Source organism: Micromonospora sp. I033 (genome assembly GCF_053890995.1).
Genome location: NZ_JBSSLX010000006.1, coordinates 1 through 55,228, shown reverse-complemented (window position 1 = coordinate 55,228; position 55,228 = coordinate 1). Strand labels below are relative to the sequence as shown.

Sequence of the window (55,228 nt, the reverse complement as noted above, 5' to 3'; positions counted from 1 at the left end):
TCCGTGCCCAACTCCGGCGGCTACGGCTGAAGGCCGAGCTGAGCCAGGAGGAGTTCGGGAAACTGGTCCACTTCTCCGGGTCGCAGGTGTCGGCGGTCGAGCTGGGCCAGCGACCGCTGGACCGCTTCTTCCTCAAGCGGGCGGACGAGGTGCTGGGCACCGGCGGCCTGCTGACGTCACTGCTGAAGCTCGCCGAACGCGACGGCCAGCCGAGCTGGTTCCGCCCCTGGCTGGAAGCGGAACGCCAGGCACAGCAGTTGCGGACCTACCAGCCCACACTCGTTCCTGGGCTGTTGCAGACCGAGAACTACGCCCGAGCGATGATCCGCACCGACGACATGATTAGTGATGACGAGGTGGAGAGGCGGCTGGCAGTCAGGCTGGATCGGCAGTCCATTCTCTCCAGTCCCGACCACCCCAAGTACGTGGCGGTGATTGAGGAGTGGGTCCTCCGTCGTGCGGACGAGGGTTTCCGGGGGCTCATGGTCGAACAGATCGCCCATCTGATCGGGTGCGCTGAGCGGCCACACATCCACGTGCACATCGTTCCGACGCAGGTCACCATGCACGTCGGCTTGGTTGGGCCCTTTGCCCTGGCTCGTGGGACCGACGGCGGCTGGGTCGGCCACCTGGAGAACCAGCTCGGTGGCGTAGTCGTCGACAACGACGAGGATGTGGCTATCGTGCTGTCCAGGTGGGAGAGCGTGCGCAGTGAGGCATTGTCTCGCCAGCAGTCCGCCGAGCTGATGAAGGAAGTGATGACGTCATGGAGCTGACCGGCGCGACCTGGCGCAAGTCCACTCGCAGCGGCACCCAGGGCGACTGTGTCGAGGTGGCCGACAACCTGCCCGGTGTGATCGGTGTCCGGGACAGCAAGGACCCGGCCGGCCCGGTCCTCACCTTCACCCCCGGCACCTGGCGCGCCTTCATCGCCCACACCAAGCGCCACTGACCATCAGAGATAGAGGCAGAACGGGTGGCCGGCCGGGTCGAGGTGCACCCGTACGTCCTCCTGCGGTTGGAAGTCGGCCACCGTGGCACCCACGGACACCGCGAACGCGGACGCCGCGTCCAGGTCGTCGACCTTGATGTCGAGATGCGCCATCATCTGCGGCTCACCCGGGCCCGCCGGCCAAACCGGCCGCACGTACGCCGGCTCGGTCTGGAACGAGAGCCCGGCCCCGCCGTCCGGCGCGACGAGGGTGACCCAGTCCGACTCGTCCTCCCCCCGCGACCACCCGAGCAGCCGTTCGTAGAACGCGGCCAGGTCGCGCGCGTCGGGCGCATCCAGCACAGCGGAAGTCAGCGTGAGCCGAGGCCTCTGGTCCATCCCGCTCTCTTACCCCACGCCGGCACCCTCCATCCCGGACAGGGTCCGCGTTCCACCCACCGCCGCCGCACAGACACAATCAGGCTCAGTAGCCCGGGGTGCCGCCCGCCGCCAGGCGAGCCGCGGCCTGCGCCGGGGTGTCGTAGTAACCGGGGCGGGCGACCAGAACCGAGCTGAAGTAGTAGCCCTGGCTCTCCTCCGGGTCGTCGGAGACGAATGGCCGCCACAGGGAGAGCAGCAGGTCGGGCGCGATGAAGCAGCCCTCGTCCTCCTCGTCGGGCAGGACCCGGGCGTGCCGCCGTAGCCGCTGGACGACCTCCTCCGCGGGCAGCCCGAAGACGTCGACGTCCCGGTAGCGGACCACGTCCAGCGCCTGCGGGCGGTACAGCTCGACCGAGTTCACCCGCCCACCGACGCCCGTCCCCACGGCGAGGCCCAGTCCGCCACCCGGCCGGTTCGCATGGAGCGGGCCGGAAAGCTCGCCCAGCCCGGCGAGGGCGGATCGGGCCGCGTCCAGCGTCATGCCCAGGCGTAGCGGGCCCACTCCGTCCGGCGGTTCCAACTCGAAGTCCACGCCGCCATGATCCAACGGAACGGCGGCGAATACGATCGCCCGCCGATGCCGCCCGCCGTAGGCTGCCTCAATGCTGCTGCGCATGTCGACTCTGCTGCTCCGGACCCTGCGCGAGGACCCGGCCGACGCCGAGGTGCCGAGCCACCGGCTCCTGCTCCGCGCCGGCTACGTACGCCGCGCCGCGCCGGGCGGCTACACCTGGCTGCCGCTGGGCAAGCTGGTGCTGGACCGGGTGACCGAGATCGTCCGCGCGGAGATGGCGGCGATCGGTGACCAGGAGGTGCACTTCCCGGCGCTGCTGCCGGCCGAGCCGTACCGGACCAGCGGGCGGTGGACGGAGTACGGCGACGACATCTTCACCCTGGCGGACCGGAAGGGCGCCGAGCACCTGCTCGCCCCGACCCACGAGGAGATGGCCGCGCTGCTGGTGAAGGACCTATTCAGCTCGTACCGGGACTTCCCGGTGACGCTGTTCCAGATCCAGACCAAGTTCCGGGACGAGGCGCGCCCCCGCGCCGGCCTGCTGCGCGGGCGCGAGTTCCTGATGAAGGACGCCTACTCCTTCGACCTGGACGAGGCGGGGCTCCAGGCCGCCTACGACCGCCACCGCGAGGCCTACCAGCGGATCTTCACCCGGCTGGGGCTGGACTTCACCGTGGTGCACGCGATGTCCGGGGCGATGGGCGGCTCGGCCTCGGAGGAGTTCCTGGCCGCGACCCCGGTCGGTGAGGACACCTACGTCGGCTGCACGACCTGCGACTACGCGGCCAACACCGAGGCCGTGGTGACCCGCGCGCCGGCCGCCGGCGACCCGGACGGGCACCCGGCGACCGAGGTGCACGACACCCCGGAGACGCCGACCATCGCGTCCCTGGTCGAGCTGGCCAACGCCCGCGCTCTGGCTGGCCGGACCGACTGGACCGCCGCCGACACGCTGAAGAACGTGGTGCTGGCCGTGCGGCGGCCGGGCGCCGAGCGGGCGGAGCTGCTGGTGATCGGCCTGCCCGGCGACCGCGAGGTGGACCTGAAGCGGGTCGAGGCGGCGCTGGCACCGGCCACCGTGGGCGTCTTCGACGACTGGGCGGCGCACCCGGAGCTGGTCCGCGGCTACCTCGGGCCGCAGATCCTCGCCAAGCACGGCGTCCGCTACCTGGTCGACCCCCGGGTGGTCACCGGCACCGCCTGGCTGACCGGCGCGAACGAGCCGGGTCGGCACGCCACCGATGTGGTGTGCGGGCGGGACTTCACCCCGGACGGCACGATCGAGGCCGCCGAGGTGCGTCCGGGCGACCCCTGCCCGGCCTGCGGCGACGGTGAGCTGACCATGCGGCGGGGCATCGAGGTGGGGCACATCTTCCAGCTCGGCCGCCGGTACACCGACGCCTTCGCGGTCGACGTGCTCGGCGCGGAGGGCAAGCCGGTCCGGCCCACCATGGGCTGCTACGGCATCGGCGTCTCGCGGGCGGTCGCGTCGGTGGCCGAGCAGCACCACGACGACCGGGGATTGGTGTGGCCGGCCGAGGTCGCACCCTGCGACGTACACCTCGTGGCGGCCGGAAAGGGGCCGCAGCTCGACGCGGCGCTGGAGCTCGGCGGGCGGCTCTCCGCCGCCGGCCTGCGGGTGCTGGTCGACGACCGCACCCACGTCTCGGCCGGGGTGAAGTTCACCGACGCCGAGCTGATCGGCATCCCGCGCGCCGTCGTGGTCGGCCGCCGGCTGGCCGAGGGGTACGTCGAGCTGCGTGACCGCGCCTCCGGCGAGCGGATCGAGTTGCCGGTGGACGGCCTGGTCGAGCGTCTGCTCGACGAGGCGGGTGCGGCGCGCCGCACCGGGGTGTAGCGGTCGCGCCACGGGGTACCGCAGACGGATCGACCGAGGTGTTTCGGAGGGCTCTCATGTACCGGGTCAGCGACGTGATGACCAAGCAGGTGGTCTACCTGCCCGCGGAGACTCCGCTGGACGAGGCGGCCAGGGTGATGAAGGAGTCGGACATCGGCGATGTGGTGGTCACCGACGGGGCCACCCTCGCCGGCATGCTGACCGACCGCGACATCGTGGTTCGGGCCGTGGCCGAGCGGGCCGACCCGGCGAGCACCACGATCGGCTCGATCATCACCCGCGAGGTGGTGATGATCGAGCAGCACTGCACCGCGGGCGAGGCGGCCGCGCTGATGCGCGAGCGCAACATCCGGCGGGTGCTCGTCTGCGACACCGATCGCAAGCTGGTCGGCATCGTCTCCCTCGGCGACCTGGCCATGCAGCTCGACCCGAACTCCGCGCTGAGCGACATCAGCGAGGCCGCCCCGAACATGTGATCCGGCCGACCCGGTGCCCTCCCGGCCAACCCCGGAGGGCGCCGGGTCACCGGCGGTAGCCTGGCGGTCATGTCCGAGATGCCGAGCAAGCTGGCCGAGATCGTCGACGAGTTCGCCGGCGCCCCGCGCGACGTGGTGCTGGAGATGCTGCTGGAGTTCTCCGACGTGATCCCGCCGCTGCCCGAGGGAGTGGAGCGGGACGACCTTGAGCAGGTCCCGGAGTGCCAGACCGCGTTCTTCCTGCGCGCCGAGGTCAACCCGGACAAGACCGTGAGCACGGTCTTCGACTGCCCGCCGGAGGCGCCGACCACCCGGGCGTTCGCCGGCATCCTCGCCGAGGGGCTGGCCGGGGCGACCGCCGAGGAGGTGCTGGCCGTGCCGGACGACCTCTACCAGCGGATGGGCCTGGCCCAGGCGATCAGCCCGCTCCGGGTCCGCGGTGGCACCGCCATCCTGGCCCGGCTCAAGCGTCAGGTCCGGGAACAGATCTCCTGATCGGCGGGTTGTCGCTGGTCATGGAGATCGAGATCTACGCCGACGTCGTCTGCCCCTGGTGCTGGATCGGCAAGCGCCGGCTGGAGCAGGCCCTGGCGAGCTACGACGGCGAGGTGACCGTCCGGTACCGGCCGTTCCAGCTCGACCCGACGCCGGTGACCGAGGCGAAGCCGCTGATCGAGGCGCTGGGCGCGAAGTTCGGCGGCCGGGACAAGGCCGAGGGCATGGCCGCCCACGTCACCCGGGTCGCCAAGGGCGCGGGGATCGACATGCACTTCGACCGCGCGGTGGCCGCGAACACCTTCGACGCGCACCGGCTGGTCCGGTTCGCCAACGAGCGGGGCCGGGCCGCGGAACTGGTCGAGCGGCTCTACCGGGCGCACTTCCAGGACGGCATCGACGTGGGGTCGCTCGACGCCCTGGTCACGCTCGCCGGCGAGGTCGGCCTGGACGAGACCGAGACCCGGGAGTACCTGGCGTCGAACCTCGGCCGCCGGGAGGTGGCCGCCGACCTGAGCGCCGCGCACCAGCTCGGCATCTCCAGCGTGCCGACCTTCGTGCTGGCCGGGAAGTACGCCGTGACCGGCGCCCAGGAGCCGGAGACCCTGCTCGCCGCCCTCCACGAGGTGGCGCAGCGCGAGTCCGCCGCCTGATGTTTCACGTGGAACAAGATCGATGCGAGTGAGGGCCTAGGCGGGCCGGGCCAGGTCCTCCACCACCGTTGCCCCGGGCAGCGCGCCGAGCGCCGGCCCGGGCAACGCGATCTTGCTGTGCCGTACGCCGGATCCGATGATCACGTGCGGCGTGGCGATCACCCGCGAGTCGACCAGGATCGGCCAGTCCTCCGGCAGCCCAATCGGGGTGATCCCGCCGTACTCCATCCCGGTCAGCTCGACCGCGTCGGCCATCGGCGCGAAGCTGGCCTTGCGCACGTCGAGCAGCTTGCGGACCACGCCGTTCACGTCGGCCCGCGTGGTGGCGAGCACGATGCAGGCCGCGTACCGGGTCTCGCCGCCCCGCTTGCCGGCGACCACCACGCAGTTGGCCGACTCCTCCAGCCCCACCTCGTACGCCGCGCAGAACGCCGCCGTGTCGGCCAGCTCGGCGTCGATCGGGGCGACCAGCACGTCGTCCACGTCCACCGGCGCCTCGTCCGGCCACCGCTCGATCGCCGCGGCCACCGGCGCCGCCAGCAAGTCCAGTCGGGTACGGGCGGGCTCGGTCTTCAGCGTCCCCATCACGGGTGCGATCCTCGCACCCGCCGGGCGACACCGCTCACCGACGTCCCGACCGGCCCGGATGCCGGACGTCAGCTCCCGGTGAGGAAGGCGTTCTCACGGGCGAACGTGCGGTCCTGGTGGGCCGCCAGCTCCTCGGCCCGCAACTGGTTGACGCGGTGGGCCTCCACGTCCTCGATGCCGTGCCGGACCCCGAGCCGGATCACGCCGTAGAGGAAGACGAAGCCGAAGACGTACAGGATCACGGTGGTGACGAAGACCAGCATGCGGCCACGGTAGGACGGCCCGGAACCGCAAGAGGTTTCATCTCCGGCCGGTTCCCCCGTACGTGTCAGCGAGGTGGTCGGCCCAGGTGCGGGTGCCGGTCGGGGTGGCGGTGGTGGTCAGCCCGCCGGCGCGCAACTCGCGGCCGAGCCGCCCCGGGATCCGCACCGGGAGCAACGGCCGTCGCGACCGCCGGGCGGCCCGCCAGGCGTGGACCGCCTCGTCGTAGCGGAGCACCTCCGGGCCGCCGAACTCCTCGATCCGGCCCGACGGGCCGGCCGCCAGCATCGCGGTGAGCCGGCCCGCCACCTCGCCTGGGTCGACCGGCTGCGCGAGCACCGCCCGGTCCCCGAGCACCGGGCCGAGCCGGCTCGCGGCATGCAGCAACTCCTCCAGGAACTCCGGGAACTGGGTCGCCCGCAGCACGCTCCACGGCACCGGCCCGGCCGCCACCACCTGCTCGGCCGCCAGCTTGTGCCGGTAGTAGCCGAGCGGCACCCGGTCCACGCCGACGATCGAGACGTACACCAGGTGGCCGACCCCGGCGTGCCCGGCGGCCAGGACCAGCCGGCGGGTGCCCAGCACGTCGATCTCGTAGGTGCGCCGGTCGGGTGAGGAGGCGAGGTGCAGCACCGCATCGACCCCGTCGACCGCCGCGGCAAGCCCTTCACCGGTGGCCAGGTCGGCCGCCACCCACTCCACTCCGGCGTCGCCGCGGGACCGGCGGCTCACCGCCCGGACGGTGTGCCCCGCGTCGCGCAGCCGGGGCAACGCCACCCGCCCGAGCCGTCCACTCGCCCCGGTCACCAGCACCCGCATCGTCGCTCCTCTCCCGCGTCCGTCCACCGGACGGGCCGGCGGGCCGGATCGTGACGCGCCGGCCCCCGTACCCCGATCCTGCGGGCCGGGGCCGGGCGGCGCGGGCGGATCCGGTGGTCAGGTGGTCGCCGGTGCCCGCCGCACCACGCGGCCGGCCAGCAGCACGCCGAGCAGCCCGCAGCCGGCCGCCACGGCCAGGGTGACCGCGTAGCTGGCCCGGCCGGGAGCGGAGCCGGCGGCCAGCACGGCCCCGGTCAACGCCAGCACGGTGGCGGCGGACAGCGAGTCGCCCAGTTGCAGCGCCGAACTGTTCCGGCCCTGCTCGGCGGGTGCGGACAGGTCCAGGGTGAGCACCGACAGGGACGGGTAGAGCAACCCCATGCCGAGGCCGGCGACCGCCCAGGCCAGCACCGCGAGCGCCACCGGCAGGGCCGGCAGGAGGGCCAGCGCGACGCCGGCCGTGCCGACGGCGATGCAGGCCAGCCCGGCCCGGGGCAGGGTGGCGGCGGACCGCGGCGTGGCGATCCGGCCCTGGATCCACGAGCCCACCGACCAGGAGAGCGCGCCGACGGTCAGCACCAGGCCGGCCGCGGTCGGCGAGAAGCCCCGCTCGCGGGACAGCATCAGCGGGATCACCACCTCCGCCCCGACGAACGCCGCCGACGCCAGGCCGCGCAGGCCGATCACGGTCGGCAGCCCTCGCGCCGCCCGCAGGAACCCGGCCGGCAGCAGCCGCGGCACGCAGACCAGCAGCCCGACCAGCGCCGCGCCGATCAGCCCGGCGGCGAGCACGCCGCGCTGCTGCCCCCCGTAGTGCAGCAGTGCGGCGCTCGCCCCCGCCCCGCAGGCCCAGACGACCCGGGCCAGCGCGCCGGCCGACGGCCGGCTCGGTGCGGTCGCCCCGAGCGCCCGCAGCCCCGGCTGGATCAGCAGAACCGCGGGCACCGCGACGGCCGGCACGGCGAGGAACACCCAGCGCCAGCCCAGGTGCTCGACGATCAGCCCGGCCAGCGCCGGACCGACCAGCGACGGAATCACCCAGGCCGCGGCGAACGCGGCGAACACCCGCCGCCGCAACTCCTCCGGGTACGCCTGCCCGACGATCACGTAGAGCGCGACGGAGAGCAGCCCGGAACCGAAGCCCTGCACGACCCGCCCGACGACCAGTACCTCCATGGTGGGCGCGGCGCCCGCCACCACCAGGCCCGCCACGAACCAGGCCACCCCGTGCCACATCGCCGGGCGCGGCCCCCGGGCGTCGCACCAGATGCCGGAGGCGACCATGGCGACCACACCGATGGCGAAGGGTCCGGCGAAGGCGAGCGCGTAGAGGCCGAGCCCGTCCAGGGTGCGGGCGACCGTCGGCATGGCGGTGCCCACGGCGAGGGCCTCGAAGGCGAGCAGCGACACCAGGGCGACGCTGCCCACGGTCATGGCGCGCAGCCGCGGCGACCAGAGGTGTGCGGGCGGGGCCGGCGGTACGGCGGTGGCTGTCGACATGGACCCAAGCCTCGGACCTCAACCGGGATTGAGGTCAACGGTGAGCCCCGTCTCGTCAGGCCGACTCCAGCGCCTCGCCCACCCCCTTCACCAGACCGGAGTAGTGCTGGTCGGCCAGAAGGTGCCCGGCGGTGATGACCAGGGCCAGCGGCCACTCGATGACCTGGAGCGCGGCGAGCACGCCCAGCCCCGCGTAGTAGGTCAGCTTGTCCGGCGGGGGCACCGCCACCTCGCCCAGCACCGGGATCTCCACCCGCCGGCAGTACGTCTTGACCATCTCGCGCGACCCGCTCAGGTTTCGTGTCAGCGTGCTCATCCGCGCCTCCCCGGTTCCGACGACGACATCGCTGTCCGGGCGGCATTCCACCGGCCTCGCCGTCCATGCCCCGAGAAGTGCGGAAACTTCCCCCGCCCAGGGGGCATAACGGACGCCCGGCCGGGAAGTCGGGCCGCCGGGACGAGGCGTGGGAGGCGAGATGGCGTACGGCTACGACGACGGGAGCACCGGGGAGCGGGGCCGGCAGCCCGGCCGCATCCCTCGATGACCTCGCTGGGCCGCGTCGCCGGCCTCCTGCTGTCGCCGGCCACCCTGCCGGACGCGGTGGCCCGGGCCGCGCGCACGGTCGCCACCGCCGTGCCGGACACCGCCCGTACCGTCGGATCGGCCCTGCCGGGCACGGCCCGGAACGCCGTGCCGGACAGCGTCGCCGGGGCGGCGGGCAGCGTGGGCGCCGCGGCCACCCGGCTGGCCCGCCTCGCCGGGCTGACCCGGCGCCGGGTCTGGTCGCGCGACGGCCGGCACCACATCGAGGTGCACGGCGTCTGCCAGGACGGCGGTGACCGGCTGGCCCGGCAGGTCGAGGCGGCGCTGGAGGCACTGCCCGGGGTGGCCTGGGCCCGGGTCAACGCGCCGTCGGGCCGGGTGATCGTGGCGGTCGAGGAGCCGAAGCCGAAGCTGCGCGACCTGATCGCCACCGTGGCGCGGACGGAGCGCGTGTGCCCGCACGAGCCGGACCCGGAGATCCGGCCGCCCCACCCGCCCGAGGAAGGGCCGCGCACTCCCCGCACCATGGGTGCGCTCGCCTCGGACGCGCTCGGCCTGACCATCTCGGCGGCCACCCGGATCCTGCCGTTCGCCCCGGTCCCCGGCGAGGTGGCCGGCCTCCTCGGCGCGGTCGACCTGCACCCGAAGCTGCACGCGCTCGCCGACCGGGGCCTGCGCGCCGATCCCCGCGCCGACCTGCTCTTCCCGCTCGCCGAGGCGGTCGTCCAGGGGCTCACCGGCGGCTGGGCCGGCATCGTGCTCGACGGCGCGCAGCGGGTGGTGCAGTGGGGCGAGGCACGGGCCCAGCTCGCCGCCTGGTCGAAGGCCGAGCCGCGGCTGACCGGCGAGCCGGACCGCGCGGTCGCCCGGGTGCCGGACGGCGAGCGGCCCTGCCCCAAACCGGACGGACCGGCCGAGCGCTACGTGAGCCGGACGCTGGCGGCCGGCGCGGCCGCCGGGGCGGCGGCGGTCCCGGTGATCGGCGGGAAACGGGCCGCCGCGCTGGCCCTGTCGTCACTACCCAAGGCCCCGGGCAGCGGCCGTGAGGGCTACGCCGCCCAACTCGGCCGGATGCTCGCCCGGCGCGGTGTGATCGCCATGGACCGCAGCGTGCTGCGCGAACTGGACCGGATCGACACGGTGCTGCTGGACGCCACGGTGCTCGGCTCCGACCGGGGCGTACTGGCCGACCTGGCGCCGCTGCCCGGCGCGGACACCGGCCAGGTGGCCGCCCGGGCGTTCGCCCTGTTCGACCCGGCCGCCCCGGACGCCGTCCGGAACGCCGACGGCTGGCGGCTCGGCCCGCTGGACCGGATGGACGCCGAGGACCCCGGTGACACCCCGGACAGCGCGCGGCTGCGCGCCGACGGCGGCCGGCTGCTCGGGCTGGCCGAGGGCGGCCGGCTCGCCGCCGTGCTGCGGGTCGAGCCGGAACCGGTGCCCGGGGTGGACGCCCTGGCGACCGCCGCCCGCCACGCCGGCTTGCGGCTCGTGGTCGCCGGCGACGACGACGGCCGGTACGACTTCGCCGACGCCCTGGTGCCCGGCGGCCCCCGGGTCGCCGACTCGGTCCGCGACCTGCAACGCGAGGGCGCGGTGGTGATGGTGGTCTCCGGCGACCGGGCCGCGCTCGGCGCCGCCGACTGCGGGTTGGGCGTCTCCGCCCCGGAGGACCTGCCGCCCTGGGGCGCGCACCTGCTGGTCGGGGACGACCTGCGGATCCCCGCCCTGCTCATCGACGCGACCGGGGTGGCCCGGCGGGTGACCGGGCAGAACATCCGGATCGCGATGGCCGGCACCGGGCTCGGGGCGCTCGGCGCGTTCACCGCCGACCGGGAGCGGTTGCCCGGCCGGACCCTCGCCGCGGTGAACGGGGCCGCCGCCCTCGCCTTCGCACACGGCGTCTGGCGGGCCCGGCGGCTGCCGGACCGGACCCGTACGCCGGCGCCCGCGCTCACCGCCTGGCACCTGATGCCGGTGGAGACCGTCCTCGACCAGCTCGGCGCCCACGCCGAGGGGTTGACCGGCGAGGAGGCGGCCCGCCGCCGGCGCGCCGTGTCCGGGGACGGGCACGGCCCCACCGGGCTGCTGCGCGCGTTCGTGGACGAGCTGTCGAACCCGCTCACCCCGGTGCTCGCCGCCGGGGCGGTGCTCTCCGCCACGTTCGGCTCGCTGGTCGACGCGGCGCTGGTCGGCGGTGTGGTGGGCGGCTCGGCGCTGCTCGGCGCGGTGCACCAGCACAACACCGAACGTTCCCTGGCCGAGCTGCTGTCCCGTTCGGCGGTGACCGCCCGGGTGCTGCGCGACGGCGCGGAGCGGGTGGTGGCCGCGGAGGAACTGGTGGCCGGGGACGTGGTCGCGGTGGGGCCCGGCGACGCCGTCCCGGCCGACTGCCGGGTGCTGACCAGCGACGGGCTGGAGGCCGACGAGTCGTCCCTGACCGGCGAGTCGCTGCCCGTGGGCAAGACCGCCGAGCCGGTGGTGGCCGCGGCGGTGGCCGAGCGGCACTCGATGCTCTACGAGGGCACCACGGTCGCCGCCGGCCACGGCACCGCCGTGGTGGTGGCCACCGGCGAGGAGACCGAGGCGGGGCGGAGCCTCGCCCTGGCCCGGGAGGCGCCGCCGGCCAGCGGGGTGGAGACCCGGCTCGGGAAGCTGACCAGCGCGGCCGTGCCGCTGGCGGCCGGGTCGGCGATCGCGGTGGCCGGGGCGGGGCTGCTGCGGGGCGTACCCCTGGCGGAGACGGCGGCGACCGCCGCGAACCTGGCCGTCGCCTCGGTGCCCGAGGGGCTGCCGTTCCTGGTCAGCGCCGCCCAGCTGGCGGCGGCGCGGCGGCTGGCCGAGCACGGCGCGCTGGTCCGCAACCCGCGGACCATCGAGGCGCTGGGCCGGGTCGACGTGCTCTGCTTCGACAAGACCGGCACCCTCACCGAGGGAAAACTGCTGCTGGCCGGGGTGGGCAGCGGCGACAACCGGTACGCCTCGCCGGAGCGGCTGGACAATTCGCTCCGGCTGGTCCTGGCCGCGGCGCTGCGGGCCACCCCCGCGGCGGCCGACCCGGACGAGCTGCCCCAGCAGACCGACCGTGCGGTACGCCGCGGCGCGCGCACCGCCGGCGCGGTGGAGCAGACCGGGGCACCGGACTGGACCGCGGTGGGCGGGCTGCCGTTCGAGCCGTCCCGGGGTTACCACGCCACCGTCGGTCGCACCGCCGACGGGCTGCTGCTCAGCGTGAAGGGCGCGCCCGAGTCGGTGCTGCCGCGCTGCGCGGCCCGGCGCACCACCGGGGGCGACACGCCGCTGGATCCGGCCGGCCGCGACGCGCTCCACGCACTGCTCGCCGAGCGGGCCGGAGCCGGTCACCGCATTCTGGCCGTCGCCGAGTGCCCGGTGGGCGCCGAGTCGGTGACCGACGAGCAGGTCGACGGGCTGGTCTTCGTCGGCTTCCTGGCCCTCGCCGACGGGGTGCGGGAGAGCGCCGCGCCCGCGGTGCGGCGGATCCGGCAGGCCGGCGTGCACACCATCATGATCACCGGGGACCACCCGGCCACCGCCGAGGCGATCGCCGACACCATCAGCCCCGACCACGGGGACCAGCGGGTGGTCACCGCCACGGAGCTGGACCGGCTCGACGACGAGGCCCTCGCCGAGCGGCTCATGGCCACCGACGTGGTGGCCCGCTGCACCCCGGCCCACAAGGTGCGGATCATCCAGGCCCTGCAACACCGGGGCCGGACGGTGGCGATGACCGGCGACGGCGCCAACGACGCCCCGGCGATCCGGCTCGCCGACGTGGGCATCGCGCTCGGCCAGCGCGGCACCCCCGCGGCCCGCGCCGCCGCCGACCTGGTGGTCACCGACGACCGGCTGGAGACGATCATCGCGACCCTGGTGGAGGGCCGGGCCATGTGGTCGTCGGTCCGCCACGCGCTGAGCATCCTGGTCGGCGGCAACCTCGGCGAGATCGCGTTCAGCGTGCTGACCGCCGCCAGCACCGGCCGCTCGGCGCTCACCGGCCGGCAACTGCTCCTGGTCAACCTGCTCACCGACCTGGCGCCCGCGCTGGCCATCGCGGTCCGCCCGCCCGCCGCCGACGGGGCTGACGGGGCCGACCACCTGCTGCGGGAGGGGCCGGACACCTCGCTCGGCGGGACGCTGACCCGGGAGATCGCGCTCCGGGCCGGCGCCACCACGCTCGGCGCGACCGCCGGCTGGACGCTCGCCCGGTGGACCGGCCGGGAGCGCCGGGCGGGCACGGTGGCGCTCGCCTCGCTGGTCGGCACCCAGCTCGGCCAGACCGTGCTGGCCGGCGGGACCAGCCCCACCGTGCTCGCCTCCACCGCCGCCTCGATCGGCGTCCTGGTCGCCGTGGTGCAGACACCCGGCGTCAGCCAATTCTTCGGCTGCACCCCGCTCGGCCCGGTCGGCTGGAGCATCGCCGCCGGCTCCGCCCTGGGCGCCACCTTCGCCAACGGGGCGCTGACCCGGCTGATCGACCGCCTCCCACCACCCGACGCCCGTGGGCATGGCGAGACCGATCAGGGGTACGGCGAGGAGCATGACGCCTGAGGTGACCTTCATCGGTACGGCGACCACCGTGCTGCGGATCGGCGGGTTCACGCTGCTCACCGACCCGAACTTCCTGCACCGCGGGCAGCGCGCCTACCTCGGCAAGGGGCTCTGGTCGAAGCGGAGCACCGACCCGGCCCTGACCATCCCAGAGCTGCCCACGTTGGACGCGGTGGTCCTGTCCCACCTGCACGGCGACCACTTCGACCGGGTGGCCCGGCGCGGACTGGACCGCGCCCTGCCGATCGTCACCACGCCCGCGGCGGAACGGAAGCTGCGCCGGTGGGGCTTCCAGGCGGCGGAGGGCCTGCCCACCTGGCGCTCGTACGAGCTGCACCGCGGGGACGAGACGCTACGGCTGACCGCCCTGCCCGGCCAGCACGGGCCCGGCGTGCTGGACCGGCTGATGCCCGACGTGATGGGCACCCTGGTCGACCTGGACCGCGCCGGCGAGCGCCGGTTCCGGCTCTACGTCACCGGGGACACCCTGCGCCGCCCGCAGCTCGCCCAGATCCCCGAACGGTTCCCGGACATCGACGCCATGCTGATCCACCTCGGCGGCACCAGGGTCGCCGGCATCCTGCTCACCATGGACGCGCGGCAGGGCGCCGACGTGGTGGAGCTGATCCGGCCCCGGCTCACCGTGCCGGTCCACTACGACGACTACCCGGTGTTCCGCTCCCCGCTGCGGCACTTCATCGAGGAGGCCCGGCGGCGCGGCTTCATCCGCCAGGTCCGCACCGTCCACCGGGGCGAGACCGTGCCGCTGACCCCCTGACGCGGCTCGCCGCCCGCTCCGGCGCGGGGCCGGAGGGGCGGCGAGCGGTGCTGTGCGGGTCGCGGTCAGGAGCGCTCGGAGATCGCCTCGATGAGGTCGCCCACCGGGCGTTCGGGCAGCGAGCGGGCCACGTCCGCGACGGCCACGATGCCGACGAGCTCGTGCCCGTCGATCACCGGCAGCCGGCGTACCTTGTGCTCGCCCATGGTCCGCAGGATCTCGGCGGCGTCGTCGTCCGCGCCGATGGTCACGGCCTCGCCCTGGGCCAGCTCACCGGCGGTCACGTCGGCCGGGTCCTTGCCCGTGGCCAGCACCTTCACCACGATGTCGCGGTCGGTCACCATGCCCTTGAGGCGGTTGTCCTCGCCGCAGATCGGCAGCGAGCCCACCCCGAGCTCGGCCATCCGTCGGGCGGCGGTCCGGAGGTCGTCCTGCTCCCGGACACAGCTCACGTCGCTGGTCATGATCTCGCGTGCGGTCGGCATTGGCATGACACCTCACTTTCGGGGGGTTGTTGCCCGTACTCCTACCCCCACCGGCCCCGGCCATGCCGACGGCGTAAATGGGATCGATCGCGGGCCGGGGCCGCGGCTAGGGTGCGGCGGTGCCGTCACCTCACCTGGAGCAGATCACCCCGGACAACGTCCTGGCCGCCTGCGCGATCGCCGTCCGTCCCGACCAGGAGGGGCTGGTCGCCCCGGTCGCCCGGTCGCTCGCCGAGGCGTACGCCCAGCCGGCGGTCGCCTGGCCACGGCTCATCGTCGACGGCGACCGGCCGGTGGGCTTCCTGATGGGCTTCCTCGACATCCGGTGGGGTCAGGACCCGGCCGACGTCCGCTCCGGCCTGTGGCGGCTGAACATCGCCGCCGACCAGCAGGGCCGGGGCTACGGGCGGTTCGCCGTGGCGGCGCTCGCCGACGAGCTGCGCCGCCGGGGCGCGGACCGGATGTTCGTCACCTGGGCGCCCGGCCCGCACGGCCCGGAGCGCTTCTACCGCCGGCTCGGCTTCCGGCTCACCGGCGAGCTGAGCGGCGATCAGGTGGTCGGCGAACTGGCACTCTGACGGGTCAGCGCCAGGTGGCGGCGGCGCGCCGGAGCCGGTCGTTGATCGCCCGGCCCACGCCGACCTCCGGCACCGGCTCGGCGACGATCTCGGTCACCCCGGTCGCGTCGAGCCGGTGCAGGGCGTCGAAGAGCCGCGCGGCCGCCGCGGTCAGGTCACCCTCGGGCGACAGCACCTCCACCGCCGCCCAGTCACCCCGCGCCGGCCGCTCCCGGAAGGCCAGGAACCCCCGCCGGCCGCCGTCCCCCTCGGCCGCCGCGCCCAACCGCAACGGGGTACGCGGGGCGTAGTGCGCGGCCAGCGTCCCGGGCGCGACCGGCTGGCCGGAGCTGCCGGGGCGTACCTCGACGGGTCCGACCGCCTCGACCAGCGCCTCCACCGGCAACGCGCCCAGCCGGAGCACCACCGGCCGCTCGCCGCGGGCGTCCACGATTGTCGACTCGATCCCGCACCGGGTCGGGCCGCCGTCGAGCACCACGTCCACGGCGGCGCCCAGCCCGGCCACCACGTGCTCGGCCCGGGTGGGGCTGAGCTGCCCGAACCGGTTGGCGCTGGGCGCGGCCACCGGCACCCCGGCGGCGGCGATCAACGCCCGCGCGGACGGCTCGTCCGGCACCCGGACGGCCATGGTGTCCAGCCCGGACGTGACGATCGGCGGGATCACGGCCGGCCGGTCCACGATCAGGGTGAGCGGGCCGGGCCAGAAGCGCTCCACCAGCGCGGCCACCGCCGGTGGCACCGCGCCGACCAGACCGGGCAGGTCGGCGGCGTCGGCCAGGTGGCTGATCAGCGGGTCGAAGCCGGGGCGGGCCTTCGCCTCGAAGATCCGGGCGGCCGCCCGGGCGTCCAGCGCGTTCGCGCCCAGCCCGTAGACGGTCTCGGTGGGGAAGGCGACCAGCCCGCCGGAGCGCAGGACGACGGCGGCCTCGGCGATGCCGCTGTCGGCCGGGAGGACGCGCGGGGATCCGGTGCTCACGCACCGACGCTAGCCTGCCGGGGACGCCGGCCCGGCACTACCCTGCCCCCATGGGCAGGCGGCTGGCGCTGGCGGTGGCCGGCGTCCTTGTGCTGGTCGGCTGCCTCGGCCTGCTGACCGCCGTGCCGGCCGTCCAGCGGGCCCTCTCGCCGGCGGCCGAGCCCGCGCCCCTCCCGCTCCGCCTCGCCGGCCCGCGCTACGACGACCTCACCGTCGACCTCACCCCCGGCCGGTACGCCGTCTGGGCCACCCGGCCGGCCGGCGCCCCGGACGGCGACCGGTGCCGGGTGACCGGCCCGGACGGGCGGCCGGTGCCGGCGGACGAGCCCGGGCACATGGTCGAGTGGACCGAGGTGGCCACCGACGACACGACCTGGACCTGGGTGTCGACCTTCGCCGCCCCCGCCGCCGGCGGCTACCGCCTCACCTGCCGGCTCGACCCCGACGCCACGGGCCAGCAGTACGCGGTGACCCCGGAACCGGACCGCCGGCTAGCCCTGCGCCTGCGGCTGGCGCCGCGGCGGGGACTGCTGGTGGCGGCCCTGCCGGCCGGCCTGGTGATCCTCGGCATGACGCTGACCTGGCGCCGCCGGACGGACTGAACTCGATTGCGGCCGCACCGGGGCCGCTCCAGGATGATCGCCGTGAACCGGATCAAGATGCACGCCGACGAGGTGCTGACCGACGTCGACCTGGTGCGACGGCTGCTCGCCGGGCAGTTCCCGCACTGGGCCGACCGGCCGCTCCGACTCGTTCCGTCGCACGGGACGGACCACGACGTCTACCGGCTCGGCGACGACCTGGCGGTACGGCTGCCCCGGATCGGCTGGGCCACGCAGCAGGCGGCCCGGGAGGCCGAGTGGCTGCCCCGGCTGGCCCCGCACCTGCCGCTCGCCCTGCCCGTGCCGCTGGCCATGGGCGGTCCCGCCGAGGGCTACCCCTTCGACTGGTCCGTCTACGAGTGGCTGCCGGGCGAGAGCGCCAGCACCGCCCGGTACGACCCGGACACGGCCGCGGTCGACCTGGCCGCCTTCGTCGAAGCGCTGCGGCGGATCGACACCGCCGGCGCGTACCCCCGACCGCCCCGCAGCCGGGGTGCCGACCTCGCGGAGCTGGACGAGGGGGTCCGCGCCGCGGTACGCCGGCTCGGCGACCGGGTCGACGGCGGCGCGGTGCTGCGCGCCTGGCAGGAGTCGCTGGACGCGCCCGCCTGGGACGGGCCGGGCGTCTGGGTGCACGGTGATCTGCTGCCCGGCAACCTGCTGGTGGTCGACGAGCGGCTCTCCGCGGTCATCGACTTCGGCGGGCTGAACGTCGGCGACCCGGCCTGCGACCTGCAACCGGCGTGGAACCTCTTCACCGGCCGCAGCCGCGCCCGGTTCCGCGCCGAACTCGCGGTGGACGATGCCTCCTGGCTGCGCGGCCGGGGCTGGGCGCTGCTCCAGGCGGTGATCGCCCTGCCCTACTACTGGGACACCAACCCGGGGATCGTCCGGCAGACCTCCCACGCCCTCCGCGAGGTGCTGGCCGACGCCGCCCGCTGAACCACGTCCCGACGGGTAGACACGGTCGTGGTGCTCCGCCGGCGGCCGGCGGGCCCGAGGAGGGACGAATGACCGACGACGACCGCCCGCGCAAGCGCGTCGAGAACGCCGACGACCTGGTCACCTGGCTGCAGTGGCTCGCCGACGACGTGGCCCGGGCACCGGACGCCGTGGTGAACCTGGAACTCGACCAGTTCCTGGCGGCCTGCGCCACCCAGCTCCGCGACCGGGTACGCCTCCAGCGCCGGGCCGGCCGACCCGGACCGGCCCAGCCGTCCTGGCAGCTCGTCGCCGACGTGCTGTACGACGCCGCCCACCACTACTGAACGTCGGGCCGGTCGGCGGGGTCGGGCTCGGTGTCCGGGAGGGTGGGCGCGTCGGTGGGGTAGAGGCCGGCGGCGAAGCCGTACACCTGGTCGCCGGAGCGGGGGATCTGGGCGAAGCGGCGGGCGAGCGCCTGGACCTCCGCCCAGAACGTCCGTACGTCCTCGATCGGGATGCGCGCGTGGACGAGCGTGCACCGCAGCTCGTCGGCGGCGTGGGCCGCGGCGGCCTCGGCGGCCGCCTCGGCGAGCCCGTTCATCCGTGCCACGACCTGCTTGTCCTCGGGCCGGTTGAGCACGCCGACGTAGAAGGTGCGGGCGACCCGGCCGTAGAACCGCTCCTCGATGGCCCGCACCCGCCGGGTCCGCACCACCCGGAGCAGGCCGGCGTCGACCAGCAGGTTCACGTGGTACGCCACGCTGCTCTTCGGCCGGTCGACGGCCCGGGCCATCTCGTTGACCGTGGCGGCCCGCTCCAGGAGCAGCTCCAGGAGGGTGGAGCGCAACGGGTCAGCCAGCGCGCGCAACTGCTCGGGCGCGGTGACCACGAGCATCTCGTCGAGGTCGTAATCCGGGATCTGCTGATTGACCGACATTTCTCGACCGTTCTAGAATTCTGGATCATTCGATCGCTCTGGTTCGTTGACAGGAGTCTAGAGATGGCCGACATCGTGCTCTTCCACCACATCCAAGGGCTCACCGAGGGCGTACGCGCTTTCGCCGACCACCTGCGCGCCGGCGGGCACACCGTGCACACCCCCGACCTGTTCGACGGCGCGCGGCCGGCGACCATCGAGGACGGCGCCGCCCTGACCAAGCGCATCGGCGGCGAGGCGCTCGACGACCGCGCCGACCGGGTCGTGGCCGACCTGCCGAAGGACCTCGTCTACGCCGGCTTCTCCTGGGGCGCCGCCACCGCACAGCGGCTCGCCCAGACCCGGCCCGGCGCCCGCGGCGCCCTGCTCTACGAGTCCTGCCTGCCGGTGACCGGCGAGTGGGCCGTCGGCCCGTGGCCGGACGGCGTCCCGGTGCAGATCCACGGCATGGACAAGGACCCGTTCTTCGCCCTGGAGGGCGACATCGACTCCGCACGCGAGCTGGTCGGGATCGTCGGGCCCGAACGGGGTGAGCTGTTCGTCTACCCCGGCGAGGCACACCTGTTCACCGACAGCTCGCTGCCCACCTACGACGCGGACGCGACGGCGCTCGTGCTGCGGCGCTCGCGGGAGTTCCTCGACCGGCTGGGCTGAGCCGTCAGTGGCACACCACCGCCACGGCGGCGAAGAGGCCGCACGCGGCGACCGTCGTCACCGTGATCGCGCCGGCCGCCCGGAGCGCGGCGTCGGCGCGACCACGTCCGCGCCAGGTCACCGACAACGTCTGCTCCAGCACGACCAGGAAGACCCAGCCGAACAACAGGAGCGTCAGATAGAAGTCCCGGGCGGGATTCGCGAACGCGCTCGCGTTGCCGTTCCCGCCGTAGTTGGGGCAGTCCTCGTAGCGGGTGATCGGCTGGAGGATCGCCAGCAACGCCGCGAAGAAGGCGGCGCCGGCGAGGCAGACCCAGAAGCCGCTGAGCCGGGACGGCGGCTTCCGATCTTCGATCATCGGCTCAGCCTAGAGGCGGCGCGGCCGTGACGGACCGCCCGCCGCCTCGCGCTGGTGGCCGTCGACCCGTCTGCCGCGGGCACCGCTCCAGGAAGGCGAGCAGCTTTCCCACCGGGCCGGCGGCGCCGTCCTGTCGCCGCCGGCCGGTTGTTCAGGAGATCAGTTCTCGACGTCCACCGTCGGCGGGTTCTCGTCGGTGTTCTTCGAGACCAGCACCAGGTCGTACGTGTACAGCGCGCCCGGCGCCATCCACGACCACGAGCCACGCGGCTTCACCACGCGCATCTCCTTGCTGAGCGCCCGCCCGGTGTCGGGGTCGATGATCAGACGAACCTCGAGTCCATTCCCGGACCTGGCCGGCGCGAACGCGACTGCCTGCCCGGGCCGACCCTGCACGTCGTTGACCACCCCCAGCCCGCGCACGCCCGGCAACGTGGCGAGCATGCGGTAAGCCGCCGCGCGGACCCCGTTACTGACCGGCAGGTCGATCACCACGCTGGCGGCGACCGTGAACAGCCACTGGTCGCGGTCGGTGGGCATGTCGCCACCTCCCCCGTCGAAGCGGCTGAGCAGTGCGCCGCGGAGGGCGGCCGGTTCGGTCGGCAGCGCATCGAGTTGTGCCTGCGACACGTTCCGGTCGCCGAGGGCGAAGAGGTGGGCGGGGTCGACCCTGTTGCCGTACACCTCGCCGGGGGCGATCGTCAGGTCGAACGGCTTCGGCTTGGCGACCTTGATGACGGCCGGGGAACCGTTGCGGCGCCAGGCGGCCTCGTCGCTCGCTGTGGCGGGCGCGGCGCCGAGCGGCTGCGACATCGCCCAACTGGCGTCGGCGCGGGAGCGGGCCAGCCAGTACTGGCTACCGACCTTGTGGAACATGGTGTACGTGCCGTCGGCGGCCTCGACCGGCACCGCGATGCCACTCTCCGTCTGCATGGTCAGATAGCGGCCGCCGGCTTGCGGGGCCTTGTCGCTGCGTTCGGCTGCCACGAGCAACAACCGGCTGGAGTCCATCGGCTCCTGCCTGGCGGGCGACGCGACGCCGGGCGCGGCGTCGGGTGCAGTACGCGGAGCGGTGCTCGGGCCGGCCACGGCCACGACGACCGCGGTGACGGCCGCCGCGGTCGCCCCCACCGTCCCGAGGAACGCCACGCGTAGCGGCCTGGCCCTCCGGGGCTGGCCGAGCGCGGCGTGCCCGTCCGCGGCCGGAGCGTTGGCCATGATGCCGGCGACGGCCTGTGCGCTGTGCTCGCCTCGATCCGGCGGTGGGTCCAGTCGCGCCGGCCGGGCCTTGGCGAGCAGGTCCTGAACATCTGGCGTTCGCCTCATCGGATCGACTCCTTCGGAACGAGCGTGGTGGTGGGTCGAGGCAATTCCGGTTCGGTGGCGACAGTCATGGCGTTCCTCAAGTGACGCCGGGCGCGATGCAGGCGCACGTAGTACGTCGCCGTGGAGCAGCCGAGCACCCGAGCCGCGTGACTGGGCGCCAGCCCATGCCAGGCCACCAGGGTCAACAATTCGCGGTCCTCGTCGGACAATTGGGCCAGCGCGGTGAGCACCGCCGCCCGCTCGGCAACGCCGTCTGCCACGTCGGCGACGGACAACTGCTCGTCCCTGATCCACGCACGCATCTCGGCAGCGATGGCCTGCTGCCGTTCCTCCGCGCGGTATCGCTCACCCACGACATTGCGGGCGACGGCAAGCAGCCAGGGCAGCGGCGTTGCCCTCGGCAGCGCCGGCAACCGCCGCCACGCCACCAGGAACGTCTCGGCCACGATCTCGTCGGCCAGCTGGCGACCGGCGCGCGTGACGGCATACGCGTACACCTGCCGGTGGTGCGCCTGATACACCGCGGTGAAATGATCTTCCGGTTCGGGTTCTGGCACCAGCTTCGGCCCTTCCCGTCAGAGTTTCTCTGTCACCAGGAAATGTCTCGGGCACCCCGTTTCTTACCTGGGGAATTGAACACTGGCCGCAAGCCTGCGATCGCAGGGGCCTCATCACCGCGTCCCCGTCACCGCCGCTCGACGTTTCACCGCACATGACGTGCTCGTCCCGCACGAACGGTTGCCCCACATTCGCGGCGGCGCCTGGCGGGTAGCGGGACGCGGTCAGCAGCGGAGTCGCGCGCGATAAGCCGGCGACGTCGGCGACCATCCCCGGGATACTGTCGCCCATGGATGAGGTCGAGGTCGTCGTCGCCCATTCCGAGCGCGCGACCCTGCGCGTCGGCGACGTGTTCCTCAAGGTGGACGCCGATCAGGCGCGCATCGACGCCGAGGTCGAGGCGATGTCCCTCGCGCCGGTCCCGACCCCGGAGGTCCTCTGGTGCAAGCCGCCCGTGCTCGCGATCGCCGCACTCCCGGGGACGACGCTTGGGCGCCTCGGTGGGCCGTCGACCGGGTCGCCTGCGGCGTGGGCCGCGGCGGGCGCCACCATCCGGAAGTTGCACGACGCGCCGCTGCCGCCCCGGCCCGGCCGGGCCGGCCGGAGCATCGTCGCACTGGCGGCGGAACTCGACGACGAGTGCGAGTTGCTTGTGACGAACGGCGACCTGCCCGCCGACCTCGTCATCCGCAACCGCCAGGTCGCCGAGGCCGCGCTTCGGCCGTGGACTCCGGCGTTCACACACGGCGACCTGCAGATCGCGCACGTCTTCGTCGACGGCGACGAGGTCACGGGCATCATCGACTGGTCCGAGGCGGGCCAGGGTGATGCCCTGTACGACCTCGCCACCTTCACGCTCGGGCATGAGGAGCACCTCGACGACGTCATCGCCGGCTACGGCACCGACGTCGACCTCGACGTGATCCACGCGTGGTGGTCGTTGCGAAGCCTGCTGGGGGTTCGCTGGCTGATCGAGCACGGCTTCGACCCGTACGCGCCGGGCTGCGAGATCGACGTGTTGAAATCCCGGATGTGAGCCTGCGAGCCCGACGACCGGTGCAATATCGAGCCGGTCATGCCAATTCTGGGCCGATTGATCTTGCGCGGCAAACGCCTGCTCAGAGGCGGTAAGAGCGGAGCCCAGGGGGCCTGACCACTCAGCAGGGCCGGGACCTCTTCGGCTACCCAGCCTTCAACGGGGACCAGCTGGTGAGGGGACTTCTGGTGGTCGCCCCTTGGCCTGCCTGGCGTCGGCCAGGGCCATGCCGAGGAGTATCGCGAGGGCGCCTGCCGCTGCGATCAGCGGTGTGGTGAAGGCCAGCACCAGTGCCGCGACGGCCAGTGCGGCGATGCCGACCAGCCTGCGCCGGGCGAGTCGATCGAAGACCACGCGTTCCAGGACGATCCGGCCGACGAGATAGATGATCGGCCCGCCGAGGATCGCGACCAGCCACGCCGGCCGCACGTGACCGCCCGGGTGGGCCAGGACGATCTCGTAGCCGACCGCGACGAGCACGATGCCCAGGACCATCAGCATGTGGGCACGCCCGGTGTTCCGGCCGGCTCTGATCTGGTCCCCGGCTGAGTCGACGGCTTCGGGGAGCACCTGACCCGCGCGGTAGTAGTAGATCCGCCACAGCAGCACTGTGGTGGCGAAGCCGACCAGCAGCGCCAGCGTCGTGGCCAGTGACACCGGTATGTCGGTGTAGGCGATCCCCAGTGACAGCACGCTCTCGCCGAGCGCGATCAGCAGGAGTTGCTCGTACCGGTCGGCAAGGTGATGTGTCTTGCTGGGTTCCCAGGCGCTGTCCACCGTTCGGCTCATTCCGGGCACCGGCCAGGCGGAGCGGGCCGCCAGGAGGTCGATCGTGATGGCAAGCGACCACAGGGTCACCCGGGCCGCGTCCTCAACCAGGGTGCCGACCAGCCACGGCACGGCCGACAGGGTGAACCAGATCGCCGACCGGGTGTTCAGGCTCCGCTGCGCAAGATCTCGCACGAGCCAGATGAGGACCAACGGTCGTCCCACCTGAAGCACCACGTACGGCACGGCATACGCGTAGCCGCGTTCCCGGAACGCGTACGGCAACGACGACGCCATGAAGACCACGCCCAGCGCGGTGAGCAGCACCATAGCCTGGACGACTGGTCGGCGCGGGTCGAAGCGGCTCGTGATGTGGGAGGTGGTCGTCCACAGCCACATGATCGGCACGACCAGCACGAGGACATACAGCAGCCCCGCCCACCGCTCCGCGAAGGTGTCGCCGGACAGGTCGGGCACGACGCGCGACACGACTCCCGACAACGCGAAGACCAGCACCAGGTCGAAGAACAACTCCAGGAAGTTGGCTCGCCGGCTGTCTCGCTCGGCGCTCTCCGTCTTTGCGGCTTCCCGACCCGGCGGTTCCTGATTCCCCCCGTTCCGCCGGCCACCAGTTCCACCCTCGGTCACCGACCCAGTCTTCAGCCCCGAGAGACCGAACACGGCAAAAGTGTGAAAAGGCTCCCGGTGCCCCGCCAGTCCCCGGCTTTCGGACTGCTTGGGCTCACTGTCCCGCAGTGAGGATTGAAGATGGTGGAGCCCAGGGGACTTGAACCCCTAACCCCTGCCTTGCAAAGGCAGTGCTCTGCCAGTTGAGCTAGGGCCCCGAGGTGGGCGGATTCGCCCGGTGGCTGGCAGTCGGAGGCGGCGCGGTCAGCGCAGGTCGGGCGCGGTGGTCGCCTCGTGCCAGAGAGCGCGCTCGTCGTTCGACGCCTTGATCTTCTTGGCCACGACGGCGGCCACGCCGACGACGCTGGCCAGGATCAGGAGCTTCTTGAACATGGGCTTGACCCCTCGCGCTCGACTACCGTCGGACGATGTGCGGTGGGGCTAGCTGGAATCGAACCAGCGACCTCAGAGTTATCAGCTCTGCGCTCTAACCGACTGAGCTATAGCCCCGCGTAGCGACGAGCAAGGTTAACCCATCGCCGCCGTGCCGCCCAAATCGGGGGGCCGTGGCGGCGCGCTCACCCGCGCCATCATGAACCTACCCGGACATGCGACGCCGGGGCGACCGCTTTACGCGGTGCCCCGGCGTCGTCGTCAGGCTCAGTCCCGCTCGGCGAGCGTCAGCTCGATGCCGCCGACCAGGTCGGCGCAGACGTTGTAGACGAACGCGCCCAGCGTGGCCAGCGCGGTGAAGAGCACCACGTTGACCAGGCCGATCAGCGCGGAGCTGAGGATCACGCCCTTGGCCGTGATGCGGAAGCCGCCGCCGCCCTGGCCGCCGCCGGCGTTCACCAGGTCGGTGAGGCTGTCGTTGACGCTCTTGAACACGCCCATCGCGTCCAGGGCCAGGTAGAGCACCGAGGTGGCGACGACCACCACGATGAAGAGCACCACGGAGACCGCGAACGCGAACTTCATCACGGACCACGGGTCGATCCGCTTGAGGTTCAGCCGGGCCCGACGCGGCCCGCGCGACGCGGCCGAGCCGACCGAGGTACGCGCGGCGCGTACCGCCTCACCCACGCGGGCGGCCCCGACGGCGGCGGCGCCGCTGATGCCCGGCGGCAGGCCGCCCCCGTTGGCGGGGCGGCCCGTGGCGCCGGGACGGGCTCCGTCCGGCGACGGCTTCGGCGCGGTGCCCAGGCCGCCGCCGACGACCGGCTGCGTGGCGGTGGCGCCTGTGGACGGCCGGGCGGCCGCGGCCGGCTTGGCCGGCTGCGGGGTCGTGGCGGGCTTCGCCGCAGCCGGGGCGGCCAGCCCGTCGGCCGAGGTCGGGGCGTCGACCTTGGTCTCGGCCTGCTCGGACGGCCGCGAGTCCTCGCCGGGCTTGTCCGGCGGCGGGGTCATGCCGGGAGCCCGGGTGAACTTCGGGGCAGGCGCGTCGGCGGGGACCGTGGCCCGGCCCACGGCCGCGCGGCCGGTCGCTGGTGTACCGCCCTGTGCGGCCTCCTCGTCGACCGGGTTGGCCGAGGTCCCCTTGTTCCCCGACTTCGCCTGTGTCTCCGTCATCAACTAGTCCTGTTCGTCAGGCTCGTCGGCATTGCGAGCAATCGCCACGATAGTCACGCCGTCCGGGAGGTCCATCAGCTTGACCCCCATTGTGTTCCGGTCACGCGTACGGCGTACAGGCTTCACCGGAGTCCGGATGACGCCACCGTTGCTGGTGATCGCGAACAGCTCGTCGTCCGGGCTGATCACCACCGCGCCGACCAGACCACCGCGTCGCTCGGTGATCTTCGCAGTCAGCACGCCCTTACCTCCCCGGCCCTGCACCGGGTATTCCTCGATCGGGGTACGTTTCGCGTATCCCCCGTTCGTCGCGACCAGCACGTCCATTTCCATACCCTCGCGGACGACCTCCATCGCGAGCAGGACATCCTCCTCGCTGAACCGCATGCCGATCACGCCGGAGGTGGCCCGGCCCATCGGGCGCAGCGCCTCGTCGCTGGCGTTGAAGCGGATGGCCTGGGCGTTCTTCGAGACCAGCAGCAGGTCGTCCGTCGGGGCGACGAGGGCAGCACCGACCAGCTCGTCCTCATCGCGCAGGTTGATCGCGATGACTCCGCCGGAACGGTTGGAGTCGAACTCCTCGAGCCGCGTCTTCTTCACCAGGCCGTTCTTCGTGGCCAGTACCAGGTAGGGGGCCACCTGGTAGTTCGGGATTTCGATGATCTGCGCGATCTGCTCGTCCGCTTGGAAGGCGAGCAGATTGGCCACGTGCTGGCCCTTGGCCACCCTACTGGCTTCGGGAAGCTCGTACGCCTTGGCCCGGTAGACCCGGCCCTTGTTCGTGAAGAACAGGATCCAGTCGTGGGTGGAGCATACGAAGAAGTGGCTGACGATGTCGTCCTGCCGCAGCGTCGCCCCGCTGACGCCCTTGCCGCCCCGCCGCTGCGAGCGGTAGAGGTCGACCTTGGTGCGCTTGGCGTACCCGGTGCGGGTGATCGTGACGACCACGTCCTCGCGGGCGATGAGGTCCTCCATCGAGACCTCGCCGTCGAACGGCACGATCTTCGTGCGCCGGTCGTCGCCCCACTTGGCGACGATCTCGCCCAGTTCCTCGGAGACGATCCGCCGCTGCCGCTCGGGCTTGGCCAGGATGTCCTTGAGGTCGGCGATCTCCACCTCGAGCTTGGCCAGGTCGTCGAGGATCCGCTGCCGCTCCAGAGCGGCCAGCCGGCGCAGCTGCATGTCCAGGATCGCGGTCGCCTGGACCTCGTCGATGTCCAGCAGCCGGATGAGGCCCTGGCGGGCGTCCTCCACCGTGGGCGAGCGCCGGATCAGGGCGATCACCTCGTCGAGGGCGTCCAGCGCCTTGGCCAGACCGCGGAGGATGTGCGCCCGCTCCTCGGCCTTGCGCAGCCGGAACGCGGTCCGCCGGCGGATGACCTCGATCTGGTGCTCGACGTAGTAGCGGATGAACTGGGCCAGGTTGAGCGTGCGCGGGACGCCGTCGACAAGCGCCAGCATGTTGGCGCCGAAGGTCTCCTGGAGCTGGGTGTGCTTGTAGAGGTTGTTCAGCACCACCTTGGCGACCGCGTCGCGCTTGAGCACGAGGACGATCCGCATGCCGGTGCGACCGGAGGACTCGTCGCGGATGTCGGCGATGCCGGCGAGCTTGCCCTCCTTGATCAGCTCGGCGATCCGCTCGGCCAGGTTGTCCGGGTTGACCTGGTAGGGCAGCTCGCTGACCACCAGGGCCGGGCGGCCGCGCTTGTCCTCCTCGACCTCCACCACGGCGCGCATCCGGATCGAGCCGCGCCCGGTCCGGTAGGCGTCCTGGATGCCGGACTGACCGACGATCAGGCCGTGGGTCGGGAAGTCCGGGCCCTTGACGATCTCCAGCAGCGCCTCGAGGGTGGTGGCCTCGTCGGCCTCCGGGTTCTCCAGGCACCACTGCACGGCCGCGCCGATCTCGCGCAGGTTGTGCGGCGGGATCTTGGTGGCCATGCCGACCGCGATGCCCTCGGAGCCGTTGATCAGCAGGTTGGGGATGCGGGACGGCAGGATGGTGGGCTCCTTGGCCCGGCCGTCGTAGTTGTCCTGGAGGTCGACGGTGTCCTCGTCGATGTCCCGGAGCATCTCCATGGCCAGCGGGTCGAGCTTGCACTCGGTGTACCGCATGGCCGCGGCCGGGTCGTTGCCCGGCGAGCCGAAGTTGCCGTTGCCGTCGACAAGCGGGTAGCGCAGCGACCAGGGCTGCGCCATCCGGACCAGCGCGTCGTAGATGGCCGAGTCGCCGTGCGGGTGGAACTGACCCATCACGTCACCGACGACGCGGGAGCACTTCACGTAGCCGCGGTCCGGCCGGTAGCCGGAGTCGAACATGGCGTAGAGGATCTTGCGGTGGACCGGCTTGAGCCCGTCCCGGACGTCCGGCAGGGCACGCCCGACGATCACGCTCATCGCGTAGTCGAGGTACGAGCGCTGCATCTCGACCTCGAGGCCGACCGGCTCGATCCGGTCGTGAGCGACGACCGCGGCGAGTGTCTCCGGGGCCTCCGGCTCGTTCGGCGTGGACTCGGGAGTATCGGTCACTGTTAACCCTTATCAGACTCAGAGTCGTGTTCGTGCTGTGGATAACGGCTGTGGAAACCGGCCAGACTGTGGATAACTCTGTGGACCGCCGGGCCGGCCGGTGGATCTCCGGCCGACCCGGCCCGGTCCGTCAGATGTCCAGGAACCGCACGTCCTTGGCGTTGCGCTGGATGAACGACCGGCGCGCCTCGACGTCCTCACCCATCAACACGCTGAACAGCTCGTCGGCGGTTGCGGCGTCGTCGAGCGTCACCTGCCGCAGGGTGCGGGTGGCCGGGTTCATCGTGGTCTCCCACAGCTCGGGGTAGTTCATCTCACCGAGACCCTTGAACCGCTGGATGTCGTCCGGCCGGGCGTTGGGCTTCTTCTGCTGGCGCAGCGCGATGAGTCCGTCCCGCTCCCGGTCCGAGTACGCGTACTGCGCGTCGTCGCCCTTCTTGTTCCACTTGATCTTGTAGAGCGGCGGGGCGGCCAGGTAGACGTGGCCCAGCTCGACAAGCGGTCGCATGAAGCGGAAGAGCAGGGTGAGCAGCAGCGTCTGGATGTGCTGGCCGTCGACGTCGGCGTCGGCCATCAGCACGATCTTGTGGTAGCGCAGCTTCTCGATGTCGAAGTCGTCGTGGATGCCGGTGCCCAGCGCGGTGATGAGCGCCTGGACCTCGTTGTTCTTCAGCACCCGGTCGATCCGGGCCTTCTCCACGTTCAGGATCTTGCCGCGGATCGGCAGGATCGCCTGGGTACGCGGGTCGCGCCCCTGCTTGGCCGAGCCGCCGGCGGAGTCACCCTCGACGATGAACACCTCGGACTCGCGCGGGTCGGTGGACTGGCAGTCGGCCAGCTTGCCCGGCATCGAGCCGGACTCCAGCAGCGACTTCCGCCGGGCCAGCTTCCGCGCCTGCTGGGCGGCGATCCGGGCCCGGGCGGCCTGGGACGCCTTGGTGACGATGATCTTCGCCTCGGCCGGGTTCCGGTCGAACCAGTCGACAAGCGACTCGTTGCAGACCCGCTGCACGAAGCTCTTCACCGGGGTGTTGCCGAGCTTGGTCTTCGTCTGGCCCTCGAACTGCGGGTTGGTCAGCTTGACCGAGATGATCGCGGCCAGGCCCTCGCGGATGTCCTCACCGGAGAGCCGCTCGTCGCCCTTGAGCAGCTTCTTGTCCGCGCCGTAGCGGTTGACCACGCTGGTCAGCGCGGCCCGGAAGCCCTCCTCGTGGGTGCCGCCCTCGTGGGTGTTGATGTTGTTGGCGAAGGTGTAGACCGACTCGCCGTACGACTCGTTCCACTGCATGGCGATCTCGACCGACATGCCCTCCTCCTCGGACCCGAACTCGACCACCGTCTTGTGGATCGGGTTCTTCGAGGCGTTGAGGTGCCGGACGAAGTCGGCGATGCCGCCCTCGTAGTGGAAGGTGACCTCGCGCGGCTTGCCCTCCTCGGTCTCCGCCACCCGCTCGTCGAGCAGGTGGATGGTGAGGCCGCGGGTGAGGAAGGCCATCTCCTGCAGCCGGCGGTAGATGGTCTGGAAGTCGAAGTCGACGGTCTCGAAGACGTCCGGGTCGGGCCAGAAGGAGACCGCCGAACCGGTCCGGTCCGTCGGCTCGCCCTTCTCCAGCGCGGTCGGCTTGGAGTGGTGGTACTGCTGCCGCCAGACGAAGCCGTCCTTGTGGATCTCCACGGCCATCTTGGTGGAGAGCGCGTTCACCACCGAGACGCCGACGCCGTGCAGGCCGCCGGAGACCGCGTACGCCTTGCCGTCGAACTTGCCGCCCGCGTGCAGCACGGTCAGCGCGACCTCGACACCCGGCTTCTTCAGCTTCGGGTGGAGGTCGACCGGGAAGCCGCGCCCGTTGTCGGTGACCCGAACCCCGCCGTCGGCCAGCAGCACCACGTCGATGGTGTCGCAGTAGCCGGCCAGCGCCTCGTCCACCGCGTTGTCGACGACCTCCCACACGAGGTGGTGCAGGCCGCGTTCACCGGTGGACCCGATGTACATACCGGGCCGCTTCCGGACCGCCTCCAGACCCTCGAGAACGGTGATCGACTCGGCGCCGTACTTCTTGTTGTCCTCCGCTGCCACCCTCGGCCACTTTCTCGCACCGGCCGCGCCAGGGCGCGGGGCGCGGGTTCGGCGGACAGGACGCGACGTCGGCGCGCGCGGACCGGTCCGGATAATCTCCAGGTCACGGATCGCGTGCGCCGGTCGCCGCGGTTGCCCGCGGATCGCGATCGGCTCGACCCGATGCGGGACAATGATCAAGGGCCCTGGGGCCCCTGTCCGCCGCTCCGTGTCGGGTCTTTCGTCTCGCCGTCAATCTTACTCTGCGCAGCCGACCAAACCGCCACTCGGCACCCCCTGCGGGGCGGCTGAGATTGCCGTAGCGGGCCGAACCGTGCTGTCCGCGACTCCCCCTACACGCCAGGGCCTGATCGAGGGCGCGGCTGGCACCGGATCGGTATCGGCAGGTGGCCGACCGGGGGTCGCGGCGGGACCTGCCGTGCCGTACCTTTTGCGGCGCCGCCGCGGCGGTCTTGATCTTTCGCGGACGGAACCGGGACGATCGACCCGATCGGTCGGACAACGTGCTTGCTGAGAGGTGACGCCAGATGGGGCTGGACAACGTCGCGGTGCACTGGCCGCGGACCGGCCGCTTCTACGATCCGGTCGCGCCGGCCGAGTTCGTCGACTTCGGCGAAATCGTGGACATGCCACGCATCTCGGCGCCGACCGCCGCGCTCGCCGAGTTGATCGCGAAGACCGGCACGGTGCGGGCGACCGCGTACACCGAGCTGGTCGACCTCATCCTCGGCCTGGAGAATGTGCTCTACGCCACGGAGAACTCGGCGGAGGACGAGGACCCGGTGATCGATCCGGACGGCTGCTCCTGGATCGCCGACGGCGTGGAGAAGTTCGTGACCCGGCACCGCCCGTTCGGTGAGGCGGTCACCTTCGAGTCGGTGAGCGAGGTGCTGCGCTCGCTGCTCGGCGACGGGCGGCTGGCCGAGCAGCAGCTCCGCTGGCTGGACAGCCGGCTGGACAAGCTGCGCGACGAGAGCGGCGAGCCGCCGCAGTGGAACTTCACCTGCGCCGAGCTGAGCGTGCTCGCCGCCTTCTACCGGCGCTGCGCCGAGCGCGGCTTCGCGGTCTACGCCGACGCCTGACCCGGCTGCCCGGCGGCGCCGGGCTCAGCCGTCACGGCCCGGTTGGCCGCCGCGATCACCTCGGTCAGCACGGTGTGCAGGTGCCGCAGGTCCGCCAGCGGCAGGCCGAGCCGCTGCACGATCGCCGGCGGGATCCGCTCGGCCTGCGCCCGGAGGGCCTGCCCGCCGGGGGTGAGCGAGACGGCCAGGCTGCGCTCGTCCGACGCGTCCCGCTCCCGCCGCACGTAGCCGGCGGCTTCGAGCCGCTTCAACAGCGGTGACAGGGTGCCCGGGTCGAGCTGGAGCAGCCGGCTCAGCTCCCGCACGGACAGCGGCGCGTGCTGCCAGAGCGCCAGCATGACCAGGTACTGCGGGTGGGTGAGGCCCATCGGCTCCAGCAGCGGGCGGTAGACCGCGACGACACCGCGCGCGGCGACGGAGAGCGCGAAGCACACCTGCTGCTCCAGCGCCAGGGGATCGCCCTCGATCTGGTCCGCCACCCTCGTCCTCCTCGTCGTCGGTTGCGATCGTACCAATCATTGGTGTACCAATTGTTTGCACACCAATGGTACGTGGCCGGAGAGGGCGGGCGGATGAGCGACGACGAGCAGGTGGGCGACGCTTCCGGCAGGGGCGGTCGCCTCATGGGTTGGGTGTTCCGCAACCTCGCCGGCCCCTCCCAGGTGCAGGGCGCCGTGCAGGGCGGCTCACGGCTGGCCCGCGAGGCGTGGAAGCAGGACCTGGAGCGGCGCAAGCAGTGGAGCCGCGAGCAGCGGGAACTCAAGCGCGCCCAGCGGGAGGCCCGCCGCGCCGACCGGTGACGGTCAGCCGTAGGTGTCGCGGGGGCCGCGGCCGCGCACCCGGCGCGGGCCGCGCGACCACGAGGGCGCGGCCGGGCCGTGGATATGCAGCTTGCGCACCACGTTGTGGCCGACCTCGCTGGCGATCTGCTTGAGCAGCGAGCCGGCGAGCAGCCGCAGCTGGGTGGCCCAGGCCGTCGAGCGGGCCTCCACGGTCAGCTCGCCGTTCTCCAGCTTCACCGGGCGGCTGTGCTGCGCCACCTCCGGCCCGACCACCCGCTCCCAGGCGCCGAAGACCGTCGCCTCGGCCGCCGGCTGCTGCCAGCCGCGCGCCTTGACCAGCTTGTCCAGCACCGCGCCGAGCGGCTGCGGGTCGCGCGGGTCCGGCCCCGGACCCGAGTAGCCACGCAGCCGCTTCTCGCCGTCGCCACGGACCGCGCTGCGCCGCCGGGTGCCGGCCGCCGCCTGCCGGCGGGCCTTGGCCGCGTCCAGCACCGCCCGGGCCAGCTCCGGCCCGGACGCCCCCTCCGGCAGGTTCGCGCCGGCGTCGCCGCCCGGCTTCGCTTCCGACCCCTCCGGGGTACGCGCACCGCGTCCCGGCCCCAGCCGGGCGGGCGGGAGCTGCACCTCATCCGACACGGCGTACCGTCCCCTCGCCCACCGCGTACCGGGTGCCCCGCAGGGTCGCCGGCACGTCGTCGTCCACCGCGCAGGTCACCAGAAGCTGGCTCGCGCCGCCGACCAGCTCGGCCAGCCGCTCCCGCCGGCCGGCGTCCAGCTCGGCGAAGACGTCGTCCAGCACCAGCACCGGCTCGATCCCGTCGGCGCGCAGCAGGTCGTACCCGGCCAGCCGCAGCGCCAGCGCGTACGACCAGGACTCGCCGTGGCTGGCGTAGCCCTTGGCGGGCAGCGGGCCGAGGGTCAGCGCCAGGTCGTCCCGGTGCGGGCCGACCAGCGTGGTGCCCCGCTCGATCTCCGCCGCCCGGCTCGCGGTCAGCGCGGCGGCGAGCGCCTCGACCAGCGCCGCCCGGTCCGTGGTCGACTCGGGCAGCTCCACCGACGGCCGGTACGCGATCCCCGCCGCCCCCCTGCCCGCCGCCACCGCGTCGTACGCCTTCGCGACGTGCGGGGTCAGCGCGGCGACCAGCTCCAGCCGGCCGGCGAGCAGCTCCGCGCCGTGGTGCGCCAGGTGGGTGTCCCAGACGGCGAGGGTGGACAGGTCCCCGCCCCGGGAGCCGCCCGTCTTCCGGGCCAGGTACGCCGTCCGCAGCAGCGCGTTGCGCTGCTTGACCACCCGCTCGTAGTCGGCGCGCACGCCGGCGTACCGGGGCTGGCGGGTGACCAGCAGGTCGTCCAGGTAGCGGCGGCGCTCGGCCGGATCGCCGCGGACCAGCTCCAGGTCCTCCGGGGCGAAGAGCACCAGCCGCAGCGCGCCGAGCACGTCCCGGGCCCTACGGGCCGGCGAACGGCCCAGCCGGGCCCGGTTGGCCTTGCCCGGGACGATCTCCAGCTCGATCAGCAGCTCCCGGCCCTCGTGCACCACCGCGCAGCGGATCACCGCCGAGGTGGCGCCCATCCGGACCAGCGGGGCGTCCGTGGCGACCCGGTGCGAGTCCAGGGTCGCCACGTAGCCCAACGCCTCGACCAGGTTGGTCTTGCCGACGCCGTTCGCGCCGACCAGCACGTTCGGGCCCGGCTCCAGGTCGACGCCGACCCGCTCGTACGAGCGGAAGTCGACAAGTTCGAGCCGGCGGACGTACACAGGCTGTGGATACCGGTCAGCGCTTGCGGACGGCGTGCCCGCCGAACTGCTGGCGCAGCGCGGCGACGGCCTTCATGGCGGGCGAGTCGTCCTGCCGGGAGGCGAACCGGGCGAACAGCGAGGCGGTGATGACGTTCAGCGGCACGGCGAGCCGGACCGCCTCGTCGACCGTCCACCGGCCCTCGCCGGTGTCCTCGGTGTAGCCGCTCAGCTCGGCCAGCTCCGGGTCCTCGTCCAGCGCCCGGTCCAGCAGGTCGAGCAGCCAGGACCGGACCACGGTGCCCTCGCGCCAGGACTTGAAGACGCCCGGCACGTTGGTCACCAGCTCGGAGGCGGCCAGCAGCTCGTAGCCCTCGGCGTAGGCGTGCATCAGGCCGTACTCGATGCCGTTGTGCACCATCTTGGCGTAGTGGCCGGCGCCCACCGGGCCGGCGTGCACGAAGCCGAACTCGCCCGCCGGCTTGAGCGCCTCGAAGATCGGCATCAGCCGCTCGACGTGCTCCTGGGCGCCGCCGACCATCAGGGCGTACCCGTTCTGCTTGCCCCAGACGCCGCCGGAGACGCCGACGTCGATGTAGCCGATGCCCTGCTCGTTGAGGCGCTCGGCGCGCGGGGCGTCGTCGCTGAACCGGGAGTTCCCGCCGTCGATGATGATGTCGCCCTCGCCGAGGACGCCGGCGAGCTCGTCGATGGTGGCGTCGGTGACGCCGGCCGGAACCATCACCCAGACCGCGCGGGGCGACTCCAGCTTCTCGGCCAGCTCCGCGAGGCTCGCGACGTCGCTCAGCTCCGCGTTGCGGTCGTAGCCGACCACCTCGTGACCGGCGGCGCGCAACCGCTCGCGCATGTTGCCGCCCATCCGGCCGAGTCCTACCAGGCCGAGCTGCATCTGCTCCTACCTCCGTACGTCTGGGTGGTGCTGCCGTCGATCAGCGGGACACGCGGATCGGCATGATGAGGTACCGGTACCCCGGGATGACCTCGCCATCCTCGCCGGCGGGGGAAATCACCGCGGGCTTGAAGGCGTCGACGAACGCCAGCTGGGCGTACTGCGCGCCCAGGTTGCTCAGGCCGTCGATCAGGTACTGCGGGTTGAAGCCGATGGTCAGCGGGTCGCCGGTGAAGGTCGCCTCCATGGCCTCGCTGGCCCGGGCCTCCTCGGTGCCGCCGGCCTCGACCACCAGGCCGTCGGAGCTGAAGCTGAGCAGCACCGGGGTGGTGCGCTCGGCGACCAGGGCCACGCGCTTGACCACCTCGATGAGCGTGGCGACCGGAACCCGGGCCTCGGCGTTGTGGCTGGCCGGGAAGAGCGAGCGCACGGGCGGGTAGTTGGCCCCGTCGAGCAGCCGGCTGGTGGTCCGGCGGGTGCCGCCGGAGAAGCCGATCATGCCTTCGCCGGCGCCGCCCTGGGAGAGCGCCATGGTGACGTGGCCGCCCAGCGGGCCGAGAGCCTTGGCGGTGTCGTGCAGCGTGCGGGCGGGCACCAGCGCGTTGAGGCTGATCTCCGGGTCGTCCGGGTTCCACTCCATCTCGCGCAGGGCGAGGCGGTAGCGGTCGGTGGCGAGCATCGCCAGCGTGCTGCCGGACAGCTCGATCCGGACGCCGGTCATCATCGGCAGCGTCTCGTCGCGGCCGGCGGCCACGGCCACCTGGGCCACCGCGGCGGCGAAGGCGGCCGCGTCGACGGTGCCGGCGCTCTCCGGCATCTCCGGCAGGGTCGGGTAGTCCTCGACCGGCATGGTCGGCAGCGTGAACCGGGCACTGCCGCAGACCAGCTCCAGGTGCGCGCCCACGGCGGCGATGTCCACCGGCTTGGCCGGCAGCGCCTTGGTGATCTCGGCGAGCAGCCGGCCGGAGACCAGGGCGGCGCCGTCGGCGTCACCCTGCACCTCGACGGTGACCTGGCTGGAGACCTCGTAGTCGAAGCCGGAGACCTGGAGGTTGCCGTCGGTGACCCGGAGCATCACCCCGGCCAGCACCGGTACGGAAGGTCGGTTGGGCAGGCTCTTGGCGGTCCAGGCGACCGCCTCGGCGAGCGCGTCGCGCTCCACTCGGAACTTCATCAATGCCTCCGCGTCGACGTCAGCGACAACTCTCTCATGCCGACCGCTGCCACCCGTCCCGCCCGACCGTGCGGGTACCCATCGCACCTTAGGGCGCGTGGGCATCGGCTGTGCGCCCGACCCCGTGGATCCAGGTGCCCGGGCGACTGCCGGCGGCAGTGCTCCGGCCCGATCCACAGGAAGTCCAACGGTGATGATTGGTTTTTGTTGTTTAGAAGAGATAACTCATCGTCTTCATCGCACCTGTGCAAACTGTGGAGAACCCGCGTCCGCCCAGGTCAGACAGGTTATCCACCGGTGGTTTGGCTGTGGAGAACCAGGGGTACAACCCGTGTTCCGGTCCACAGCCGTCGCCAGCCGCCGGGTTGTCCACGGTTGTCCACCGGTTGTCCACCGCTAATCCACCGGGTTTCTCCCCAGTGTTGTGGACAGCGCCGACGGCGTCGACCGTCGTCATCCCCAGAACCTTCAACAGGTCGCCCACAGGCCGACCGTCGTCGGTGGACAACCGACGCGCTGTCCCCAGGCGTCCACAGCCTCGTCCCCAGGGGTTGTCCACAGTCTGTGGGTAACCGGCCGGAAACCGAGCGTGGTTTTCCACCGCCTGTGTCACAGGGGATGTGGACAACCGGGCCGAGGTGTGGATGAACACGACCCCGATCGTGGGCCCTGAAGCGGGTCGAGGGTCAAGCGCCGGCTCTCCACAGGCACGAAAAAGCCCGGCCGGTGGGCCCGGCCGGGCTCTCGCGTCCGCGTACGGGTCAGGTGGTCTGCTTGATCCGGTTGGTCAGCTCGGCGATCTGGTTGTAGAGCGAGCGGCGCTCCGCCATCTGCTGACGGATCTTCCGGTCGGCGTGCATGACGGTGGTGTGGTCCCGGCCGCCGAACGCCTGGCCGATCCGGGGCAGCGACAGGTCGGTCAGCTCCCGGCACAGGTACATGGCCACCTGGCGGGCGTTGACGAGCACCCGGGACCGGGAGTGGCCGCGCAGGTCCTCCAGGCTCACCCCGAAGTAGTCCGCGGTGGACACCATGATCTGGTCGGCGGTGATCTCCGGGCCGGCGCCGTCCGGGATGAAGTCCCGCAGCACCTCCTCGGCCAGCGACAGCTCCACCGACGAGCGGGTGAGGCTGGCGAACGCGGTGACCCGGATCAGCGCGCCCTCGAGTTCCCGGATCGAGTTCGACACCCGGGAGGCGATGAACTCCAGCACGTCCGGCGGGGCGAACAGCCGCTCCTGCGCCGCCTTCTTCTGCAGGATCGCGATCCGGGTCTCGAGGTCCGGCGGCTGGATGTCGGCCAGCAGCCCCCACTCGAACCGGGTGCGCAGCCGGTCCTCCAGTGTCGCCAGCTGCTTCGGCGAGCGGTCGGAGGTGATCACGATCTGCTTGTTGGCGTTGTGCAGGGTGTTGAAGGTGTGGAAGAACTCCTCCTGGGTCCGCTCCCGGTTCTCCAGGAACTGGATGTCGTCGATCAGGAGGATGTCCACGTCCCGGTAGCGACGCTGGAACGCGCTGGTCTTGTCGTCGCGCAGGGAGTTGATGAAGTCGTTGGTGAACTCCTCGGTCGAGACGTAGCGGACCGAGCGGGCGTTGCCCAGCGTCGTGGCGTAGTGCCCGATGGCGTGCAGCAGGTGGGTCTTGCCCAGCCCGGAACTGCCGTAGATGAAGAGCGGGTTGTACGCCTTCGCCGGCGACTCGGCCACCGCGACGCTCGCCGCGTGGGCGAAGCGGTTGGACGAGCCGATGACGAACGTCTCGAACATGTACTTCGGGTTGAGCCGGTTGCCGCCGCTCTCCGCCCCGCCGGGCAGCCGCCGGTCGGCCTGGCCGCCCGGGCGGTGGTGGTCCGGGCCGCCGCGGCCGGGACCGCTGTCCGTGGCGCCGTCCCGGGGCAGTCCGCGCAGCGGTGCGGGGTCGGCCGGGCCGGGCGTTTCGCGGTAGCGGGGCTCGTAGCCGCCGGCGTCGGGCGCGGGCGGCTCGACCCGGGGCCGCTCGTCGAAGGCGCGGCGCTCGGGAGCGGCGCGCAGCGGCTCGGCGAAGGCCGCACTGAACAGCGTGTCCTGCCCGTCCCGGCTGGCCGGGATCACCTGCGGCCGGGTGCCGTCGGCGGTCCGCTGCCGGGGGGCCGGCTCCTCGGCCGGCGGCTCCGGGCGCGGATCGGCGTACGCCGCGGCCTCCGGCCGGGCCGAGGGGAATCCCAGCTGGGGGAAGCCGGGCGCGGTCTCCGCCGGGCCGGGCTGGTCGAAGCCGGCGAGCAGGTCCGCGGGACCGTCGGGCTCGGCGAGCGGCTCCGGGCCGCTGCGGTAGACGGTGCCGGCCGGGCGGCCGCCCGGGTCCTCGGCGACGCGCACGGTGACGGCGACCTGGATGGGCCGGCCGAGCCGGCGGCTCAACGCCTCGGTGATGGCCGGGCGGAGCCGGGACTCGATCACGTCCCGGGTGAACGCGTCCGGGACGGAGAGCAGCGCGGTGTCCTCGACGATCGCCCGCAGCCCGGTCAACCGGAGGTACGCCCGCTGCTGCGCAGAGATGATCTCGTCGGCGAGTTCGTCGGTCGTCGCCGTCCACACCGCGGCAAGGTCGGTCGAACCGGTCACCGTCGTGCCACCCCCCTCGCCTCTCCTCACGCCCGCCCGGACGGCTGACCGGTCGTCATCCACAAGTTATCCACAGCCTGTGTGTACCGACCGATTGTGGCCGCCCACCGGACGCGGGTCGGACCTGCCCCCCTGGTTCCCGGAGGCGCTGAAGCGGGTTCACCGTGCCGAACGATTCACTACCTTGTCCGGTCTTGCCGGTCAGCGACAATCCGAACCCCCGACGCTGACCGCAATCGGGCACGCTAACAGCGCGGACCCCGCGCCATCAACCGTCGACACCGGGGCAGCTCTGTCAACATCAGTGAAAACCGCCCCTTCGGTCGCGCTTCCGGCGCTGGTCGGGGCCGGGGTGTGAGGTTTGACGGTCATTGCCCCCCTGCGTAGGCTGGAGCGGCTGCTCTCTCGCCCTCTGCTAGGGTGATGGGTGCTTGCTGCCCGCGGCCTCCCCGCATCGCCGAGGACCCGCGCCGCAGAGCAGCACCGATCGGAGGCCACCGCCGAGGTGGCCTGGACCACCACACGACCCCGGGCGATCCCCCGCGCGGGGCGTACGACAACGGAGAGCCTGACGTGAGCAAGCGCACCTACCAGCCGAACAACCGCCGGCGCGCGAAGACCCACGGCTTCCGGCTGCGCATGCGCACCCGTGCCGGCCGCGCCATCATCTCGACCCGTCGCGCCAAGGGCCGCGCCCGCCTGTCGGCCTGAGGCCGACCGGTCCGGTCCGGGGACGTGGGCAGTCGTGCTGGCCGCCGCGCAGCGACTGCGGCGCAGTAGCGACTTCGCCGCAGCGGTCCGGGGTGGCCGACGCGTCGGCCGTGGCGCCGTCGTGGTGCACCTGACCCTCCCCGAGCAGACCGGACCCACCGCGACAACCTCGCCGGAGCCGGCGCGGAGCAGCGGTGCGGAGACCTCCGCACCCCGCCGCGCCGGCTTCGTCGTGTCCAAGGCCGTCGGCAACGCCGTGGTCCGGAACAAGGTCCGCCGTCGCCTCCGCCACCTCGTCCGCGAGCGGCTGGCCGACCTGCCCGCCGGCAGCACCCTGGTCGTACGCGCCCTGCCGCAGGCCGCCGAGGCGTCGTACGCCCGGCTCGGGGGCGACCTGGACGCCGCTCTCGCCGCCGCACGCTCTCCCCGGGGCCGGCGGTCCCGGTGACCGAGCACACTGCCCCGCCGCGGCCGTCTGCCGGTGCCCGCATGCTGTTGGCGCCCATCATCGCGTACCGTCGGTGGATAAGTCCGGCACTGCCGGCCCGCTGCCGGTTCTATCCGTCGTGCAGTGCCTACGCCGTCGAGGCGGTGTCCCGGCACGGTGCGCTGCGGGGAGCCTGGCTGACGGTCCGGCGGCTGTCGCGCTGCCACCCCTTCCACCCTGGTGGACACGACCCGGTGCCGGAGCCGGGCGGCCGCCGCCGTTCCGACGTGACTGGAGCCTGAGTGTTTAGTCTCGACTGGATCTACTACGCGATCTCGTGGATCCTGCTGACCTGGCACTCGGCCTGGGACGCCATCGGGGTTCCGGTCGAGGCCGTGCTCGGCACGAACTGGGCCTGGATCCTCGCCATCATCTTCCTGGTGGTGACGGTCCGGGTGATCCTGTTCCCGGTCTTCGTCAAGCAGATCAAGTCCCAGCGGGCCATGCAGGCGCTCCAGCCCAAGGTCAAGGAGCTCCAGGAGAAGCACAAGGGTGACCGGGAGACGCTCCAGAAGGAGATGATGGAGCTCTACCGGAAGGAAAAGGCCAACCCGCTGATGGGCTGCCTTCCGATGTTCCTCCAGATCCCGGTCTTCCTGGGCCTGTTCCACACGCTCAAGCGGCTCAACCCGGACAACCAGGGCAAGACCCTCTACGGCTGGACCGTCGACCAGTTCAACAGCGCCTCGAGCGCGAAGCTCTTCACCGCCCCGATCTCCGGGAAGTTCGGCTCCACCGCGGCCGAGATGGCGTCGCTCGGTGCGAACCTCACCACCGTGAAGATCGTCGCCGGCGTGCTGGTCTGCATCATGATCGTGACGACCTACCTGACCAGCCGGCAGATGATCCTCAAGACCGGTTGGGCGGAGGACCCGCAGCAGCGCATGGTGCAGCGGCTGATGCTCTACGGCATCCCGGTGTCGCTGCTGATCTCCGGCGCGATCTTCCCGATCGGTGTGATCATCTACTGGGTCACCAACAACCTCTTCACCCTCGGCCAGCAGCAGTGGGTGCTGCGCAAGTTCCCGCCGCTGGTGCCGGCGAAGAGCAGCACCGCCGGTAAGACCACCGGCGGCAAGGCCGCCGCCCAGCCGGCCAAGACCGGTGGCCTGCTCGGCCGCAAGACCGCCCAGCCGGCCGCCAAGGCCCCCGTCGCCGCCCCCAAGGTGGCTGGCCCGAAGCCCGGCGCCAAGCCGGTCAACCCGAAGAAGGGTGGCGGCCGGCCCGTCAAGCGACAGGGCTGAGCCCCGCCGGGCCGCCGCCGGAGACCCGGTGGCGGCCCGTTCCGGCCCCCGAGCTGCCACCTGAGAGGTCGGCGCCGGGCCGGAACCGCCGCGCGGAGCGCGGTCACGGGCGAAACTGGCCCGTACAGACGTGCCCGAGGGCACCGGCGAACCTCCCGCCGGCCCCGGGAGACCAGCGGACCCGACGGTCCGGCCGAGCGAGTACGGAGATGAGACCGTGACCGACACCAGCATCCCCAGCGCCGACCAGTCCCTGGACGAGGAGGTCGCGCCGGCCGCCACCAGCGACGAGGCCGAGGAGCCCCAGGCCGAGGCCCGGGAGAAGAAGGCCCCCGCCGACAGCGACCTGTTCCGGCAGAGCGAGATCGCCGCCGACTACGTCGAGGGCCTGCTCGACATCCTCGACTACGACGGCGACATCGACGAGCTGGTCTCCGGTGGCCGCCCGGTCGTCGAGGTGGTCGGCGACCGCCTGCAGAACCTGGTCGGCCAGCGCGGCGCCACCCTGGAGGCGCTCCAGGAGCTGGCCCGGCTGGCGGTGTTCCGGCAGACCGGTTCGCCGAGCCGCCTGCTGCTCGACGTGGGTGGCTACCGCGGCGCCCGGCGCAAGGAGCTGGCCGCCGTCGCCAAGAACGCGGTGGAGAAGGTGAAGGAGTACGGCGAGCCGGTGCGCCTGGAGCCGATGTCCGCGTTCGAGCGCAAGTGCGTGCACGACGTGGTCAACGCGATGACCGGTGTGGAGAGCGAGTCCGAGGGCGTCGAGCCGAACCGCCGGATCATCGTCCGGCCGGTGTCGGACTGACGTAGGTGGCCTCCGACGAGACGACGGCGGGTGCCGTGGCCGGCCCGGGTGGTACGCCGCCCGGGCCGTCGCCTGTCCACCCCGACCCGGCCGTCGACCCGGTCTTCTCCGAGGGCGGCGCTCCGGCCCACCCCTCGGCTCCGGCCACACCCGCGGCCCCGGTCAACCCGGCCTTCTCCGGTGAGCCGGGACCTTCCGGGGCGCGGGGTCTTTCCGATGGGTCGGACCTGTCCGGCGAGCCCGTGCCGGCGACGGAAGCGCTCGTCGTCGGAGCCAACCCGGCCGACGAGGTGACGCCGGCCTTCTCTGGCGAACCGGAGGGGCGGCCCGAGCCGTCGACGCCGGAGGAGTCCCGGGCCCCGGTGGGTGTGGTCGATCCGGTGTTCGCCGAGCCGGCCCCCGCCGCCCGCAGCGAGGAAGGTCGGCCCTCCGGGGGTCGAGGCGCCGCGGAGGCCGGGGCATCCGAGCCGGCCGACGACGCACCGTCCGATGTGGACAATGTGAGCCGGTCCTCCGGCGATCAGCCGTCCCCCGCTGGGGCGACGTTGCCGCCCGAGTTGGCGGAGGCCGCCCGTACCCTCTTCGGCGACCGGCTCGACCTGGCCGCCGCGTACGCCGAACTGCTGGCCACGGACGGCGTGGTGCGCGGCCTGATCGGCCCCCGCGAGACGCCGCGGCTCTGGGACCGTCACCTGCTCAACTGTGCGGCGATGGCCGAGCGGATCCCGGAGGGCGCCAGCCTGATCGACGTCGGCTCCGGGGCCGGCCTGCCCGGCCTGGTGCTGGCGATCGCCCGCCCGGACCTGACCGTGACCCTGGTCGAGCCGCTCGCCCGCCGGACCGCCTTCCTCATCGAGGCGGTGCAGCAGCTCGGGTTGACCAGGTCGGTGCGGGTGTTCCGCGGTCGCGCCGAGGAGGCCGCCGCCGGATCCCGTGACCGGGAGCCACTGGCCGCCGACATCGTCACCGCACGCGCCGTGGCCTCGCTGGACCGGCTCGCGGCCTGGTGCCTGCCGCTGGCGAAGCCCGGCGGCCGGCTGGTGGCCCTCAAGGGCGCCTCCGCAGCCGAGGAGATCGCCGAGCACGCGGCGGCGGTCGCCCGGCTCGGCGGCGGCGAGCCGGAGCTGCACCGGTGTGGAGTCGGTGTGATCGACCCGCCCGCCACGGTGATCGAGGTGGTGCGCGAGCGGGTGGTCGGTCCGGCCAAGAAGAAGGGGCCGAAGCGCTCGCGGGGCGGCCGGCGCCGCAGTGCGCACGGCCGGGATCGCTGACGGGGCAAGGCTTTCCGGACGCCCAGCCGGTCGTTGAACCGGGTGGGCGTGAGCTGATCGATCAGAACCCGACGTGGACCCGCTGCGCCCGTCGGCCGTAGGCTGGCCGCGCGTCGATAGTGTGGAACGGCGGTGCCGGGCGGGACCGCACCCGACCGTTCCCACCGGGCCGGCGACGCCGCGCGGTGAGCGCGGGGGCCTGAATGACGGGGTGCGGACCGACCATCCGGAGCGGGCAGGGATGACAGGTGCATGACGACGGCAGGTACGACGACCCACGGGTGACCGGGCCAGGAGGGCGACCCTCCGCCACCGGCCCCGTTTCACGTGAAACCAACTACCAGGGCTGGCCGGCGAACGACGAGCCCCACGACCCGTCCACGCGCCCGCCGGACTGCGATCCGGTGGTGCGCCGGGACGTGCCGGCAGCGGGCGCCGTGCGGCCGACCTCCGCCGTGCCGATGAACGTGCCGCCGGCGCGGGAGCCGCACGACCCGAACGGGGGTCCGGCGAACGCGCCCACCTCCCGTCCGGCTCCCGTGCGCGGGAACGTTGCAGTCCCCGCCCGCTACGAGCAGCAGCCGCCGGTCGCGGCCGTGCCGCAGCAGCCCACCCCGGAGGCGGTGCCGGACGCGGCCGCCGGCGCGACGGCCCCCTCCGACACGCCACCGGCCGCCGACTACGGTGCCGAACCCCCGGCGAGCACGTACGTTTCACGTGAAACCCCGACGCGCGAAGAGGATGACCCACCGTTGGCTATGGAGGCTATGCGCGCCGTGCAGATCCTGAATCCGAGTGGTGAGGTCAGCATGCCCCGCCCCGCCCGGACCCGGGTGATGTGCGTCGCCAACCAGAAGGGCGGCGTGGGCAAGACCACGACCACGGTCAACCTGGCGGTGGCGCTCGCCCTGCACGGCAACCGGGTCCTCGTGGTCGACCTCGACCCGCAGGGCAACGCCTCCACCGGACTGAACGTGCCGCACCACACCGGCGTGCCGGACGTGTACGACTGCCTGATCGACAGCGTGCCGCTGGAGGAGGTGGCCCAGGCCGTCGAGGGCATCCCGAACCTGTGGTGCGTACCGGCCACCATCGACCTGGCGGGCGCCGAGATCGAGCTGGTCTCGGTGGTCGCCCGGGAGTCCCGGCTGGCCCGGGCCATCGCCGCGTACCCGGGGCACTTCGACTACGTCTTCATCGACTGCCCGCCCTCGCTCGGCCTGCTGACCGTCAACGCGCTGGTCGCCGCGCAGGAGGTGCTCATCCCGATCCAGTGCGAGTACTACGCGCTGGAGGGCCTCAACCAGCTGATCCAGAACATCAACCTGGTCCGGCAGCACCTCAACCCGAAGCTCGAGGTCTCCACCATCCTGCTCACCATGTACGACCGGCGTACCCGGCTGGCCGACGCGGTGGAGCAGGACGTCCGGAACCACTTCGGAGACAAGGTGCTCGAGGCCGTGATCCCCCGGAACGTACGGGTCTCCGAGGCGCCCAGCTACGGCCAGTCGGTGATGACCTACGATCCCGGTTCGCGGGGGGCCACGAGCTACTTCGAGGCCGCCCAGGAGATTGCCGAGCGAGGCGTCAAGGAGCCGGTGAGCCGGAATGCGTAGTGCGGAGAAGTCGCTGGGAGGCGTCGCATGAAGAACCGTCCTCGCGGCGGTCTGGGTCGGGGGCTCGGTGCCCTCATCCCCACCGGGCCCGTGCCGGGCAGCGCCCCGGCGGCCGCCGAACCCGAGAACGGTACGGCGGCGGCCGTGCCCACCACCCCCGTGGGCGGTGCGGCGGCGGTCGTGACCGAGGCCGGCGGCGTTGGCGACCTGCGCGCCCCGGCCGTCCCGGCCGCGGAACCGGAGCCGCAACTGAGCCCGGTCCCGGGAGCGCGCTTCGCCGAGATCCCGGTCGACAGCATCGTGCCGAACCCGAAGCAGCCCCGGCACGTCTTCGACGAGGAGGCGCTGGAGGAGCTGAAGACCTCGATCCAGGAGGTGGGCTTCCTCCAGCCGATCGTCGTCCGCCAGCTCGACAGCGAGAAGTACGAACTCGTCATGGGCGAGCGGCGCTGGCGCGCGGCCCAGGCGGTCGGCCGGGACAGCATTCCCGCCATCGTCCGGGACACCAAGGACGACGCGATGCTCCGGGACGCGCTGCTGGAGAACATCCACCGGGCCAACCTCAACCCGCTGGAAGAGGCGGCCGCGTACCAGCAACTGCTGGAGGAGTTCGGCGCGACGCACGAGGAGCTGGCCCGCCGGATCGGCCGCAGCCGCCCGCAGATCTCCAACACCATCCGGCTGATGAACCTGCCCGCCCAGGTGCAGCGCCGGGTCGCCGCCGGGGTGCTCTCCGCCGGCCACGCCCGCGCCCTGCTCAGCCTCGACGACGCCGAGGCGCAGGAGCAGCTTGCCAAGCGCATCGTCGCTGAGGGCATCTCCGTACGCGCCACCGAGGAGCTGGTGGCCCTGGCGCTTGCCGAAGGCCCGGCGAAGACCCCCGCCGCGAAGCGCCGGCCGAAGCCGCATGCACCGGCGCTCACGGACCTCGCCGACCGGCTCTCCGACCGATTCGACACCCGGGTGAAGGTCGACATCGGCCGGAGCAAGGGCAAGATCACGATCGAGTTCGCGACGGTCGACGACCTGGAGCGGATCGTCGGGATCATCGGGGTGGGCCAGGAGGAGCAGCCCGGGGAGTAGGTACGCCCCTGTCGATCTTCGGCCGCGTGGTCCCTGCCGGGACGACGCGGCCGTGTCGTTTGCGAGGTGGGTCGGCCGAGGGGTCTCGGCTTGGTCGAGTCGGTTCTGGTTTCCCGGCAGGAGTGGGTGGGCGTCCTGCCGGAGGGCTGGTCCCTCGGACGTTGTCCAAGGCGGCGCACATGCTGGCGGATCGGCTCCGGTGGCGGGTGTCAACTCAGTGTCTGGTCCGCATCGCACGGACCGGGTAGGCGTCCTTACCGGTGGCCGGTGGCCGGTGGCCGGTGGCCCGTGCCCGGGTGCCCGATGTCCTTGTCGGTGCCGATTGCGCTATCGGCGGTGGGTGCCGGTGTTGGGTGCCGACATGGCGTCGCTGCCGTCGTCCCCTGCCGGCGCTGCCGGTGGCGAGCCGGGATCCGACTGTCTACCGATGATCGGCCTACTACTCGAAGCTGATCGAAGGCGCTCCGCGACTCCGCGACTGGGCCGTGGCGTCCGACAGTGAGGAGCGTGTGTTTCACGTGAAACGGCGACGTGGTCGTGGCGGGGAGTCCCGCAGCCGCGGGCGGGGGCGGCGGACGGAGAACTCTTTCCCGCCGGTGGTTCCGCCTGGCGGCTGGGCAACCTGTCCCCGCCGGTGATTCGGTCCGGCGGCTCCAACCCAGGTTGCCGCAGTCTGAATCCCCATGCGGTACCGGGCCCAGCGCCCTCAAGGGGTCCGCCTCTGTGCGGGCAGCCAGCCCTCAATCGGCTTCGGTGCGCGCTCCAACCTCTCGCCGTCGCCCTCCATTCCGAGCCCACCGCCCGTGCGCCCGCTTCGCCACGAGGCGGTCCGCCTGGGTGGGTGTGCTGTTGTCCCCGGATCCCCCGTTCCCGGATCCCCCGTCCACGATCCGCCCTCCTGCGATCCGCCCTCCTGCCGTTTCGCAATCATCCCCAGGCCTTCGCTTCATCCCCGGGCCTTCGCCTTGGCTGGCCCTTGTCCCGCGGGCCGTCGTTCTCCGGGTTGTCGTTCTCCGGCCCGGCAGCCGCCCGCCTGCGGGCCGTCGCCGCCCCGCCTGCCTGTGGGGCCGTCGCCGCCCCGCCTGCCTGTGGGGCCGTCGCCGCCGCGCCCGCCGGCGTCTTGGCCGGCAGCCTTTGGCCGGTAATCCAGGTGCCCTGGCGTCGGTTGGGCGCCCAGCGCCTGAGGCCTCAGCCGTACCCACGCAGCCCGATGCGGATGTGCCCCCCTTGCCGGTACACGCCTGCCTCGCCAGCGGTCATCTGGATCGCATGGATGCTCCAAGAACTGGATGTCGGCCCCGAGACGGTCCCGCAAGGGCTGTGAGCCACCTGGAGCGGTCTGCCGTCCCTGGTTCGGCCCTGGGGACCCCCTCCCGGATTGCGGGCCGGCTCTGAGGCGCTGAGCGGTCCGCGCGTCGCGTGCAATCGGCCTTGTGACCCGCACATCTCAGTCGGCCTGTCTGCCCGTTCGGATCGGGCTCCCCAGCCGGAGCCGTTGCCCAAGGGCCGGGCGGCAGAGGAATCGTCCGCAACGAGGCGGTCCGGGCTGAGGTGCCTCGCTCGGCTTCGCATCGCCAGGCGAGGCCGGGTTCCCCACTCGCGCCGGCCTGCCGGCTCCGGGTCGACGAGCGGCGGCGATTGTCGCCGCCGCCAGAGAAGGCCCCGCATCGCAAGGAAGCGCCCGATGAACCAGGACCGCCTTCGACTCGACTTGGCGGAGTTGGCCGAGGAGGTGCCTCCGGTTCGCGACCTGCGCGACCGGGCCCTGCGCACGTCCCAGCCTTGGCTGTTTCACGTGAAACGGCATCCCACGAAGCCCGTCGTCCCACGAGCCCTGGGCCGGCGATCCATCCGTCGACCGAGCCGACTCGCGCTGCCTCCATCAACGGCGGCGGGTAAGGCAAGACCAACGGTCACTTCCCGGCAGAGCCCATCCGCCTCTTTGATATCGGCCGCGCTCATCGGTGCGGACCCGGCCCCCCCTCGACGCCGGTCACGGCGCCTGACGTGTGTCTTCGCGTGAGTCATCCACGTCATCAAGCTCGTAGCGGTCCACGCCTATTTGGGGGTCGGGGCCGTCGTAGCTACAGGGCGGGGCCGGAACCGGCGAGGACCGTGCGCCGGCTAAGAACTTGATGACGAGTGCGGATCAGGCGAGCCAACCACGCCTCGTACTCCTGAGTCGCCGCCGTCCGCCGCAGGCACGTCGCCGGGAAGCTCTCCAGCGGGCACCGGGAGGGGCGAGTAGGAGCCAGTCCGGCTTGGCGGGGAGGAGCCGTCCGCCTGACCCCCCGGGTTCAGGGCCGCCTCGGCGCGGGCGAAAGAGATGTCTGCCGGACCCGCCTCGGCGCTCCAACCCCGATCCACTGGGGGTCACTCGTTTCACGTGAAACACGAGCCCGGCCGTCCGCCGGTCCGTTGACAGGCCACCCCTCTGAAACGAGCCGGAGACCCGGTACCGATCGCCGACTCGATCGTTAGGACGGAAGGGCCGAGCCACTTCCACGACCCGTGGACAACCCGCCCCCGTTATCCACAGCCGTTTTCCACAGGCCCTCCCCGTTTCACGTGAAACAGCGCGCGGAAACCCTTGCTGAGCAGTGGATGACGCGGCGTGGTGGTGATCTCAGCGGCCTGTGGACAACGCGGTGGACAACCGGTTGTGGATCGATGAGGAACGCTCAGCGGCCCGGCGATCAGGTAGGGACAGGCGTCGCCAACTCGGTTAGGGTCAGCGTCGTGCAGGACACCCCTCCCTCAGTCCCGGACTTCACCCAGTGGCCCTCCTTCCCCTTCGAGGGCGAGCTCCACGTCAAGCCGCTCGATGAGCCCGTACCGGTCGAACCACCCCGCCGCGGTGAGGGGAGCCGGGAGTGCACGGCGTGCAACGCGCCGGACGAGGCGTACATCTGGGTGGGTGAGCGATGGCGGGTTCGGGCGATGGACCGACCCACGGGCCTTCCGATGGTGCTGATCCTGGAGTCCCGGTCGCACCTCGACCTGGGCGATCTGCCGAACCTGCTCGCCGCCGAGTTGGGCGTGATGACGGTACGTCTGGAGCGGGCCATCCGCTCGCTGGACGGCGTGGCCCGGGTGCACGTCAACCGCTGGGGTGACGGCTCGGCGCATCTGCACCTGTGGTTCCTGGCCCGGCCGTACGGGCGGCTGCAGCTGCGCGGCACATTCCTGTCCCTGTGGGACTCGATCCTGCCCCCGATCTCCGAGGCGCAGTGGCGGGAGAACCTGGCCATGGTGGCCGCGTGGCTGGCCGAGTTCGGTGGCCGGCCCCTCGCCGAGCCGCCCCGGATCCAGTGGCAGGCGCCGTCGAGCCTCAACGCCCCGTCGACGGGCGAGACGGCCGAAGCGGCCGAGGAGGAGACGGCGTCGGTGATCGAGGCCGCGGACGAGATCCCGGAGACCGAAGGGGCGGAGCGGTCCTCGATCGAGGAGCCGCACGAGCCGGCCACCCCGGCGGAGGCCGAGGAGTCGCGGAAACCGGCCGGACCGGCGAAGGCCGGGGAGCCGCACGAGCCCGGCCCGGTGACGCGGACAGCGGAGGAGCCGCAGCAGGCGGCCGGCTCAGCCTGACGTCACGGGCGGCGGGCGGCGGCGCGGCTCACGAGCGTGCCGAGCGCCCGCCCGAAGTCCAGCCCGGCCGCCTGGACGGCCAGCGGCAGGAGCGAGGTCTCGGTCATCCCCGGGGAGACGTTGACCTCCAGCACGTGCGGCTGCCCCTCGGCGTCGACGATCAGGTCGACCCGGGAGAGGTCGCGCAGGCCGAGCGCGGTGTGCGCGGCGAGAGCCACCTCGGCCACCCGCTCGGTCGTCGCCGGATCGAGCCGGGCCGGCGCGTGCCAGGTGGTGCGGCCCGCGGTGTAGCGGGCGGCGTAGTCGTAGACGCCGTTGCGGGGCACGATCTCGACCGGCGGCAGGGCCTGCGGGCCCTCGCCCAGGTCGAGCACGGAGACCGCCACGTCCATGCCGGGAACGTAGCGCTCCACCAGGGCCGTCTGGTCGTACGCGAAACAGCCGACCATGGCGGCCGGCAGCGACGCGGGGTCCCGGACCACGGCGGCGCCCAGTCCGGAGCCGCCCTGCGCCGGCTTGACCATCAGCGGCAGGCCGAGCCGGTCGGCGATCCGGTCGAGGACGGCCACCGCGCCCAGTTCGGAGAAGCGGTCGTGCGGCAGCGCCACCCAGTCGGGCGTCGGGATGCCCGCCTCGCGCAGCACCGCCTTCGCGGAGGGCTTGTCCCAGGCGAGCCGGGACGCGCGGGCGTCGCAGCCGACGTAGGGCACGTCGCAGAGGTCGAGTACGCCGCGCAGCGAGCCGTCCTCGCCGGTGGCGCCGTGCAGGGCGATCACCACGGCGTCCGGCGGGTCGGCGGCCAGGGCGGGCAGCAGCGCGATGTCGGCGTCCCGCAGCTCGGCCTCCACGCCGACCGCGCGCAGCGCGTCGAGCACCCGCCGGCCGGACCGGAGCGAGACGTCCCGCTCGTAGGAGAGCCCGCCGGCGAGCACCAGCACGTGCAGTTCGTCGGTGGCGGCGGGTCCGGTCACGGAAGTGTCGGGAGCAGGGCTGACGGCCATGCGGGAATCATGCCAAGTCGGGACCGGGCGCGTCCGAGCCGCCCTGCCGGCGCCGCGGACCCGCGCCGCCGACCGCGCCGAAGACCTTGCGCATGGCGATCTCCTGCTCCATCACTCCGGCGAGCCGGCGGACGCCCTCGCGGATCCGCTCCGGCGGCGGGAAGGAGAAGTTGAGCCGCATGTTGCCGCTGCCGGTCCCGTCGGCGTAGAAGCCGGTGCCGGGCACGTACGCGACCCGGGCGGCGATCGCCCGCGGCATCATCGCCTTGGAGTCGAGGCCGTCCGGCAGGGTCGCCCAGACGAAGAGGCCGCCGCCGGGGGTGGTCCAGCTGGTGCCCGCCGGCATCAGGTCCGCGAGCGCGTCGAGCAGGGCGTCCCGGCGCTCGCGGTAGACCTCCCGGTAGACCTTGAGCTGCTGCCGCCAGGGCATGGTGCCGAGGTACGTCGAGACGGCGGCCTGCGCGTAACCGCTGGGGCAGAGGATCTGCGCCTCGCTGGCGATGACCAGCTTGTCGCGGACCGCGTGCGGGGCGAGGATCCAACCCACCCGCAGGCCGGGCGCGAAGGTCTTGGAGAAGGTGCTCAGGTAGAAGACCCCGTCGCGCCGCCGGGCGCGCAGCGGCGCGGGCGCCTCGCCCTCGAAGCCGAGCTGACCGTACGGGTCGTCCTCCACCACGAGCAGGCCGGCGCGCTCGCAGATGTCGAGCACCCGCTCGCGCCGCTCCTCGCTCAGCGTCACGCCGGTCGGGTTCTGGTAGGTGGGGATGGTGTAGAGGAACTTCACCCGCCGGCCGGCCCGCGCCAGGTCGGCGATGGCCACCTCCAGCGCCTCGGGGATCAGCCCTTCGGAGTCCATCGGCACGTGTGCCACCTGGGCCTGGGCGGCCTGGAACACCCCGAGTGCGCCGACGTAGGTCGGGCCCTCGGCGAGCACCACGTCTCCCGGGTCCAGGAAGAGCCGGGCCACCAGGTCGAGCGCCTGCTGGCCGCCGACGGTGACCACCACGTCCTCCGGCGAGGCGCCGCACGACGCGTCGATCCCGGACAGCGCCATCACCTCGCAGATCCGCTCGCGCAGCTCCGGGGTGCCCTGGCCGATGCCGTACTGGAGGGTGGTGGCGCCGTGCTCGGCACCGAGCCGGCCGAGCATCTCGCCGACCGCGTCGAGCGGCAGCGCCGCGATGTAGGGCGCGCCACCGGCGAGCGAGACCACCTCCGGCCGGCTGGCCACCGCGAAGAGTGCCCGGATCTCGGAGGCCGTCATCCCCCGGACCCGCCGGGCGTACCGGTCGGTGTAGTCGTCGAGCGTCGTGCCGGTCATGACATCACCTCGATCGGGTGTCGGCGGGGCTGCCGCCCGGTGTGGTACCCGCGATGCCGGCAACCATGGCGGCGCGGGACGCCGGTTGGTCGATCGTAATCGGCGCCGGCCAGCATCGGGCCCGCCGTGTGGGTACGTCCACATCCCGGACCGGCCCTCCCCGGCTCGGGTGGGCGTTCGCGCGTCCACTCCCGTAGCGTCGGGCAGGGGCGTACGATCGCTCGTCGGGGGCAGGAAGGCGGCGGGAGACCGCGGTGGTCTCCGCCGGCGAGCCAAATGGGTGGGGTGCTCATGTCGCGACGTCTGGTCAGTCTGACCCTGGACACGCTGGAGGACCTGCCCCGCTCCTGCCGCCAGTGCGTCTACTGGGAGCTGGACCCGGTCTCGGCCGAGCGCGCGTGCGCCGCCGGCGACCCGGGCCTGGAGAAGGAGGCCTGGGTCTCCCAGACGCTCCTCGAGTGGGGTTCCTGCGGCAAGCTCTCCTACGTCGACGGGATGCCCGCCGGTTTCGTCATGTACGCCCCGCCGGCCTACGTCCCGCGCTCGATGGCGTTTCCCACCTCGCCGGTCTCCGCGGACGCCGCGCTGCTGATGACCGCCCACGTGGTGCCCGCCTTCGCCGGCGGCGGCCTGGGCCGGATGCTGGTCCAGGGTGTGGCCCGGGATCTCACGAAGCGCGGCATCAAGGCGATCGAGGCGTTCGGCGACGCCAAGTTCGGCGACGACGGCGACGATCCGACCCGGGCCTGCCTGGCACCGGCCGACTTCTTCCTCTCCGTCGGGTTCAAGACGGTCCGCCCGCACCCGCGCTACCCCCGCCTCCGGCTGGAGCTGCGCACCGCGCTGAGCTGGAAGTCCGACGTCGAGTACGCGCTGGAGAAGCTGCTCGGCTCGATGAGCCCGGAGACGCTGCTCCGCCCGGTCCGGCCGGCTCCGGCCACCCGCTCGACCAGCTGACGGCCGCGGAGCTCAGTCGACCACCGTGCCGGCGGCCACCACTGCCCGCAGCTCGCTCACGTCGATCGAGCCGGTCGGCACGTCCCGCTCGATCGGGTAGTACATCCGCTGCACGGCCGCGACGATCGCCTCGACCACCCGGTCGCGGAACCGGGGGTCGACGAGCCGGCCCCGGTCGGCCGGCGAGGTCAGGTAGCCCACCTCCACCCGCACGGCGGGCATCCGGGTCAGCCGCAGCAGGTCCCACGCCTTGGCGTGGGTGCGGCAGTCCCGCAGCCCGGTGCGGGCCACGATCTCCCGCTGCACCAGCCCGGCCAGCCGCTCCCCGGTGGCCGAGGTGACGCCGTTGTCGGTGCCGTAGTGGTAGGTGGCCACCCCGTCGGCCGCCGGATTGGCGTGCCCGTCGGTGTGCAGCGAGATGAAGACGTCGGCGCCGAGGGAGTTGGCGAGCTGGGCCCGGTCCGCGTCCGGCAGGCAGGTCCGCGGGGACGGGCCCCGGGTGAGCTGTACCCGTACGCCGGCCGCGGCGAGCCGCCCCTCCAGCCGGCTGGCCAGGTCGTGCACGATGTCCGCCTCGGTCCAGCGCAGCGGGCCGTCGGGCACGACCACGCCGGGGTCGGTGCCGCCGTGCCCGGGGTCGATCACCACGGTCCGCCCGACCAGGGTCGGCCCGGCCTGACGGATGGCGTCGGACTCGCGGAGCCACTGCGGCCGCCCGCCGACGACCTTGCGGCCGAGGCGGCGCAGCGCGTTGATGGTGTGCGGGCCGCACGCCCCGTCCGGTTTCAGCCCCATCTCCCGCTGGAACTGGGCGACCGCGCGGGAGGTGCGGATGCCGTAGATGGCGTCGGCGCGGCCCACGTCGTACCCCATCTCCAGGAGCCGTTCCTGGAGCGACCGGACGTCCTCGCCGATCAGCGGCTCAGGGACCGCGTGGTAGAGGGTGCGCGCGCCGAACCGCCAGCGGGCCGCGTCCAGCGCCCGCCAGGTCTCCGCGCCCACCCGCCCGTCCACGCTCAGGCCGCGGGACTGCTGGAACGCCCGGACCGCGCGCTCGGTCTCCGCGTCGAACTCCTCGCCCCCGCCGCTCGGGAGCAGCTCCAGGCCCTTGAGGACGGTGCGGATCTCGGCCACCGCGGGTCCCCGGTCACCGGGTCGGATGGGACGCACGATGACCCCCCTCTGCACGGACGCCGGCTGGCCGGAGACTCCGACGGAGGTGCTTCCCCCGCCCGGGACACGCCTACGGAGCGTACCGTGACCGGTCACCGAGCGGCCCGGGTTCGCCGCAGGTCCGAAACGGCGGAACCCCCGCCACCCGGGGTGGGGTGGACGGGGGTTCCGGCGGTGTCGGGCGTCGGCTCAGAGCGCCGACTCGATGAGCTTGACCAGCTCGCCCTTCGGCTTCGCGCCGGCGATGGACTGCACCGGCTCACCGTCCTTGAAGATGGTCAGGGTCGGCACCGACATCACGCGGTAGGTGCGCGCCGTCTCGGGGTTCTCGTCGATGTTGAGCTTGACGATGGTGACCTGGTCACCCATCTCGCCCGCGATCTCCTCCAGCAGCGGCGAGACCTTGCGGCACGGACCGCACCACTCCGCCCAGAAGTCGACCAGAACCGGCTTGTCGGACTTCAGCACGTCGCTCGCGAAGCTCGCGTCCGTGACCGCCTTGGTTGCTCCCACTATGAACCCCTCCTCCGGGACCTTTTTGTGAAAATCTTTCAGCCTTGCAGGGTGGCGATGAAGCGCTCGGCGTCCAGGGCGGCGGCACAGCCCGTGCCGGCCGCGGTGATCGCCTGCCGGTAGGTGTGGTCGACCACGTCACCGGCGGCGAACACACCCGGGATGCTGGTCCGGGTGGTCGGCGCCTGCACCTTCACGTACCCCTCGTCGTCGAGTTCCACCTGGTCGCGGAAGAGCTCACTGCGCGGATCGTGGCCGATCGCCACGAAGACGCCGGTGACGTCGAGCACCTTGCTCTCACCGGTGTGCACGTTGCGCACCCGTACCCCGCTGACCTTGCCGTCCTCGCCCAGGATCTCCTCGATGACGCTGTTCCACTCGACCTTGATCTTCTCGTTGCCGAGGGCCCGGGCGGCCATGATCTTGCTGGCGCGGAACGAGTCGCGGCGGTGGATGATCGTCACCGACTCGGCGAACCGGGTGAGGAAGCTGGCCTCCTCCATCGCCGAGTCGCCGCCGCCGACGACCACGATGTGCTGGTTGCGGAAGAAGAAGCCGTCACAGGTGGCGCAGGACGACACGCCGTGGCCCAGGTACTCCTGCTCGCCCGGCACGCCCAGCGGCCGCCAGGCCGAGCCGGTGGAGAGGATGACCGCCTTGGCCCGGTAGGCGGTCTCGCCCACCCAGACGGTGCTGACCGCGTCCGAGCCGGTGTCACCGGTGTCCTTCAGCTCGACCCGGGTC

General features: G+C 72.7%; 56 protein-coding genes and 2 tRNA genes (1 of these 58 cut by a window edge). 26 read left to right on the top strand and 32 right to left on the bottom strand.

Annotated elements, in window-relative coordinates:
* Together ACW0Q9_RS02210 and ACW0Q9_RS02205 are read left to right on the top strand one after the other, a co-directional pair.
* On the top strand, positions 1-776 hold the 3' portion of the coding sequence (locus ACW0Q9_RS02210) for a helix-turn-helix domain-containing protein (protein WP_456178115.1). It extends 28 nt beyond the left edge of the window; 776 of the gene's 804 nt are visible here — the last part of the coding sequence; its start codon lies off the left edge, out of view; it ends in the stop codon at positions 774-776.
* Positions 767-952 carry a DUF397 domain-containing protein gene (locus tag ACW0Q9_RS02205; RefSeq protein ID WP_456178114.1) on the top strand — a complete coding sequence of 62 codons (186 nt, stop codon included), beginning with the start codon at positions 767-769 and terminating at the stop codon, positions 950-952. Before ACW0Q9_RS02210 ends, ACW0Q9_RS02205 begins: the two co-directional genes overlap by 10 nt.
* Before the next feature lie 3 nt (positions 953-955).
* Here the strand turns inward: ACW0Q9_RS02205 and ACW0Q9_RS02200 are convergent, their stop codons facing one another.
* Both ACW0Q9_RS02200 and ACW0Q9_RS02195 read right to left on the bottom strand, forming a co-directional pair.
* On the bottom strand, positions 956-1,330 hold the full coding sequence (locus tag ACW0Q9_RS02200) for a VOC family protein (protein ID WP_456178112.1): 375 nt from the start codon (positions 1,328-1,330) through the stop codon (positions 956-958).
* Between the two features lie 85 nt (positions 1,331-1,415).
* Complete coding sequence (locus ACW0Q9_RS02195; protein ID WP_456178110.1) at positions 1,416-1,904, bottom strand: hypothetical protein; 489 nt, start codon at positions 1,902-1,904, stop codon at positions 1,416-1,418.
* Positions 1,905-1,974: 70 nt separating this feature from the next.
* Here ACW0Q9_RS02195 and ACW0Q9_RS02190 point away from each other — a divergent pair, with 70 nt between their 5' ends.
* The 4 genes from ACW0Q9_RS02190 to ACW0Q9_RS02175 all read left to right on the top strand — a co-directional run bounded on the left by ACW0Q9_RS02190 (position 1,975) and on the right by ACW0Q9_RS02175 (position 5,368).
* A complete protein-coding gene (locus tag ACW0Q9_RS02190) occupies positions 1,975-3,744 on the top strand; it encodes a proline--tRNA ligase (RefSeq protein WP_456178109.1) in 1,770 nt (589 codons plus the stop codon).
* Between the two features lie 56 nt (positions 3,745-3,800).
* Positions 3,801-4,220, top strand: a complete 420-nt coding sequence (locus tag ACW0Q9_RS02185) for a CBS domain-containing protein (protein WP_456178107.1) — start codon at positions 3,801-3,803, stop codon at positions 4,218-4,220.
* 69 nt (positions 4,221-4,289) lie between these two features.
* Positions 4,290-4,715 (top strand): SufE family protein, encoded by a 426-nt coding sequence (locus ACW0Q9_RS02180; RefSeq protein WP_456178106.1) that lies wholly within the window; start codon positions 4,290-4,292, stop codon positions 4,713-4,715.
* A gap of 20 nt (positions 4,716-4,735) precedes the next feature.
* Positions 4,736-5,368 carry a DsbA family oxidoreductase gene (locus ACW0Q9_RS02175; RefSeq protein ID WP_456178104.1) on the top strand — a complete coding sequence of 211 codons (633 nt, stop codon included), beginning with the start codon at positions 4,736-4,738 and terminating at the stop codon, positions 5,366-5,368.
* Positions 5,369-5,404: 36 nt separating this feature from the next.
* Here ACW0Q9_RS02175 and ACW0Q9_RS02170 read toward each other — a convergent pair whose 3' ends face one another.
* The 5 genes from ACW0Q9_RS02170 to ACW0Q9_RS02150 form a co-directional block, all read right to left on the bottom strand.
* Positions 5,405-5,953: a YbaK/EbsC family protein gene (locus ACW0Q9_RS02170; RefSeq protein WP_456178102.1), complete on the bottom strand. Its 549-nt coding sequence runs from the start codon at positions 5,951-5,953 to the stop codon at positions 5,405-5,407.
* A gap of 71 nt (positions 5,954-6,024) precedes the next feature.
* A complete protein-coding gene (locus tag ACW0Q9_RS02165) occupies positions 6,025-6,219 on the bottom strand; it encodes a hypothetical protein (protein ID WP_456178100.1) in 195 nt (64 codons plus the stop codon).
* 37 nt (positions 6,220-6,256) lie between these two features.
* Complete coding sequence (locus tag ACW0Q9_RS02160) at positions 6,257-7,036, bottom strand: SDR family oxidoreductase (protein ID WP_456178098.1); 780 nt, start codon at positions 7,034-7,036, stop codon at positions 6,257-6,259.
* A 117-nt stretch (positions 7,037-7,153) separates the two neighbouring features.
* On the bottom strand, positions 7,154-8,536 hold the full coding sequence (locus ACW0Q9_RS02155; protein ID WP_456178096.1) for an MFS transporter: 1,383 nt from the start codon (positions 8,534-8,536) through the stop codon (positions 7,154-7,156).
* A gap of 55 nt (positions 8,537-8,591) precedes the next feature.
* Positions 8,592-8,852: a hypothetical protein gene (locus ACW0Q9_RS02150; protein ID WP_456178095.1), complete on the bottom strand. Its 261-nt coding sequence runs from the start codon at positions 8,850-8,852 to the stop codon at positions 8,592-8,594.
* Positions 8,853-9,077: 225 nt separating this feature from the next.
* On the opposite strand from ACW0Q9_RS02150, the gene ACW0Q9_RS02145 reads away from it, so the two are divergent.
* Both ACW0Q9_RS02145 and ACW0Q9_RS02140 read left to right on the top strand, forming a co-directional pair.
* The gene (locus ACW0Q9_RS02145; RefSeq protein WP_456178093.1) at positions 9,078-13,649 is read left to right on the top strand and encodes an HAD-IC family P-type ATPase; all 4,572 of its coding nucleotides are present in this window, start codon (positions 9,078-9,080) and stop codon (positions 13,647-13,649) included.
* Complete coding sequence (locus ACW0Q9_RS02140; RefSeq protein WP_456178092.1) at positions 13,639-14,427, top strand: MBL fold metallo-hydrolase; 789 nt, start codon at positions 13,639-13,641, stop codon at positions 14,425-14,427. The genes ACW0Q9_RS02145 and ACW0Q9_RS02140 overlap by 11 nt, the downstream gene beginning before the upstream one ends.
* Positions 14,428-14,492: 65 nt before the next feature.
* Here ACW0Q9_RS02140 and ACW0Q9_RS02135 read toward each other — a convergent pair whose 3' ends face one another.
* Positions 14,493-14,912, bottom strand: coding sequence for a CBS domain-containing protein (locus ACW0Q9_RS02135; RefSeq protein ID WP_456178090.1), 420 nt, complete (start codon positions 14,910-14,912; stop codon positions 14,493-14,495).
* Positions 14,913-15,031: 119 nt separating this feature from the next.
* Here ACW0Q9_RS02135 and ACW0Q9_RS02130 point away from each other — a divergent pair, with 119 nt between their 5' ends.
* The gene (locus tag ACW0Q9_RS02130; protein WP_456178088.1) at positions 15,032-15,490 is read left to right on the top strand and encodes a GNAT family N-acetyltransferase; all 459 of its coding nucleotides are present in this window, start codon (positions 15,032-15,034) and stop codon (positions 15,488-15,490) included.
* Between the two features lie 4 nt (positions 15,491-15,494).
* Here ACW0Q9_RS02130 and ACW0Q9_RS02125 read toward each other — a convergent pair whose 3' ends face one another.
* Positions 15,495-16,466, bottom strand: coding sequence for an L-threonylcarbamoyladenylate synthase (locus ACW0Q9_RS02125; RefSeq protein ID WP_456178086.1), 972 nt, complete (start codon positions 16,464-16,466; stop codon positions 15,495-15,497).
* Between the two features lie 50 nt (positions 16,467-16,516).
* Between ACW0Q9_RS02125 and ACW0Q9_RS02120 the strand changes: the two genes are divergently transcribed.
* The 3 genes from ACW0Q9_RS02120 to ACW0Q9_RS02110 all read left to right on the top strand — a co-directional run bounded on the left by ACW0Q9_RS02120 (position 16,517) and on the right by ACW0Q9_RS02110 (position 18,336).
* Complete coding sequence (locus ACW0Q9_RS02120) at positions 16,517-17,068, top strand: hypothetical protein (protein ID WP_456178084.1); 552 nt, start codon at positions 16,517-16,519, stop codon at positions 17,066-17,068.
* A gap of 42 nt (positions 17,069-17,110) precedes the next feature.
* Positions 17,111-18,010, top strand: a complete 900-nt coding sequence (locus ACW0Q9_RS02115; protein ID WP_456178082.1) for an aminoglycoside phosphotransferase family protein — start codon at positions 17,111-17,113, stop codon at positions 18,008-18,010.
* Between the two features lie 68 nt (positions 18,011-18,078).
* Complete coding sequence (locus tag ACW0Q9_RS02110) at positions 18,079-18,336, top strand: DUF7660 family protein (RefSeq protein WP_456178080.1); 258 nt, start codon at positions 18,079-18,081, stop codon at positions 18,334-18,336.
* On the opposite strand, the gene ACW0Q9_RS02105 is transcribed toward ACW0Q9_RS02110, so the two are convergent.
* Positions 18,330-18,929 (bottom strand): helix-turn-helix domain-containing protein, encoded by a 600-nt coding sequence (locus tag ACW0Q9_RS02105; RefSeq protein ID WP_456178078.1) that lies wholly within the window; start codon positions 18,927-18,929, stop codon positions 18,330-18,332. The two genes, ACW0Q9_RS02110 and ACW0Q9_RS02105, sit on opposite strands and share 7 nt — an antisense overlap.
* 63 nt (positions 18,930-18,992) lie before the next feature.
* Between ACW0Q9_RS02105 and ACW0Q9_RS02100 the strand changes: the two genes are divergently transcribed.
* Complete coding sequence (locus ACW0Q9_RS02100; protein WP_456178076.1) at positions 18,993-19,583, top strand: dienelactone hydrolase family protein; 591 nt, start codon at positions 18,993-18,995, stop codon at positions 19,581-19,583.
* A gap of 4 nt (positions 19,584-19,587) precedes the next feature.
* Here the strand turns inward: ACW0Q9_RS02100 and ACW0Q9_RS02095 are convergent, their stop codons facing one another.
* The 3 genes from ACW0Q9_RS02095 to ACW0Q9_RS02085 form a co-directional block, all read right to left on the bottom strand.
* On the bottom strand, positions 19,588-19,941 hold the full coding sequence (locus ACW0Q9_RS02095; protein WP_456178074.1) for a hypothetical protein: 354 nt from the start codon (positions 19,939-19,941) through the stop codon (positions 19,588-19,590).
* 159 nt (positions 19,942-20,100) lie between these two features.
* The gene (locus tag ACW0Q9_RS02090) at positions 20,101-21,267 is read right to left on the bottom strand and encodes a CU044_5270 family protein (RefSeq protein WP_456178072.1); all 1,167 of its coding nucleotides are present in this window, start codon (positions 21,265-21,267) and stop codon (positions 20,101-20,103) included.
* Positions 21,264-21,824 (bottom strand): RNA polymerase sigma factor, encoded by a 561-nt coding sequence (locus tag ACW0Q9_RS02085; RefSeq protein ID WP_456178070.1) that lies wholly within the window; start codon positions 21,822-21,824, stop codon positions 21,264-21,266. The genes ACW0Q9_RS02090 and ACW0Q9_RS02085 overlap by 4 nt, the downstream gene beginning before the upstream one ends.
* A gap of 290 nt (positions 21,825-22,114) precedes the next feature.
* Here ACW0Q9_RS02085 and ACW0Q9_RS02080 point away from each other — a divergent pair, with 290 nt between their 5' ends.
* Positions 22,115-22,861 carry a phosphotransferase family protein gene (locus ACW0Q9_RS02080; protein WP_456178068.1) on the top strand — a complete coding sequence of 249 codons (747 nt, stop codon included), beginning with the start codon at positions 22,115-22,117 and terminating at the stop codon, positions 22,859-22,861.
* 156 nt (positions 22,862-23,017) lie between these two features.
* Here ACW0Q9_RS02080 and ACW0Q9_RS02075 read toward each other — a convergent pair whose 3' ends face one another.
* The 7 genes from ACW0Q9_RS02075 to gyrB all read right to left on the bottom strand — a co-directional run bounded on the left by ACW0Q9_RS02075 (position 23,018) and on the right by gyrB (position 30,431).
* Positions 23,018-24,277: a low temperature requirement protein A gene (locus tag ACW0Q9_RS02075; protein WP_456178135.1), complete on the bottom strand. Its 1,260-nt coding sequence runs from the start codon at positions 24,275-24,277 to the stop codon at positions 23,018-23,020.
* Positions 24,278-24,398: 121 nt separating this feature from the next.
* Positions 24,399-24,474, bottom strand: a tRNA-Ala gene (locus tag ACW0Q9_RS02070).
* Between the two features lie 46 nt (positions 24,475-24,520).
* Positions 24,521-24,649: a DLW-39 family protein gene (locus tag ACW0Q9_RS02065; protein ID WP_357331877.1), complete on the bottom strand. Its 129-nt coding sequence runs from the start codon at positions 24,647-24,649 to the stop codon at positions 24,521-24,523.
* A gap of 43 nt (positions 24,650-24,692) precedes the next feature.
* Positions 24,693-24,766 (bottom strand) — tRNA-Ile (locus ACW0Q9_RS02060).
* Between the two features lie 150 nt (positions 24,767-24,916).
* Positions 24,917-25,825: a DUF3566 domain-containing protein gene (locus tag ACW0Q9_RS02055; RefSeq protein ID WP_456178066.1), complete on the bottom strand. Its 909-nt coding sequence runs from the start codon at positions 25,823-25,825 to the stop codon at positions 24,917-24,919.
* Between the two features lie 3 nt (positions 25,826-25,828).
* Entirely contained in the window at positions 25,829-28,354 is a 2,526-nt protein-coding gene (gene gyrA / locus ACW0Q9_RS02050; RefSeq protein ID WP_456178064.1) for a DNA gyrase subunit A, read from the bottom strand.
* Positions 28,355-28,484: 130 nt separating this feature from the next.
* On the bottom strand, positions 28,485-30,431 hold the full coding sequence (gene gyrB, locus ACW0Q9_RS02045) for a DNA topoisomerase (ATP-hydrolyzing) subunit B (protein ID WP_456178062.1): 1,947 nt from the start codon (positions 30,429-30,431) through the stop codon (positions 28,485-28,487).
* A gap of 527 nt (positions 30,432-30,958) precedes the next feature.
* Between gyrB and ACW0Q9_RS02040 the strand changes: the two genes are divergently transcribed.
* The gene (locus tag ACW0Q9_RS02040) at positions 30,959-31,513 is read left to right on the top strand and encodes a hypothetical protein (RefSeq protein WP_456178060.1); all 555 of its coding nucleotides are present in this window, start codon (positions 30,959-30,961) and stop codon (positions 31,511-31,513) included.
* Here ACW0Q9_RS02040 and ACW0Q9_RS02035 read toward each other — a convergent pair.
* Positions 31,498-31,992, bottom strand: coding sequence for a MarR family winged helix-turn-helix transcriptional regulator (locus tag ACW0Q9_RS02035; RefSeq protein WP_456178058.1), 495 nt, complete (start codon positions 31,990-31,992; stop codon positions 31,498-31,500). The two genes, ACW0Q9_RS02040 and ACW0Q9_RS02035, sit on opposite strands and share 16 nt — an antisense overlap.
* Before the next feature lie 93 nt (positions 31,993-32,085).
* On the opposite strand from ACW0Q9_RS02035, the gene ACW0Q9_RS02030 reads away from it, so the two are divergent.
* Positions 32,086-32,313, top strand: a complete 228-nt coding sequence (locus ACW0Q9_RS02030; RefSeq protein ID WP_456178056.1) for a hypothetical protein — start codon at positions 32,086-32,088, stop codon at positions 32,311-32,313.
* A 3-nt stretch (positions 32,314-32,316) separates the two neighbouring features.
* Here the strand turns inward: ACW0Q9_RS02030 and ACW0Q9_RS02025 are convergent, their stop codons facing one another.
* From ACW0Q9_RS02025 to dnaA, 6 genes are all read right to left on the bottom strand, one after another.
* The gene (locus ACW0Q9_RS02025; RefSeq protein ID WP_456178054.1) at positions 32,317-32,931 is read right to left on the bottom strand and encodes a DUF721 domain-containing protein; all 615 of its coding nucleotides are present in this window, start codon (positions 32,929-32,931) and stop codon (positions 32,317-32,319) included.
* Positions 32,921-34,054, bottom strand: coding sequence for a DNA replication/repair protein RecF (recF, locus tag ACW0Q9_RS02020; protein ID WP_456178053.1), 1,134 nt, complete (start codon positions 34,052-34,054; stop codon positions 32,921-32,923). Before recF ends, ACW0Q9_RS02025 begins: the two co-directional genes overlap by 11 nt.
* Before the next feature lie 16 nt (positions 34,055-34,070).
* Positions 34,071-34,943, bottom strand: a complete 873-nt coding sequence (gene gnd, locus ACW0Q9_RS02015) for a phosphogluconate dehydrogenase (NAD(+)-dependent, decarboxylating) (RefSeq protein ID WP_456178051.1) — start codon at positions 34,941-34,943, stop codon at positions 34,071-34,073.
* 40 nt (positions 34,944-34,983) lie between these two features.
* A complete protein-coding gene (dnaN, locus tag ACW0Q9_RS02010) occupies positions 34,984-36,117 on the bottom strand; it encodes a DNA polymerase III subunit beta (protein ID WP_456178050.1) in 1,134 nt (377 codons plus the stop codon).
* Positions 36,118-36,328: 211 nt separating this feature from the next.
* Complete coding sequence (locus ACW0Q9_RS02005) at positions 36,329-36,601, bottom strand: hypothetical protein (RefSeq protein WP_456178049.1); 273 nt, start codon at positions 36,599-36,601, stop codon at positions 36,329-36,331.
* 277 nt (positions 36,602-36,878) lie between these two features.
* Positions 36,879-38,717: a chromosomal replication initiator protein DnaA gene (dnaA, locus tag ACW0Q9_RS02000; RefSeq protein ID WP_456178048.1), complete on the bottom strand. Its 1,839-nt coding sequence runs from the start codon at positions 38,715-38,717 to the stop codon at positions 36,879-36,881.
* A gap of 573 nt (positions 38,718-39,290) precedes the next feature.
* Here dnaA and rpmH point away from each other — a divergent pair.
* From rpmH to ACW0Q9_RS01955, 9 genes are all read left to right on the top strand, one after another.
* A complete protein-coding gene (gene rpmH, locus ACW0Q9_RS01995; RefSeq protein ID WP_013736606.1) occupies positions 39,291-39,428 on the top strand; it encodes a 50S ribosomal protein L34 in 138 nt (45 codons plus the stop codon).
* A gap of 34 nt (positions 39,429-39,462) precedes the next feature.
* Entirely contained in the window at positions 39,463-39,876 is a 414-nt protein-coding gene (rnpA, locus tag ACW0Q9_RS01990; RefSeq protein WP_456178047.1) for a ribonuclease P protein component, read from the top strand.
* A 41-nt stretch (positions 39,877-39,917) separates the two neighbouring features.
* Positions 39,918-40,157 carry a membrane protein insertion efficiency factor YidD gene (yidD, locus tag ACW0Q9_RS01985; RefSeq protein ID WP_222866071.1) on the top strand — a complete coding sequence of 80 codons (240 nt, stop codon included), beginning with the start codon at positions 39,918-39,920 and terminating at the stop codon, positions 40,155-40,157.
* The gene (yidC, locus tag ACW0Q9_RS01980) at positions 40,158-41,159 is read left to right on the top strand and encodes a membrane protein insertase YidC (protein ID WP_456178045.1); all 1,002 of its coding nucleotides are present in this window, start codon (positions 40,158-40,160) and stop codon (positions 41,157-41,159) included.
* A gap of 217 nt (positions 41,160-41,376) precedes the next feature.
* On the top strand, positions 41,377-41,961 hold the full coding sequence (locus tag ACW0Q9_RS01975; RefSeq protein ID WP_456178043.1) for a Jag family protein: 585 nt from the start codon (positions 41,377-41,379) through the stop codon (positions 41,959-41,961).
* Between the two features lie 500 nt (positions 41,962-42,461).
* Positions 42,462-43,232 carry a 16S rRNA (guanine(527)-N(7))-methyltransferase RsmG gene (rsmG, locus tag ACW0Q9_RS01970; protein ID WP_456178042.1) on the top strand — a complete coding sequence of 257 codons (771 nt, stop codon included), beginning with the start codon at positions 42,462-42,464 and terminating at the stop codon, positions 43,230-43,232.
* Positions 43,233-43,480: 248 nt separating this feature from the next.
* A complete protein-coding gene (locus tag ACW0Q9_RS01965; RefSeq protein ID WP_456178040.1) occupies positions 43,481-44,848 on the top strand; it encodes an AAA family ATPase in 1,368 nt (455 codons plus the stop codon).
* A 27-nt stretch (positions 44,849-44,875) separates the two neighbouring features.
* On the top strand, positions 44,876-45,931 hold the full coding sequence (locus tag ACW0Q9_RS01960; protein WP_456178039.1) for a ParB/RepB/Spo0J family partition protein: 1,056 nt from the start codon (positions 44,876-44,878) through the stop codon (positions 45,929-45,931).
* Between the two features lie 2,739 nt (positions 45,932-48,670).
* Positions 48,671-49,519, top strand: a complete 849-nt coding sequence (locus ACW0Q9_RS01955; RefSeq protein WP_456178037.1) for a hypothetical protein — start codon at positions 48,671-48,673, stop codon at positions 49,517-49,519.
* A 2-nt stretch (positions 49,520-49,521) separates the two neighbouring features.
* On the opposite strand, the gene ACW0Q9_RS01950 is transcribed toward ACW0Q9_RS01955, so the two are convergent.
* Positions 49,522-50,520: a D-alanine--D-alanine ligase family protein gene (locus ACW0Q9_RS01950; protein WP_456178036.1), complete on the bottom strand. Its 999-nt coding sequence runs from the start codon at positions 50,518-50,520 to the stop codon at positions 49,522-49,524.
* A 7-nt stretch (positions 50,521-50,527) separates the two neighbouring features.
* Positions 50,528-51,841, bottom strand: a complete 1,314-nt coding sequence (locus ACW0Q9_RS01945; protein WP_456178034.1) for an aminotransferase-like domain-containing protein — start codon at positions 51,839-51,841, stop codon at positions 50,528-50,530.
* A 291-nt stretch (positions 51,842-52,132) separates the two neighbouring features.
* Here ACW0Q9_RS01945 and ACW0Q9_RS01940 point away from each other — a divergent pair, with 291 nt between their 5' ends.
* The gene (locus tag ACW0Q9_RS01940) at positions 52,133-52,798 is read left to right on the top strand and encodes a GNAT family N-acetyltransferase (RefSeq protein ID WP_456178032.1); all 666 of its coding nucleotides are present in this window, start codon (positions 52,133-52,135) and stop codon (positions 52,796-52,798) included.
* A 12-nt stretch (positions 52,799-52,810) separates the two neighbouring features.
* Here ACW0Q9_RS01940 and ACW0Q9_RS01935 read toward each other — a convergent pair whose 3' ends face one another.
* The 3 genes from ACW0Q9_RS01935 to ACW0Q9_RS01925 form a co-directional block, all read right to left on the bottom strand.
* The gene (locus tag ACW0Q9_RS01935; RefSeq protein ID WP_456178030.1) at positions 52,811-53,968 is read right to left on the bottom strand and encodes an N-acetylmuramoyl-L-alanine amidase; all 1,158 of its coding nucleotides are present in this window, start codon (positions 53,966-53,968) and stop codon (positions 52,811-52,813) included.
* Between the two features lie 192 nt (positions 53,969-54,160).
* Positions 54,161-54,484: a thioredoxin gene (gene trxA, locus ACW0Q9_RS01930; RefSeq protein WP_456178028.1), complete on the bottom strand. Its 324-nt coding sequence runs from the start codon at positions 54,482-54,484 to the stop codon at positions 54,161-54,163.
* Positions 54,485-54,522: 38 nt separating this feature from the next.
* Positions 54,523-55,228 (bottom strand): NAD(P)/FAD-dependent oxidoreductase (locus ACW0Q9_RS01925; protein ID WP_456178026.1); only part of this gene is annotated, 706 nt, incomplete at its 5' end.

Coding starts and splice junctions, on each gene's coding strand:
- ACW0Q9_RS02150 (WP_456178095.1), bottom strand. CDS start 8,852: ATGAGCACGCTGACACGAAACCTGAGCGGGTCGCGCGAGATGGTCAAG.
- ACW0Q9_RS02175 (WP_456178104.1), top strand. CDS start 4,736: ATGGAGATCGAGATCTACGCCGACGTCGTCTGCCCCTGGTGCTGGATC.
- ACW0Q9_RS01950 (WP_456178036.1), bottom strand. CDS start 50,520: ATGGCCGTCAGCCCTGCTCCCGACACTTCCGTGACCGGACCCGCCGCC.
- ACW0Q9_RS02205 (WP_456178114.1), top strand. CDS start 767: ATGGAGCTGACCGGCGCGACCTGGCGCAAGTCCACTCGCAGCGGCACC.
- ACW0Q9_RS02200 (WP_456178112.1), bottom strand. CDS start 1,330: ATGGACCAGAGGCCTCGGCTCACGCTGACTTCCGCTGTGCTGGATGCG.
- ACW0Q9_RS02140 (WP_456178092.1), top strand. CDS start 13,639: ATGACGCCTGAGGTGACCTTCATCGGTACGGCGACCACCGTGCTGCGG.
- ACW0Q9_RS02145 (WP_456178093.1), top strand. CDS start 9,078: ATGACCTCGCTGGGCCGCGTCGCCGGCCTCCTGCTGTCGCCGGCCACC.
- ACW0Q9_RS01960 (WP_456178039.1), top strand. CDS start 44,876: ATGAAGAACCGTCCTCGCGGCGGTCTGGGTCGGGGGCTCGGTGCCCTC.
- ACW0Q9_RS02030 (WP_456178056.1), top strand. CDS start 32,086: ATGAGCGACGACGAGCAGGTGGGCGACGCTTCCGGCAGGGGCGGTCGC.
- ACW0Q9_RS02155 (WP_456178096.1), bottom strand. CDS start 8,536: ATGTCGACAGCCACCGCCGTACCGCCGGCCCCGCCCGCACACCTCTGG.
- ACW0Q9_RS02185 (WP_456178107.1), top strand. CDS start 3,801: ATGTACCGGGTCAGCGACGTGATGACCAAGCAGGTGGTCTACCTGCCC.
- ACW0Q9_RS01940 (WP_456178032.1), top strand. CDS start 52,133: ATGTCGCGACGTCTGGTCAGTCTGACCCTGGACACGCTGGAGGACCTG.
- ACW0Q9_RS02160 (WP_456178098.1), bottom strand. CDS start 7,036: ATGCGGGTGCTGGTGACCGGGGCGAGTGGACGGCTCGGGCGGGTGGCG.
- gnd (WP_456178051.1), bottom strand. CDS start 34,943: ATGCAGCTCGGCCTGGTAGGACTCGGCCGGATGGGCGGCAACATGCGC.
- ACW0Q9_RS02120 (WP_456178084.1), top strand. CDS start 16,517: ATGGGCAGGCGGCTGGCGCTGGCGGTGGCCGGCGTCCTTGTGCTGGTC.
- ACW0Q9_RS02135 (WP_456178090.1), bottom strand. CDS start 14,912: ATGCCGACCGCACGCGAGATCATGACCAGCGACGTGAGCTGTGTCCGG.
- ACW0Q9_RS02065 (WP_357331877.1), bottom strand. CDS start 24,649: ATGTTCAAGAAGCTCCTGATCCTGGCCAGCGTCGTCGGCGTGGCCGCC.
- ACW0Q9_RS02165 (WP_456178100.1), bottom strand. CDS start 6,219: ATGCTGGTCTTCGTCACCACCGTGATCCTGTACGTCTTCGGCTTCGTC.
- ACW0Q9_RS02095 (WP_456178074.1), bottom strand. CDS start 19,941: ATGATCGAAGATCGGAAGCCGCCGTCCCGGCTCAGCGGCTTCTGGGTC.
- ACW0Q9_RS01945 (WP_456178034.1), bottom strand. CDS start 51,841: ATGACCGGCACGACGCTCGACGACTACACCGACCGGTACGCCCGGCGG.
- ACW0Q9_RS02190 (WP_456178109.1), top strand. CDS start 1,975: ATGCTGCTGCGCATGTCGACTCTGCTGCTCCGGACCCTGCGCGAGGAC.
- ACW0Q9_RS02170 (WP_456178102.1), bottom strand. CDS start 5,953: ATGGGGACGCTGAAGACCGAGCCCGCCCGTACCCGACTGGACTTGCTG.
- ACW0Q9_RS02080 (WP_456178068.1), top strand. CDS start 22,115: ATGGATGAGGTCGAGGTCGTCGTCGCCCATTCCGAGCGCGCGACCCTG.
- yidD (WP_222866071.1), top strand. CDS start 39,918: ATGCTGTTGGCGCCCATCATCGCGTACCGTCGGTGGATAAGTCCGGCA.
- ACW0Q9_RS02180 (WP_456178106.1), top strand. CDS start 4,290: ATGTCCGAGATGCCGAGCAAGCTGGCCGAGATCGTCGACGAGTTCGCC.
- ACW0Q9_RS02055 (WP_456178066.1), bottom strand. CDS start 25,825: ATGACGGAGACACAGGCGAAGTCGGGGAACAAGGGGACCTCGGCCAAC.
- ACW0Q9_RS02090 (WP_456178072.1), bottom strand. CDS start 21,267: ATGAGGCGAACGCCAGATGTTCAGGACCTGCTCGCCAAGGCCCGGCCG.
- dnaN (WP_456178050.1), bottom strand. CDS start 36,117: ATGAAGTTCCGAGTGGAGCGCGACGCGCTCGCCGAGGCGGTCGCCTGG.
- ACW0Q9_RS02105 (WP_456178078.1), bottom strand. CDS start 18,929: ATGTCGGTCAATCAGCAGATCCCGGATTACGACCTCGACGAGATGCTC.
- ACW0Q9_RS02110 (WP_456178080.1), top strand. CDS start 18,079: ATGACCGACGACGACCGCCCGCGCAAGCGCGTCGAGAACGCCGACGAC.
- ACW0Q9_RS02040 (WP_456178060.1), top strand. CDS start 30,959: ATGGGGCTGGACAACGTCGCGGTGCACTGGCCGCGGACCGGCCGCTTC.
- ACW0Q9_RS02100 (WP_456178076.1), top strand. CDS start 18,993: ATGGCCGACATCGTGCTCTTCCACCACATCCAAGGGCTCACCGAGGGC.